General features: G+C 71.1%; 58 protein-coding genes and 1 tRNA gene (2 of these 59 running past the window's edge). 40 read left to right on the forward strand and 19 right to left on the reverse strand.

What is annotated here, in order from left to right:
- Both AB0M93_RS22200 and AB0M93_RS22205 read right to left on the reverse strand, forming a co-directional pair.
- Positions 1-233, reverse strand: partial view of a YcnI family protein gene (locus tag AB0M93_RS22200; protein ID WP_364276058.1) — the 5' end (the start) only. It extends 535 nt beyond the left edge of the window; 233 of the gene's 768 nt are visible here — the first part of the coding sequence; its start codon is at positions 231-233; the stop codon falls past the left edge of the window.
- A 71-nt stretch (positions 234-304) separates the two neighbouring features.
- The gene (locus AB0M93_RS22205; protein ID WP_364276155.1) at positions 305-796 is read right to left on the reverse strand and encodes a hypothetical protein; all 492 of its coding nucleotides are present in this window, start codon (positions 794-796) and stop codon (positions 305-307) included.
- Positions 797-1,088: 292 nt separating this feature from the next.
- Here AB0M93_RS22205 and AB0M93_RS22210 point away from each other — a divergent pair, with 292 nt between their 5' ends.
- The 4 genes from AB0M93_RS22210 to AB0M93_RS22225 are packed head-to-tail and all read left to right on the forward strand — an operon-like array spanning position 1,089 to position 4,630.
- A complete protein-coding gene (locus AB0M93_RS22210) occupies positions 1,089-1,736 on the forward strand; it encodes an ABC transporter permease (RefSeq protein WP_364276059.1) in 648 nt (215 codons plus the stop codon).
- Positions 1,729-2,895: an ATP-binding cassette domain-containing protein gene (locus AB0M93_RS22215; protein ID WP_364276060.1), complete on the forward strand. Its 1,167-nt coding sequence runs from the start codon at positions 1,729-1,731 to the stop codon at positions 2,893-2,895. The genes AB0M93_RS22210 and AB0M93_RS22215 overlap by 8 nt, the downstream gene beginning before the upstream one ends.
- On the forward strand, positions 2,892-3,674 hold the full coding sequence (locus tag AB0M93_RS22220) for an ABC transporter permease (RefSeq protein ID WP_364276061.1): 783 nt from the start codon (positions 2,892-2,894) through the stop codon (positions 3,672-3,674). The genes AB0M93_RS22215 and AB0M93_RS22220 overlap by 4 nt, the downstream gene beginning before the upstream one ends.
- Positions 3,671-4,630: a glycine betaine ABC transporter substrate-binding protein gene (locus AB0M93_RS22225; protein WP_364276062.1), complete on the forward strand. Its 960-nt coding sequence runs from the start codon at positions 3,671-3,673 to the stop codon at positions 4,628-4,630. The genes AB0M93_RS22220 and AB0M93_RS22225 overlap by 4 nt, the downstream gene beginning before the upstream one ends.
- A 161-nt stretch (positions 4,631-4,791) precedes the next feature.
- Here the strand turns inward: AB0M93_RS22225 and AB0M93_RS22230 are convergent, their stop codons facing one another.
- Positions 4,792-5,253, reverse strand: a complete 462-nt coding sequence (locus tag AB0M93_RS22230; RefSeq protein WP_364276063.1) for a DUF6474 family protein — start codon at positions 5,251-5,253, stop codon at positions 4,792-4,794.
- Positions 5,254-5,343: 90 nt separating this feature from the next.
- Here AB0M93_RS22230 and AB0M93_RS22235 point away from each other — a divergent pair, with 90 nt between their 5' ends.
- The 3 genes from AB0M93_RS22235 (at position 5,344) to AB0M93_RS22245 (ending at position 8,482) form a co-directional block, all read left to right on the forward strand.
- Positions 5,344-6,984, forward strand: a complete 1,641-nt coding sequence (locus tag AB0M93_RS22235; protein ID WP_364276064.1) for a TM0106 family RecB-like putative nuclease — start codon at positions 5,344-5,346, stop codon at positions 6,982-6,984.
- An 81-nt stretch (positions 6,985-7,065) separates the two neighbouring features.
- Positions 7,066-7,695 carry a PadR family transcriptional regulator gene (locus tag AB0M93_RS22240; protein ID WP_364276065.1) on the forward strand — a complete coding sequence of 210 codons (630 nt, stop codon included), beginning with the start codon at positions 7,066-7,068 and terminating at the stop codon, positions 7,693-7,695.
- A 133-nt stretch (positions 7,696-7,828) separates the two neighbouring features.
- A complete protein-coding gene (locus AB0M93_RS22245) occupies positions 7,829-8,482 on the forward strand; it encodes a class I SAM-dependent methyltransferase (protein WP_364276066.1) in 654 nt (217 codons plus the stop codon).
- Between the two features lie 44 nt (positions 8,483-8,526).
- On the opposite strand, the gene AB0M93_RS22250 is transcribed toward AB0M93_RS22245, so the two are convergent.
- Positions 8,527-9,285: an SDR family NAD(P)-dependent oxidoreductase gene (locus AB0M93_RS22250; protein WP_364276067.1), complete on the reverse strand. Its 759-nt coding sequence runs from the start codon at positions 9,283-9,285 to the stop codon at positions 8,527-8,529.
- Positions 9,286-9,432: 147 nt separating this feature from the next.
- On the opposite strand from AB0M93_RS22250, the gene AB0M93_RS22255 reads away from it, so the two are divergent.
- The 3 genes from AB0M93_RS22255 to AB0M93_RS22265 all read left to right on the forward strand — a co-directional run bounded on the left by AB0M93_RS22255 (position 9,433) and on the right by AB0M93_RS22265 (position 13,048).
- Complete coding sequence (locus AB0M93_RS22255) at positions 9,433-10,737, forward strand: UDP-glucose/GDP-mannose dehydrogenase family protein (RefSeq protein WP_364276068.1); 1,305 nt, start codon at positions 9,433-9,435, stop codon at positions 10,735-10,737.
- Between the two features lie 133 nt (positions 10,738-10,870).
- Complete coding sequence (locus tag AB0M93_RS22260) at positions 10,871-11,254, forward strand: VOC family protein (protein WP_364276069.1); 384 nt, start codon at positions 10,871-10,873, stop codon at positions 11,252-11,254.
- A gap of 27 nt (positions 11,255-11,281) precedes the next feature.
- Positions 11,282-13,048: a gamma-glutamyltransferase gene (locus tag AB0M93_RS22265; RefSeq protein WP_364276070.1), complete on the forward strand. Its 1,767-nt coding sequence runs from the start codon at positions 11,282-11,284 to the stop codon at positions 13,046-13,048.
- A gap of 77 nt (positions 13,049-13,125) precedes the next feature.
- Here the strand turns inward: AB0M93_RS22265 and AB0M93_RS22270 are convergent, their stop codons facing one another.
- From AB0M93_RS22270 to AB0M93_RS22280, 3 genes are read right to left on the reverse strand one after another with little or no spacing between them, the layout of a single operon-like run.
- Positions 13,126-14,010: a VOC family protein gene (locus AB0M93_RS22270; protein ID WP_364276071.1), complete on the reverse strand. Its 885-nt coding sequence runs from the start codon at positions 14,008-14,010 to the stop codon at positions 13,126-13,128.
- Positions 14,003-14,527 (reverse strand): sigma-70 family RNA polymerase sigma factor, encoded by a 525-nt coding sequence (locus AB0M93_RS22275; protein ID WP_364276072.1) that lies wholly within the window; start codon positions 14,525-14,527, stop codon positions 14,003-14,005. Before AB0M93_RS22275 ends, AB0M93_RS22270 begins: the two co-directional genes overlap by 8 nt.
- Entirely contained in the window at positions 14,524-14,862 is a 339-nt protein-coding gene (locus AB0M93_RS22280; protein ID WP_364276073.1) for a hypothetical protein, read from the reverse strand. The genes AB0M93_RS22275 and AB0M93_RS22280 overlap by 4 nt, the downstream gene beginning before the upstream one ends.
- A gap of 85 nt (positions 14,863-14,947) precedes the next feature.
- Here AB0M93_RS22280 and AB0M93_RS22285 point away from each other — a divergent pair, with 85 nt between their 5' ends.
- Both AB0M93_RS22285 and AB0M93_RS22290 read left to right on the forward strand, forming a co-directional pair.
- Positions 14,948-15,412, forward strand: coding sequence for a Scr1 family TA system antitoxin-like transcriptional regulator (locus AB0M93_RS22285; RefSeq protein ID WP_364276074.1), 465 nt, complete (start codon positions 14,948-14,950; stop codon positions 15,410-15,412).
- Complete coding sequence (locus AB0M93_RS22290) at positions 15,399-15,593, forward strand: DUF397 domain-containing protein (RefSeq protein WP_364276075.1); 195 nt, start codon at positions 15,399-15,401, stop codon at positions 15,591-15,593. Before AB0M93_RS22285 ends, AB0M93_RS22290 begins: the two co-directional genes overlap by 14 nt.
- Here AB0M93_RS22290 and AB0M93_RS22295 read toward each other — a convergent pair.
- Positions 15,559-16,983 carry an MFS transporter gene (locus tag AB0M93_RS22295; protein WP_364276076.1) on the reverse strand — a complete coding sequence of 475 codons (1,425 nt, stop codon included), beginning with the start codon at positions 16,981-16,983 and terminating at the stop codon, positions 15,559-15,561. The genes AB0M93_RS22290 and AB0M93_RS22295 overlap by 35 nt on opposite strands.
- Positions 16,984-17,085: 102 nt before the next feature.
- Here AB0M93_RS22295 and AB0M93_RS22300 point away from each other — a divergent pair, with 102 nt between their 5' ends.
- The 3 genes from AB0M93_RS22300 (at position 17,086) to AB0M93_RS22310 (ending at position 19,761) form a co-directional block, all read left to right on the forward strand.
- Positions 17,086-17,922 (forward strand): helix-turn-helix transcriptional regulator, encoded by an 837-nt coding sequence (locus tag AB0M93_RS22300; RefSeq protein WP_364276077.1) that lies wholly within the window; start codon positions 17,086-17,088, stop codon positions 17,920-17,922.
- 67 nt (positions 17,923-17,989) lie between these two features.
- Positions 17,990-19,096 carry a sensor histidine kinase gene (locus AB0M93_RS22305; RefSeq protein ID WP_364276078.1) on the forward strand — a complete coding sequence of 369 codons (1,107 nt, stop codon included), beginning with the start codon at positions 17,990-17,992 and terminating at the stop codon, positions 19,094-19,096.
- Positions 19,093-19,761: a response regulator transcription factor gene (locus AB0M93_RS22310; protein WP_364276079.1), complete on the forward strand. Its 669-nt coding sequence runs from the start codon at positions 19,093-19,095 to the stop codon at positions 19,759-19,761. Before AB0M93_RS22305 ends, AB0M93_RS22310 begins: the two co-directional genes overlap by 4 nt.
- A gap of 163 nt (positions 19,762-19,924) precedes the next feature.
- On the opposite strand, the gene AB0M93_RS22315 is transcribed toward AB0M93_RS22310, so the two are convergent.
- Together AB0M93_RS22315 and AB0M93_RS22320 are read right to left on the reverse strand one after the other, a co-directional pair.
- Positions 19,925-21,166: a DUF1707 domain-containing protein gene (locus tag AB0M93_RS22315; RefSeq protein WP_364276080.1), complete on the reverse strand. Its 1,242-nt coding sequence runs from the start codon at positions 21,164-21,166 to the stop codon at positions 19,925-19,927.
- 143 nt (positions 21,167-21,309) lie between these two features.
- Positions 21,310-22,626 carry a hypothetical protein gene (locus tag AB0M93_RS22320; RefSeq protein WP_364276081.1) on the reverse strand — a complete coding sequence of 439 codons (1,317 nt, stop codon included), beginning with the start codon at positions 22,624-22,626 and terminating at the stop codon, positions 21,310-21,312.
- Between the two features lie 64 nt (positions 22,627-22,690).
- On the opposite strand from AB0M93_RS22320, the gene AB0M93_RS22325 reads away from it, so the two are divergent.
- Both AB0M93_RS22325 and AB0M93_RS22330 read left to right on the forward strand, forming a co-directional pair.
- Positions 22,691-24,088: a class I SAM-dependent methyltransferase gene (locus tag AB0M93_RS22325; RefSeq protein WP_364276082.1), complete on the forward strand. Its 1,398-nt coding sequence runs from the start codon at positions 22,691-22,693 to the stop codon at positions 24,086-24,088.
- Positions 24,089-24,116: 28 nt separating this feature from the next.
- A complete protein-coding gene (locus AB0M93_RS22330) occupies positions 24,117-27,296 on the forward strand; it encodes a glycosyltransferase (protein ID WP_364276083.1) in 3,180 nt (1,059 codons plus the stop codon).
- Here the strand turns inward: AB0M93_RS22330 and AB0M93_RS22335 are convergent, their stop codons facing one another.
- Positions 27,297-28,457, reverse strand: coding sequence for a hypothetical protein (locus AB0M93_RS22335; RefSeq protein ID WP_364276084.1), 1,161 nt, complete (start codon positions 28,455-28,457; stop codon positions 27,297-27,299).
- A gap of 242 nt (positions 28,458-28,699) precedes the next feature.
- Here AB0M93_RS22335 and AB0M93_RS22340 point away from each other — a divergent pair, with 242 nt between their 5' ends.
- Positions 28,700-29,305, forward strand: coding sequence for a hypothetical protein (locus AB0M93_RS22340; RefSeq protein ID WP_364276156.1), 606 nt, complete (start codon positions 28,700-28,702; stop codon positions 29,303-29,305).
- Here AB0M93_RS22340 and AB0M93_RS22345 read toward each other — a convergent pair.
- The gene (locus AB0M93_RS22345) at positions 29,283-29,966 is read right to left on the reverse strand and encodes an alpha/beta hydrolase (RefSeq protein ID WP_364276085.1); all 684 of its coding nucleotides are present in this window, start codon (positions 29,964-29,966) and stop codon (positions 29,283-29,285) included. The genes AB0M93_RS22340 and AB0M93_RS22345 overlap by 23 nt on opposite strands.
- A gap of 136 nt (positions 29,967-30,102) precedes the next feature.
- Between AB0M93_RS22345 and AB0M93_RS22350 the strand changes: the two genes are divergently transcribed.
- Both AB0M93_RS22350 and AB0M93_RS22355 read left to right on the forward strand, forming a co-directional pair.
- Positions 30,103-30,642: a DUF2716 domain-containing protein gene (locus tag AB0M93_RS22350; protein ID WP_364276086.1), complete on the forward strand. Its 540-nt coding sequence runs from the start codon at positions 30,103-30,105 to the stop codon at positions 30,640-30,642.
- Positions 30,643-30,675: 33 nt separating this feature from the next.
- Positions 30,676-31,077 carry an immunity 7 family protein gene (locus AB0M93_RS22355; protein ID WP_364276087.1) on the forward strand — a complete coding sequence of 134 codons (402 nt, stop codon included), beginning with the start codon at positions 30,676-30,678 and terminating at the stop codon, positions 31,075-31,077.
- Between the two features lie 176 nt (positions 31,078-31,253).
- Here the strand turns inward: AB0M93_RS22355 and AB0M93_RS22360 are convergent.
- Positions 31,254-31,326: transfer RNA gene (locus tag AB0M93_RS22360), tRNA-Gly, on the reverse strand.
- A gap of 188 nt (positions 31,327-31,514) precedes the next feature.
- On the opposite strand from AB0M93_RS22360, the gene AB0M93_RS22365 reads away from it, so the two are divergent.
- The 13 genes from AB0M93_RS22365 (at position 31,515) to AB0M93_RS22425 (ending at position 43,906) form a co-directional block, all read left to right on the forward strand.
- Positions 31,515-33,065: a sigma-70 family RNA polymerase sigma factor gene (locus AB0M93_RS22365; protein ID WP_364276088.1), complete on the forward strand. Its 1,551-nt coding sequence runs from the start codon at positions 31,515-31,517 to the stop codon at positions 33,063-33,065.
- Positions 33,066-33,168: 103 nt separating this feature from the next.
- Positions 33,169-33,609 carry a hypothetical protein gene (locus AB0M93_RS22370; protein WP_003076880.1) on the forward strand — a complete coding sequence of 147 codons (441 nt, stop codon included), beginning with the start codon at positions 33,169-33,171 and terminating at the stop codon, positions 33,607-33,609.
- Between the two features lie 12 nt (positions 33,610-33,621).
- Positions 33,622-34,482 (forward strand): DNA-formamidopyrimidine glycosylase family protein, encoded by an 861-nt coding sequence (locus tag AB0M93_RS22375; RefSeq protein WP_364276089.1) that lies wholly within the window; start codon positions 33,622-33,624, stop codon positions 34,480-34,482.
- A gap of 100 nt (positions 34,483-34,582) precedes the next feature.
- Complete coding sequence (locus tag AB0M93_RS22380) at positions 34,583-35,899, forward strand: histidine kinase (protein ID WP_364276090.1); 1,317 nt, start codon at positions 34,583-34,585, stop codon at positions 35,897-35,899.
- A gap of 19 nt (positions 35,900-35,918) precedes the next feature.
- The gene (locus tag AB0M93_RS22385; RefSeq protein ID WP_364276091.1) at positions 35,919-36,764 is read left to right on the forward strand and encodes a S49 family peptidase; all 846 of its coding nucleotides are present in this window, start codon (positions 35,919-35,921) and stop codon (positions 36,762-36,764) included.
- Between the two features lie 45 nt (positions 36,765-36,809).
- Positions 36,810-37,271 (forward strand): hypothetical protein, encoded by a 462-nt coding sequence (locus AB0M93_RS22390; RefSeq protein WP_364276092.1) that lies wholly within the window; start codon positions 36,810-36,812, stop codon positions 37,269-37,271.
- A 3-nt stretch (positions 37,272-37,274) separates the two neighbouring features.
- Positions 37,275-37,628, forward strand: coding sequence for a hypothetical protein (locus AB0M93_RS22395; RefSeq protein ID WP_364276093.1), 354 nt, complete (start codon positions 37,275-37,277; stop codon positions 37,626-37,628).
- 155 nt (positions 37,629-37,783) lie between these two features.
- Positions 37,784-39,172, forward strand: coding sequence for a glycoside hydrolase family 16 protein (locus tag AB0M93_RS22400; RefSeq protein ID WP_364276094.1), 1,389 nt, complete (start codon positions 37,784-37,786; stop codon positions 39,170-39,172).
- A 90-nt stretch (positions 39,173-39,262) separates the two neighbouring features.
- Positions 39,263-40,099, forward strand: coding sequence for a LytTR family DNA-binding domain-containing protein (locus AB0M93_RS22405; RefSeq protein WP_364276095.1), 837 nt, complete (start codon positions 39,263-39,265; stop codon positions 40,097-40,099).
- Positions 40,100-40,112: 13 nt separating this feature from the next.
- Entirely contained in the window at positions 40,113-40,643 is a 531-nt protein-coding gene (locus AB0M93_RS22410) for a hypothetical protein (RefSeq protein ID WP_364276096.1), read from the forward strand.
- A 30-nt stretch (positions 40,644-40,673) separates the two neighbouring features.
- Positions 40,674-42,464, forward strand: a complete 1,791-nt coding sequence (locus AB0M93_RS22415) for a cation acetate symporter (RefSeq protein WP_364276097.1) — start codon at positions 40,674-40,676, stop codon at positions 42,462-42,464.
- 42 nt (positions 42,465-42,506) lie between these two features.
- Positions 42,507-42,866, forward strand: a complete 360-nt coding sequence (locus AB0M93_RS22420; RefSeq protein ID WP_364276098.1) for a rhodanese-like domain-containing protein — start codon at positions 42,507-42,509, stop codon at positions 42,864-42,866.
- Between the two features lie 2 nt (positions 42,867-42,868).
- Positions 42,869-43,906 (forward strand): DUF4328 domain-containing protein, encoded by a 1,038-nt coding sequence (locus tag AB0M93_RS22425; protein ID WP_364276099.1) that lies wholly within the window; start codon positions 42,869-42,871, stop codon positions 43,904-43,906.
- On the opposite strand, the gene AB0M93_RS22430 is transcribed toward AB0M93_RS22425, so the two are convergent.
- A complete protein-coding gene (locus tag AB0M93_RS22430; RefSeq protein ID WP_364276100.1) occupies positions 43,903-44,493 on the reverse strand; it encodes a TetR/AcrR family transcriptional regulator in 591 nt (196 codons plus the stop codon). The two genes, AB0M93_RS22425 and AB0M93_RS22430, sit on opposite strands and share 4 nt — an antisense overlap.
- 95 nt (positions 44,494-44,588) lie before the next feature.
- Between AB0M93_RS22430 and AB0M93_RS22435 the strand changes: the two genes are divergently transcribed.
- Entirely contained in the window at positions 44,589-45,935 is a 1,347-nt protein-coding gene (locus AB0M93_RS22435) for a DHA2 family efflux MFS transporter permease subunit (RefSeq protein ID WP_364276101.1), read from the forward strand.
- The gene (gene mca, locus AB0M93_RS22440; protein WP_364276102.1) at positions 45,932-46,774 is read left to right on the forward strand and encodes a mycothiol conjugate amidase Mca; all 843 of its coding nucleotides are present in this window, start codon (positions 45,932-45,934) and stop codon (positions 46,772-46,774) included. The genes AB0M93_RS22435 and mca overlap by 4 nt, the downstream gene beginning before the upstream one ends.
- 206 nt (positions 46,775-46,980) lie before the next feature.
- Here mca and AB0M93_RS22445 read toward each other — a convergent pair whose 3' ends face one another.
- Entirely contained in the window at positions 46,981-48,147 is a 1,167-nt protein-coding gene (locus AB0M93_RS22445) for a cytochrome P450 (RefSeq protein WP_364276103.1), read from the reverse strand.
- A 53-nt stretch (positions 48,148-48,200) separates the two neighbouring features.
- Between AB0M93_RS22445 and AB0M93_RS22450 the strand changes: the two genes are divergently transcribed.
- From AB0M93_RS22450 to AB0M93_RS22465, 4 genes are all read left to right on the forward strand, one after another.
- Positions 48,201-49,082, forward strand: coding sequence for a DUF5926 family protein (locus AB0M93_RS22450; protein WP_364276104.1), 882 nt, complete (start codon positions 48,201-48,203; stop codon positions 49,080-49,082).
- A 130-nt stretch (positions 49,083-49,212) separates the two neighbouring features.
- Entirely contained in the window at positions 49,213-49,566 is a 354-nt protein-coding gene (locus AB0M93_RS22455; protein ID WP_364276157.1) for a DUF952 domain-containing protein, read from the forward strand.
- A gap of 210 nt (positions 49,567-49,776) precedes the next feature.
- Positions 49,777-50,289 (forward strand): SigE family RNA polymerase sigma factor, encoded by a 513-nt coding sequence (locus tag AB0M93_RS22460; RefSeq protein ID WP_364276158.1) that lies wholly within the window; start codon positions 49,777-49,779, stop codon positions 50,287-50,289.
- A complete protein-coding gene (locus AB0M93_RS22465) occupies positions 50,286-51,110 on the forward strand; it encodes a hypothetical protein (protein WP_364276105.1) in 825 nt (274 codons plus the stop codon). The genes AB0M93_RS22460 and AB0M93_RS22465 overlap by 4 nt, the downstream gene beginning before the upstream one ends.
- Before the next feature lie 75 nt (positions 51,111-51,185).
- Here the strand turns inward: AB0M93_RS22465 and AB0M93_RS22470 are convergent, their stop codons facing one another.
- From AB0M93_RS22470 to AB0M93_RS22480, 3 genes are all read right to left on the reverse strand, one after another.
- A complete protein-coding gene (locus tag AB0M93_RS22470) occupies positions 51,186-51,740 on the reverse strand; it encodes a ferritin (protein WP_364276106.1) in 555 nt (184 codons plus the stop codon).
- Between the two features lie 149 nt (positions 51,741-51,889).
- Positions 51,890-53,077, reverse strand: coding sequence for an arginine deiminase (locus AB0M93_RS22475; RefSeq protein WP_364276159.1), 1,188 nt, complete (start codon positions 53,075-53,077; stop codon positions 51,890-51,892).
- A gap of 40 nt (positions 53,078-53,117) precedes the next feature.
- Entirely contained in the window at positions 53,118-53,930 is an 813-nt protein-coding gene (locus AB0M93_RS22480) for a CPBP family intramembrane glutamic endopeptidase (protein ID WP_364276107.1), read from the reverse strand.
- A 22-nt stretch (positions 53,931-53,952) separates the two neighbouring features.
- Between AB0M93_RS22480 and AB0M93_RS22485 the strand changes: the two genes are divergently transcribed.
- Entirely contained in the window at positions 53,953-54,414 is a 462-nt protein-coding gene (locus AB0M93_RS22485; protein WP_364276108.1) for a PPOX class F420-dependent oxidoreductase, read from the forward strand.
- Here the strand turns inward: AB0M93_RS22485 and AB0M93_RS22490 are convergent.
- Positions 54,406-54,518 carry the end of a DUF2470 domain-containing protein gene (locus tag AB0M93_RS22490; protein WP_364276109.1) on the reverse strand. Its footprint extends 682 nt past the window's final position, so the window shows 113 of its 795 coding nt (coding positions 683-795); its start codon lies off the right edge, out of view; its stop codon occupies positions 54,406-54,408. The genes AB0M93_RS22485 and AB0M93_RS22490 overlap by 9 nt on opposite strands.

Here is a 54,518-nt window from a genome sequence, read left to right on the forward strand (position 1 = left end):
CGCACGCTGCCGATGCCGTAGTCGGCCTTGAAGTCGACGGTCACCTTGGTCGTCATGGTGTTCGGCTCCTCGCTCGGGACGCGGAACACGACCGCGGCGTAACCGCCCTTCGTCGGCTGCGAGCCGTAGACGTTCGCGGTGACGTGCGCGGACGCGACGCCGGCGCCGAGGAGACCGGCGACACCGACCGTGGCGGCGAGGAAACCGGCGCGCTTGAAGACGTGCTGGGACATGGGTTCACTCCTGATGAACTCAAGAAAGGGGCAGCGGGCTCTGTGTCCGCTGTACGGGGATGAGCTGGGGTTCAGGAGTGCGCGGGCGGGCCGCGCCGCCCGCGGATCCGGCGCAGGTCGACGCCGACGAGGTGGTCCGGGCCGGCCACGCGGGCGGGGACGAGCGCGGGTGCCGCGGACGGCACCGGCAGCGGGGTCAGCAGCCGCGGCAGGAACGCCCGCAGCACGGCCAGCACCGTGAGCAGCATCGTGTCCGCGCGGGCGAGCAGGAGGGCGGTGAGCACGGTCGCGACGGCGTGCGCGCCGATCATGCCGAGCCCGGTGCGGCCGGGCATCGCGTACATGTCGTGACCGGCGAGCGTGGTGAGCAGCAGGTGCATCACCAGCTGGGCGGACCCCAGCAGGGCGAGCGTGGCGACCGGGCCGCGGGCCTTGCGGGTGAGCGCGGCCGCCGTCCAGCCGAACAGGCCGGTGAGCAGCACGGTCATCGCCGGGTCGGGCAGGCCGCCGTCGGCGAGCCGGTGTGCGGTCACGGAAAGTGCGGCGGCACTCACGGCGAGCAACGTTCCGCGGGTAGCACCCAGCACGGCAGGTCGCCGTGCCGGAACGCTCATGCGGAGCAGCCTAAGGGACCTGTTCCGGCGTGAGCGTGTGATCCCGTGAGGTGAGCACACAAGAAGTTCACGGCCCGCACCGCGCCTGTGGTTCAGCCCAGTTGTTGCCGATCCCGGCGACCTGGGCCACGGTGGGCCGAAGCCGGGGTTTCGGCGGGTCGAGTCGTGGGTACTGAGCCGTCGGTCAGGAACTAGCCCATTCGGGTGAAGGCCGGCGCGAAGGGCGGGAGAGCGAACACGGATGAACCTCTTCGACTACATCTCCGACCGGGCGAGCAAGCTGTGGCTGGAGGCCTACCTGCACACCAGCATGGTGGTGCAGTGCACGGTCATCGCCGCGGTCCTCGGCGTGCTGATCGGGGTTGCGGTCTACCGCAGCCCGATCGGCTCGGCGGTGGCCACGGCCCTGGCTAGCACGATCCTGACGGTCCCGTCGTTCGCCCTCCTGGGCCTGCTGATCCCCTTATCAGGGCTCGGACCGGCGACCGCCGTGATCGCGCTGGTGCTCTACGGCCTGCTGCCGATCGTCCGGAACACCATCGTCGGGCTCGACGGCGTCGACCCGGCGATCACCGACGCCGCCCGCGGCATCGGGATGAGCCGCTTCGGCGTGCTCACCCGCGTCGAGCTGCGGCTGGCCTGGCCGGCGATCCTCACCGGCATGCGGGTGGCGACGCAGATGCTGATGGGCATCGCGGTGATCGCCGCCTACGCGAAGGGGCCGGGCTTCGGCGCCGAAGTCTTCTCCGGGCTCACGAACGCGGGGAGCACGAACTCCCTCAACCAAGCCGTCACCGGCACGGTCGGGGTGGTCGTCCTCGCCCTGCTGCTCGACGGCATCTACGTCCTGATCAAGCGCTTCACCGTCTCAAGGGGTGTCCGTGGCTGAGAACGAGGAAGTCTCCGGCGTCGAAATCGAGCTGGAGCACGCGACCAAGCGGTACCCCGGCACCCGGACCCCGGCGGTCGACGACTTCTCGATGGTCGTGCCGGCCGGCAAGATCGTCGTCTTCGTCGGGCCGTCCGGCTGCGGCAAGACGACCACCATGCGGATGATCAACCGGCTGATCGAGCCGACGTCCGGCCGGATCACCATCGGCGGCGAGGACGCGCTGAAGCTCGACGTCGACACGCTGCGCCGCCGGATCGGCTACGCCATCCAGCAGGCCGGGCTGTTCCCGCACTTCACCGTGGCGCAGAACATCGCCGTGGTGCCGGGCCTGCTCGGCTGGGACAAGAAGAAGGTCAACGACCGGGTCGAGGAGATGATGGACCTGGTCGGGCTCGATCCGGCCGACTTCCGCGACCGCTTCCCGCGGCAGCTGTCGGGCGGCCAGCAGCAGCGCGTCGGCGTCGCCCGGGCGCTGGCCGCGGACCCGCCGGTGCTGCTGATGGACGAGCCGTTCGGCGCGGTCGACCCGATCACCCGCGGCAACCTGCAGGACGAGCTGCTGCGGCTGCAAGGCGAGCTGCAGAAGACGATCGTGTTCGTCACGCACGACTTCGACGAAGCCGTGAAGCTGGGCGACAAGATCGCCGTGCTCGGCAACCAGTCGACGATCCTGCAGTACGACACCCCCGAAGCGATCCTGGCGAACCCGGCGGACGACACGGTCGCGGGGTTCGTGGGCGCGGGCGCGTCGCTGAAGCAGCTGACGCTGCTGCGCGTCCGGGACGTCGAACTCCAGCAGGACGCGCTGACCGTGACCGTCGACGAGTCGCCGGCGTCGGTGCGGGAGAAGCTCGACCAGTCGCGCCGGCACTTCGCGCTCGTGCTCGACGCCCGCCGCCGTCCGACGCGGTGGGTCCACGCGCGCGAGCTCACTTCGGCGACGTCGCTGGCCAACCTCGGCAAGCCGCTGCGCGACGTCGTCAGCCTGCAGTCGACGCTCCAGGACGCGCTCGAGGCGATGCTCGCCGAGGGCGGCTCGGTGCCGGTCACCGGCGCGCGCGGCGAGTACGCGGGCACCATCCAGCTGGACACGGTGATCGCGACCATCCAGCAGCTGCGTGACGAGCACACGAACGGCGAAGAGGTGTCCGCATGACGACGGCCGCCGTCGACACCGGCTTCAGCACCGAGTCCGGCTCGAAACGCGCGGAACGCGTCCGGCTGTTCGCCCAGCCCATCGTCGTGCTGGTGATCGTCGCGGTGACGCTGGTCGCGGTGTTCTCCAGCGGCCTGAACGCGACCGAGAAGGAGACGCTCAACGCGTCGACCCTGCTCACGGCGTTGTGGGACCACCTGCTGATGACGCTGGTGGTGACGGCGATCGTGGTGCTGGTCGCGGTACCGCTCGGGGTGATCGTGACACGGCCGTGGGCGCGCTTCCTGGCGCCGGTCTTCCTGGCCGTCGCGAACATCGGCCAGGCGGCGCCCGCGCTGGGCGTGCTGGTGCTGTGGTTCATCGTCACCGGCTCGACCGGCGGGATCTGGGTGGCGGCGCTGCCGCTGGCGTTCTACTCGCTGCTGCCGGTGCTGCGGAACACGATGGTCGGCATCCAGCAGGTCGACCCGGCCCTGATCGACGCGGGCCGCGGCATCGGGATGTCGGCGGCCGCGGTGCTGTGGCGGGTCGAGCTCCCGCTGGCCGTCCCGCTGATCCTGGCCGGCCTGCGCACGTCCCTGGTGCTGGCGGTCGGCACGGCGACGTTCGGCATGTTCGTCAACGCGGGCGGGTTCGGCCTGCTCATCGACACCGGCTACAAGCTGAACCTGACCTCGGTGCTGGTCACCGGCTCGGTGCTGGCCGTCGCGCTGGCGCTGCTGGTGGACTGGCTGGGCGCAGTCGCCGAACAGTACTTCGGACCGAAGGGGCTGCGATGAAACTCCGTCGTATGGCAGTCGTGGCGCTGCTGGGGGTGACGTTGTCGTCCTGCGGGCTGACGGTCAACCAGGCGGTCCCGTACGACATCAAGCCGGGCTCGATCCAGCCGATCCCGGCCCTGCAAGGGCTGAAGGTGACGGTGGGGTCGAAGGACTTCACCGAGAACATCATCCTGGCGTACATGGCCGAGATGGCCCTGACGGCCGCGGGCGCGGACGTCGTCGACCTCTCGGACATCAAGGGGTCGAACTCGTCGCGGCAGGCGCTGCTGTCCGGCCAGACGGACGTGACGTGGGAGTACACGGGCACGGGCTGGATCAACTACCAGGGCAACGAACTCCCGGTCCCGGGCGGCGAAAAGGCCCAGTACGAGGCAACGGCCAAGGCGGACGAAGAGAAGTTCGGCGTCACGTGGCTGAACTACTCGCCGCTGAACGACCAGTACGCGTTCGCGGTGACGGAGGCGTACGGCGCGGCCAACAACCTGAAGACGACGTCCGACTTGGCGGCGTTCATCAAGCAGAAGCCGGACCAGGCGGTGTTCTGCCTCGAGACGGAGTTCACCAGCCGCCAGGACGGCTTCCCGGCCGCGGTCAAGGCGTACGGCTTCCAGAAACCGACGGTGAAGAACTTCGGCATCGGCACGATCTATTCGGCGGTGGCGAGCGGAACCTGCCCGGTGGGCGAGGTCTTCACCACGGACGGCCGCATTTCGGGCCTGAACCTGCGGGTGCTGGAGGACGACAAGAAAGCGTTCCCCCAGTACAACGCGGTGGCCACGCTGCGCACGGAGTGGCTGAAGCAACACCCGGAGGTTCGCGGCCCGCTGGAGAAGGTCAGCGCGGCGATCGACAACGAGCAGATGGTCGAGCTGTGCAAGCGGGTCGACGTCGACGGCCAGGACGCGGGCAAGGTGGCCCACGACTGGATGGTCAAGAAGGGCTTCATCCAGTAGCCGAACCGGCCGGGAAGCGATCACGCTGCCCGGCCGGTTGTCAAATCAGCCATCCACAGGCCCGGAGTTGTCCACAGATTTCCGGCGCCCCGGTTTTTGGCCCCTACCGCCGATAGACTGGACCAGGGGACGCCCCCCGGGACAGGGCGGGGGCTGCCCTGTCAGAGGCCGAGGCGGTGCAACAGCTGCCCTTCGAGCAGTTCCAACTCCCCAGCCACCGCACGATGCACCGACTTCCGCCGCGCCGCCGGCATCCGCTCCGCCGCCCGGACCGAAGCCGACAACTGCTCCAAAGTCCCCAGCGCGCCCTTCGCGAACTCCCGGTCCACCTCGGACGCCTTCTCCGACTTCTGCAGGTCCCGGCAGCCCTCGGCCACCCCCGCGATCCGGGCGTGCAGGGCCGCGCCGCGGCCGGTGTACTCGCCCAGCCGGTCGACCGAAACCCCCAGCTTGCGCGCCTGGTAGCGGTCGTACGCGTCCCGGGCCGCGCCCGCCGCGCGCACCGCCAACGGCGCCACCACCGGAATCACCGCCGGGCCGAGCACCTTGGCCACCGCGACCGCGTTCTTCGCCCTCTTAGGGGTGAACCTGGCTTCACCCTCGACCTTGGCCTTGCGCGCCATGGCACCTCCTGCGACGTGTCGAGGTCGAACTTACTGGTCGCCTGGGTGGCGGGCATGTCGGCTCGGCGGTGGGAATCTAGAGTGATCTCCATGAACACCGAGGTGGTACTCGACGCGGGCGCGGTCAGCCGCTGCCGCCGGCGTGTGCACCTCGAGCACGACCCCGCCATGCGCGAGGTGCCGCTTTCGCCGCCCGACCCCACCGCGCAGCAGCGGATCGCCGACGCCACCGCCCACCGCGAGGACATCGTCGCCCGGCTGATGGCCGCCAACGACGACCACTGGGTGAAGGTCGGGCGGGACCTGCCGGCCGCCGAGCGCGTCGAGCAGACGCTGCAGGCCTTCGCCGACGGGGCGCGCTACATCTGGGGTGCGCTGCTGCCCGTCGACGCGGCCGGGCACCGGCGTGGCGGCATCGACCTGCTCGTCCGCAGCGGCCGCGGGTACGTGCCGGTGCTCGTCGTGCGCCACCGCATCACCGACCGCGGCGCCGGCGCGATCGTCACCGAGCTCACCGATCTCGACCCGGGGAACCGGAAGGCCGACGAAGGCCGCAAGGTCCGCTCACAGCCGCGTGACCAGCTCCGGCTCGTGCACATCCGCCGCATGCTGCAGACGCTCGGGCAGGCCGACGAGAGCCTCGCCCTCGGTGGCGTGATCGGCCTCGACGCCGACGTCGTCGTCTGGCACGACCTCGCCGCGGGCACCTGGCCGGGCGGCCGGACCGCGCTCACCGAGTACCAGGCCCGGTTCGCCGACCGCCTGGCCATCGCCACCGCCGCCGCGAACGGCGAGGAGCCGCTCGCCGAGCCGTCGCGCGTGCTGGAGTGCCGTCGCTGCCCGTGGTGGCCGACGTGCGAGGTCGTGCTCACCGAAACCCGGGACGTCAGCCTCGTCGTCCGCGGTGAGGACGCCGTCGAGCTGCGCCGGGCCGGCGTGTCCACTGTGGACAAGCTGGCCGCGCTCGACCCGGCGGGCGAACCGCCGGCGGTGAACTGGACGGGCGTCACGTTCCCGGACGCCGTCGTGCTCGCCCGCGCCTGGCTGGCCGACCTCACGCTGGTGCGCCGCGTGGAGGCGGTCGAGGTGCCGCGCGCCGACGTCGAGGTCGACGTCGACATGGAGAGCTTCGGCGACGCCGGCGCATACCTCTGGGGCTGCCTGCTGACCGGCGCTGACATCGGTGTCACCCAGGGCTACCGCGCCTTCGCGACGTGGGACCCGCTGCCCACCGACGACGAGGCCCGCTCCTTCGCCGAGTTCTGGGCCTGGCTCACCGACGTCCGCGAACGCACCGAAGCGGCCGGCCTGACCTTCCGCGCCTACTGCTACAACGCGCTGGCCGAGAACCGCTGGCTCTTCGGCTCGGTCGAGCGCTTCGGCGACCACCCGGGCGTGCCGACGAAGAAGGACGTCCAGTCCTTTGTGGATTCCGAGCAGTGGGTGGACCTCTTCCGCAGCGTCACCGACCAGTTCCTGTGCTCCCACGGCAAGGGCCTGAAGGTGATCGCGCCGGTGGCCGGGTTCTCCTGGCGCGACCCCGAGGCGGGCGGCGAGGCGTCGATGCGCTGGTACCGCGACGCCGTGGGCATGGACGGCGAGAAGCCGGACGACGACCAGCGCGAACGGCTCCTGCGCTACAACGAGGACGACGTCCTCGCGACGCGGGCGCTGCGCGAGTGGATCGACGCCCGGGCCCAGGCCGAAGTGCCGTACATGCTCGATCTCTGAGTAGTTCGTCGACTAAGACACTTGCCTGCTGACGCGTCCTGCGCAATACTCGTCTGCGAGTACTCGTAGGCGAGGAGTCCGATGAAGCGGCGCAAGGTCGGCAACATGCTCGGCCTGGCTGTGCTGTCGGCGGTCATGGACCGGCCCCGGCACCCGTACGAGATGGCGGCCGTGCTGAAGGAGCGCGGTAAGGAAGCCGACGTGCCGATCAAATGGGGTTCGCTCTACACCGTGGTCGCGAACCTCGAGAAGCACGGCTTCCTGGAGGCCGTCGAGAGCGTCAAGGACGGCGGGCGGCCCGAGCGGACCGTCTACCGGATCACCCCGGCCGGACGTGCGGAGTACGAGGACTGGGTCCGCGAGCTCGTCGGCACGGTCGAGCCGGAACCCCCGCGGTTCCGGTCCGGGCTGTCGATGATCGGGATCCTGGGGCCGGATCAGGCGATCGGCCGGCTGCGGGAGCGGCTCGAGCAGCTCGGCGAACGGGCCGCGAAGCAGCGGGCCGTGCTCGACCAGTTGCGGCCGCTGATGCCGCGGATGTTCATGATCGAGATCGAGTACGACATCGCGATGACGGAGGCCGAGGCGCGCTGGGTGCGCGGCTTCTTGGACGAACTGACCAGCGGCACCATGCCGGGCCTGGATGCCTGGCGGCGCTGGTACGAGACCGGCGAGCTCCCCGACGACCTCGGGGCGCTCGTGGAGGAATAGCACGGACCCCGGGAGGTGCTGGCACACCGCCCGGGGTCCTCGACCCCGAACCGAGCACGCCCGGCCACGAGGTGGCACCGCAAGGATAACCGGGTGCGCTCTTCGGTTCGGCTCAACCGAAGAGGAGAGATCCATGGAGACGACCCGCAAGCACAAAGTGCCCGAGATGGAGGGCTTCCAGGCCCGCTTGTACGCCAAGAACCGCGGCACCGAAGCACAGCTCGCGCAGTACCGGCGGCAGGCGGCCGAAGTGACCGCCGGGCTGGCCGACGGCGCCGAGATCCTGGAGGTGGCGCCCGGTCCCGGCTTCTTCGCCGTGGAGCTGGCCAAGCGCGGCTACCGCGTCACCGGGCTCGACATCAGCCACACCATGGTCGAGATCGCGCGGGAAAACCGGGCGGGGCTCGACATCGACTTCCGGCAGGGTGACGTGACGCAAGCGCCCTTCGCGGACGAATCGTTCGACTTCGTGGTCTGCCAGGCCGCGTTCAAGAACTTCCGCAAGCCGGTGACGGCGCTGAACGAAATGCACCGGGTGCTGCGCCCGGGCGGCTTCGCGGTGATCCACGACCTCAACCACGAGGCCACCCCCGCGGACATCGACCGCGAGGTCGCCGGCATGCACGTCGGCGTGGCCGCCGGGTTCACCGTGCGGCAGACGCTCAAGTGGCTGCGGCGGCGGGCGTTCACCCGCGAGCAGTTCGAGACGCTGGCCGCGGAAAGCGCGTTCGGCGGCTGCTCGGTCACCAGCGACGGCATCGGCCTCGAAGTCCGCCTCCCCCGCTGAGCGGCCAAGGCGGCACTTTCACGTGAAAGTGCCGCCTTCCGGGGTCAGCGCGGAGCCATCCGCAGCGAGCCGTCCATCCGGACGACCTCGCCGTTCAGGTAGTCGTGGTCGATGAGCGACAGCGCGAGCTGCGCGTACTCGTCCGGCCGCGCGAGGCGCTTCGGGAACGGGACGCCGGCCGCGAGCGACGCGCGGAAGTCGTCGCTGACCGTGGCCAGCATCGGGGTGTCGACGATGCCCGGCGCGATGGTCAGCACGCGGATGCCGTGCGAAGCCAGGTCGCGGGCCGCGGGGAGCGTCATGCCGACGACGCCGCCCTTCGACGACGAGTAGGCGACCTGCCCGATCTGGCCGTCGAACGCGGCGATGGACGCGGTGTTGATGATGACGCCGCGGGCGTCGTCCTCGAGGGGCTCGGTCTTGGCGATCGCCTCGGACGCGATGGTCAGCACGGTGAACGTGCCGACCAGGTTGATCTGGATGACCTTCGCGTACAGCGCGAGGTCGTGGCGGCCCTTCTTGGACAGGATCCGCGCGGACGGCCCGATGCCGGCGCAGTTCACCACGGTCCGCAGCGGCACCCCGGAGCCGGCCGCGGTCGCCACGGCGGCTTCGACCTGCTCGACGTCGGTGACGTCGGCCTCGACGTAGGTGATGCCGTCGACCTGCTCGGCCTTCTCGATCGAAGCCGCCAGGTCGAGCGCGAACACCCGCGCGCCCTTGGCCGCGAGGGCCTTCGCCGTCGCCCCGCCGAGGCCGGACGCGCCCCCCGTGACGAGCGCCGCGGTGCCGTTGATCTGCATGTGCCGTTCCCTTCGGACTACTGCGCTGGATCCGGGGACAGGTTAACGCTCGTTCGCATCGGTGCGGTTCGTGTCTTCGCTCACCGCTTCCGGGCCCGACTGTTTCCGTTAGCGCGGTGGTCACGTCCGGCTGTCACCTTCAGCAGCATGACGCCAGCTCGGATCGTGGTGGTAGGAACCGGATACGTCGGCTTGACCACGGGGGCCTGCCTGGCCAGTCTCGGGCATTTCGTCACCTGCGTGGACGTCGACCGCGCGAAGGTCTCGCGGCTGGCCGCGGGCCGCGTCGACATCCTCGAACCCGGGCTCGACGACCTGGTCAACCGCGGGCTCGCGGCCGGGCGCCTCCGGTTCGTCGTCGGTGCGCGGGACGCCGTCCGCGACGCGCAGGCGGTGTTCCTCTGCGTGCCGACGCCGATGGGCGCCGGCGGCTCCGCCGACCTGCGTGCGGTCGAGGCGGTGACGGCCGAGATCGGCGACGTCCTGCCCGCCGGCTGCGCCCTGGTCACCAAGTCCACCGTGCCGGTCGGCACGTCGAAGCGGATCCGGGAGATGGTCGGCCGGACCGACGTCCCGGTCGTGTCGAACCCCGAATTCCTGCGCGAAGGCACCGCGGTCGCGGACTTCCTCGGGCCGGACCGGATCGTCGTCGGCTCGGACGACCTCGCCGCCGCACGCTGGGTCGGCGAGCTGTACGCCGAACTCGACGCGCCGGTCGTCGTCGCCGACGCGGCGAGCGCCGAGCTGGTCAAGTACGCCGCGAACTGCTACCTCGCGCTGAAGCTCTCCTACGTCAACTCGATCGCCGAACTCTGCGAACGGCTCGGCGCGGACATCGACCTCGTCACCGAAGGCATGGGGTACGACCGGCGCATCGGGCGGACGTTCCTCAAGCCCGGCCCCGGCTGGGGCGGCTCGTGCCTGCCGAAGGACACCAGCGCGCTGGTCAAGGTGGCCGAGTCGGTGAACTACGACTTCACCATGCTGACCTCGGCCATCGACGAGAACATCGCCCAGCGCGACCGGATCGTCGCGAAGATCGCCGGCGCGGTCGGCGGGACGCTGGCCGGCGCCCGGATCGGCGTGCTGGGGCTGGCGTTCAAGGCCGGCACCAACGACCTGCGCGACTCGCCCGCGCTCGCCGTCTCGTCGGTGCTGGGCGCGTTGGGCGCGGAGCTGACCGCCTACGACCCGGCCGTCGACGGCGAAATCGCCGGGATGACCGTCGTCGACGACGCCTACCAGGTCGCCAAGGACGCGGACGTCGTCGTCGTGCTGACCGAGTGGGCCGAGTTCAAGCACCTCGACTGGGCGGCGATGGCCGAGCTGATGGACGGCATCGACGTCGTCGACACGCGCAACCTGCTCGACCCGCGGGTGATCGTGGATGCCGGGCTGTCCTGGCAGGGCGTCGGACGGCCGCGGGCGGCGGCGCGGATCAAGGTTTCCTGATCGTGCGTGGCCCGCTAGGGTGATCGGCACGGCATCGCGTGTCGGTCACCGGCTGGGTGAGGCATGGAGGTGGCGGGAGTGCCCCGGAGGCATTTCGACCGTGTCAGTATCCGTTTCCGTTGAATTGAACCACTTGATCGTCCCGTCCCGGAACAACCGGGAATCCGCCGAATTCCTGGCGAACCTGCTCAACCTCGAAGTCGGGGAAGAATGGGGTCCGTTCATCCCCGTCGAGACGCGCAACGGCGTCCGGCTGGACTTCGCGAGCGTCTCCGAAGAGGACCTTCGCCTGCAGCACTACTGCTTCCTGATCCCGGAGGACGACTTCGACGCCGTGTTCGCGCGGCTCGTCGAAACGGGCGTGACCTACCACGCCGACCCGATGGGAAAGCAGGTCGGCGAAATCAACCACAACCACGGCGGCCGTGGTGTCTATTTCCTCGATCCCGGCGGCAACGGGATGGAAATCATCACGCAGCCGTACGAGCCGGAACGGCGTCGTCCGGCGGCTTGGTAATTCGTTAGCGTTGCGTACCATCGGGGTATGTTCACGACGAGGCCGGAGCTGACCGGCACCTTCGGGATGGTGGCATCGACGCACTGGCTGGCTTCGGCCACCGGGATGGCGGTGCTGGAGGACGGCGGCAACGCGTTCGACGCGGCGGTCGCCGCCGGCTTCGTCCTGCAGGTCGCCGAGCCGCACCTGTGCGGCCCGGCGGGCCAGGTGCCCGGCCTCTTCGTGACGGCGGACGACCCGACCCCGCGGGCGCTGGCCGGCCAAGGCCCGTCGCCCGCGGGGGCCACCGCTGCGCACTTCGCGTCGCTCGGCCTGGACCTGATCCCGGGCAGCGGCCTGCTCCCGGCGACCGTCCCCGGCGCCTGGGACGCCTGGCTCCTGCTGCTTCGCGACTACGGCACAAAGACGCTTCGCGAGGTGCTGTCGTACGCGATCGGCTACGCGCGCAACGGCGTGCCGCTGGTGTCGCGGGTCGGCGACACGATCAGCGCCGTCGCCGGCTTGTTCATCGAGCACTGGCCGACGTCGGCGGCGCTCTGGATGCCGGACGGCAAGCCCGCGTCCGGCCTGCACCGCAACCCGGCGCTGGCCGACACGTGGGAGCGTCTCCTGCGCGAAGCGGAGTCCGTGCCGGGGCGGGAAGCGCAGCTCGACGCGGGACGTCGTGCCTGGTCACAGGGCTTCATCGCGGAAGAGATCGAGAAGTTCAGCCGCCAGGCGTTCCGCGACGACTCCGGCCGTGACCACGCGGGCCTGCTGACGGGCGACGACCTGGCGTCGTGGTCGGCGTCGTACGAGGACCCGGCGTTCGTCGACGCCGGCGACTGGCGCCTGGTGAAGCTGGGCGGCTGGACGCAGGGCCCGGCGCTGCTGCAGCAGGCGCTCCTGCTGCACGGCTTCCGCGACGAGCTGTCCTATGTGGACGGCGTGCCATCGGAGCGCACGGTGCACCTGGCCACCGAAGCGGCGAAGCTGGCCTTCGCGGACCGCGAGGCTTGGTACGGCGACACCGACGTGCCCCTGGACGTGCTGCTTTCGGCGTCCTACACCGACGCCCGGCGCGCACTGATCACCGACACGGCGTCCGAACTGCTCCGCCCCGGCGACGCCCGCGGCCCGGCACGTCTCCCGGCGATCCTGGATTCGCTGCAGGGCATCGAGGCGGCCGGCGGCGCAACGGGCGAGCCGACGGTCGGCCCCCAGGGCCAGACCCGCGGCGACACGGTCCACCTGGACGTCGTCGACGCGGCGGGCAACCTGGTGTCCCTGACGCCGTCGGGCGGCTGGCTGCAGTCGAGCCCGACGATCCCCTCGCTCGGCTTCTGCCTGGATTCGCGCGGCCAGATGTTCTGGCTGGAGCAGGGCCTGCCGAACTCCCTGGCCCCGCGCAAGCGTCCCCGGATCACGCTGTCGCCGTCACTGGCCCTGCGCGACGGCGTCCCGACGCTGGCCTTCGGCACCCCGGGCGGCGACCAGCAGGACCAGTGGCAGCTGTGCTTCTGGCTGGCCCACGTGTACGGCGGCCTGAACCTCCAGGAGTCGATCGACGCCCCGGCCTGGCACACGACGGCGTTCCCGAGCTCCTTCTACCCGCGCTCGTGGACCCCGCGCGAGCTGGTGGTGGAGTCGCGCCTGGGAGAGTCCACATTGGACGCACTACGGGCGCGCGGCCACTCCCTGATCGACGCCGGCGACTGGGCCCTGGGCCGCCTATCAGCGGTCTCCCGCACGGACGGCCTGCTGCGCGCGGCGGCGAACGCACGCGGAATGCAGGGGTACGCGGCAGGCCGTTAGAGCGGCAGCGAGGCCCAGCCCCCGCCCTCGGCGAGCAAGGTGCGACCCAGACAGGCCGCTCAGGGCTCAGTGATGACTCACGACCCGGGCTTCTCCCACAGCCAGAACTCGATGCCCTGGTTGTCGGTGCAGTCGGCGGTGTTCCCGTACGGGTGGTTCTCGACCTCGCCCGCCCGACCCCCCTGCTCCCGCACCCGCGCCAACGCCGCGTCGAGGTTGTCGACCGCGTACATCAGCTTCCAACCCACCTGCCGGTCCCCGGCCCACAACCCGCCCTCGAGACCCGGGCCCGAGAACCCCCACGCGTCCGCCGTCGACCCCGGTGTGAACTGCCAGCCCAGCACCGCCCCGTAAAACTGCTTCGCCGGCTCGGCCTCCGGGACCTGGAACGTGAAGTACATCGCCTCGCCGTGACGGGCCGGGCGGGGGCCCGCCGCCGGGGATGCCGCCTGGGAAACCAGCCAGCGCTGGCCGAACGGGTCGCGGAACGCTCCGCCCCGCCCGTACGGCGAGTCGCTCACCGCGCGGATCAGCGTGGCGCCCAGCTCCAGTGCGCGGGCCACCGAAGCGTCCACGTCCGGCACCTCCACCCGCACCGACGCGCCCCCTTCGCGCGGGGCCACGTGGCCGATCTCCGGGTGCTCCTCGGCCAGCATCAGCACCGCGTCGCCGATGGCCAGCTCCGCGTGGCCGACGCGGCCGTCGTCCATCAGGATCGGGTCGCCCCGGCGGGTCGCGCCGAACACCTCGATGTAGAAGTCGAGGGCCGCGCGGGCGTCGGACACCGCCAGGTAGGGCGTCAGTGAACTCAACGAGGCAGCAACCGGTGCCTCGGAAGTGGTTGTCATATCGGCTCCGTTCAAGATCAAGCGACGCAGGTCGTCGCGCAGTTCGGCGGCGAAGTCCGGGTCGGGGGCGACCCGTTCGGAGGGGCGGCGAAGCGCGTCGAAAGGCTCAGGCATCGCGACCCTCCTTTTCCTCGTAGGCGCGCCGGAACGCGGCGCGGGCCCGGACGAGCAACGCCTCGGTGGCGTGCACGCTGCGGCCCAGGTGGCCGGCGACCTCGGGAACCCCGAGGCCGTCGACGTACCGCAGGGTCAGCGCGGCCCGGTGGTGCGGCCCGAGTGAGCCGAGCACCTGTCTCGCCCGCAGGGCGTCGAGCTGCTCGTCCCACGGGTCGTCGACAGCCGGTTCGCTGTCGTGGACGAGCCGCAGGCCGCGTTCCTCACGCTCTTTGCGCCGCCAGTGGTCGGCGAGCTTGTGCCGGGCGACGCCGATCAGCCACCCGGTGCTCACTGGAGGTGCGTACTCCTTGCGACAGGCGGCAACCGCCCCGAGGAAGGTCTCGGACGTGAGCTCCTCGGCGAGCGTGCGGTCACCACACCGGGACAGCAGGTACCCGTAGACCTCCGGCAGCGCGGTTTCGTACAGCCCGAGCAGCGCGAAGGCCGGGTCCGGTCGCACCCGAGGTTCCGTCACACCTTCATCGTCGCTTGGCACCCCGGTTCTCCGACGGGTGAACTTCCGGTTTTTTCCGGCGGCCAGTCCACCCGGACGGTGACCACGTGCTCGCAGCGCCCGGGAAACAGCCGGTAGATGTCGACCACGAACGTCCCCGGCCGTGCTCGCCGCCGGAACAGGAAGTCGCACGCGCACTCGGTGCCGTACCGGACGGTCCAGTCCCGGTACCGATCACGGCGGTGCTCCATGACGAACCCCATGTCGTCGACGAGCTCGGTGTACTCGTGCACCCACGCGCCCGGCGCGACCTCGCGCCGGTACTCCAGCCGGTGGGGATAGCCCTCGCTGCCCATGACCAGCAGGTTCGCGCCGCGAATCAGCGCGACGGAGCCCGAAAGCGGGAATCCCAGATCGGGGCGCCCGCTTTACGATTCGTGGTTGACCGACAACGAGGGGTACACCATGGAGCGGCCGACCAAGCCGAACTACCGGCGACGGCAGCTCGGCCGCACCCTGCGCAAGTTACGCGAAGCAGCCGGGCTCAGCCAAGAGGACGCCGGCCGCCCGCTGCGGTTCTCGACGTCGAAGATGAGCCGGATCGAGCAGGGGTACATCCCCGGCTACAACGACTTCCTCGCGCTGCTCGACCGCTACGGGGCGGTGAGGTCGCATGATGGCCTGCACGGCAATTTCCTCATCGCGAGTTTCCCCGACCCCTCGGAACCGGACCTGGCCTACGTCTCCTACGGCTTCGGGGCGCTGCAGGTGGAGAAGGACGCGGAGGTGCGCGCCGCCAGACTGATGTTCGACAACCTGGCCCGTCTGCCGCTGGACCAAAAGGAGTCGCACACGTTCATCGCCGAGATTCAAGACGGACCGAGAGGCGACCGTGGACTGGCGTAAGAGCAGCTACAGCGGGGGGACCAGCAACTCGGACTGCGTCGAGGTCGCCTTCACCGGATCCACCATCGCCACCCGCGACTCGAAAGCCCCCACGGCCGGGGCACTCGAGGTGCCGCCGGCCGCGTGGTCCGCCTTCCTCTCCGCCGTCACACCCGCGGGTCCGGCAGCCGCCGCCCGGTGATCGCGACGATCGCCGCCAGGACCGCCACCAAGCCGATCACCAGCGCAAACGCCTCCCGGCTTCCCATCGAGCCCGACAACGCCGCGTAGAGGCTCCCCAGCGTCGCCACCCCCAGCGCCAGCGACGTCTGCTGGGTCGTCGTCATCACGCCCGACCCCACCCCGGCCAAGTCCGTCGGCACGTGGGACAGCACGATCCGGAACAACGTCGTCATCGCGAGCGCGTTCCCCACGCCGATCGCGACCATCGACGGCGCCAGGTCGAGGATCGTCACGTGCGGCCACGTCGACAGCGTCGTGCACAGCAGCGCCACCATGCCCACCGCCGTGATCGCGCCGCCCACCGGGACCACCTTCTGGCCGTACCGCGTCACCAGCCGGCTGCTCAGCATCGACACCGTGAAGTACGCGACCGCCAGCGGCGTCAGCGCGCCACCCGCGCCCAGCGGGCCGAAGTGCAGGCCTTCCTGCAGCGTCATCGCGAACACGAACATGAACGAGCCGAACGCCGCGAAGAACGGGACACCGACCATCAGCCCGCGGCGCACGCTCGGCAGGCGCATCACCGACGGCGGAAGCAACGGCGTTCCGCCGAGGCGCTCCAGGCGCCGTTCGACGTGGACGAACGCGGCCGCGGAAAACGGCGACACGACCAGCAACGCGATCGTCCACACCGGCCAGCCCAGCGCGCGGCCCTCCATCAGGGGGACCAGCAACGACAGCAGCGTCAACGCCAGCAGCGCTGTGCCCAGCCGGTCGACGCCCAGCGGGTTGTGCGCGCGGCTCTCCGGCAGGCGGCGGGCCAGCACCAGCACGACCAGGCCGATCGGGACGTTCACCAGGAAGATCGGCCGCCAGCCCGTGCCCCACAGGTCCGCCGCCACCAGGCCGCCGCCGAGGAGCTGGCCGACCACCGTCGAGATGCCGCCGGTCGCTCCGAACAGGCCGAGCGCGCGGGAGCGCTGCTCGCCCGACGTCGTCGCCTGGATGATCGACAGCACCTGCGGCAGCAGCAGGGCCGACGCCGCCCCCTGCGCGGCGCGGGCCACCACCAGCGTGCCCGCCGTCGGGGCGATCCCGCAGGCCAGGGACGTCAGCGTGAACAGCCAGAGGCCTGCGAAGAACAGCCGCCGCCTGCCGAACGAGTCGCCGAGGCGGCCACCGACCACCAGCAGGACCGCGTACGCGATGCCGTACGCCGCCACCACCAGTTCCAGGGTGGCGGTGGACGCGTGGAGGTCGGCGTCGATCGTCGGGAGAGCGACGTTGACGATGAAGAAGTCGATGATCGGCAGTGCTGCCCCCAGCAGCACCGTGACCAGGCCGGCGGGGGTCAGTCCCGGCCGGGCGGGGGCGCCGGTGGTACTCGGCGCAAGGGAGGTCGTGGTCATGAGTACTACGATCAACCCACTTCGAAACTGGTACCAGTTGTTGTTTATCCAGGTATCGGTCACTACCTGGTACCAGTTTCGAAGGCGTGCCATCCTGGCACCATGACCACCGCCGTCGAATCCGACCTGCGCCGCCAGGAGCTGGCGAGGTTCCTGCGCAGCCGTCGTGAGCGGATCACGCCCGAGCAGGTCGGCCTCCCGATCGCCGGCCGCCGCCGGACGCCGGGGCTGCGCCGCGAAGAGGTCGCGCAGCTCGCCGGGGTCGGGGTCACCTGGTACACCTGGCTCGAGCAGGGCCGCGACATCAACGCGTCCGAACAGGTGCTGCAGGCGATCGCCCGCACCCTGCGGCTCGACCCGCACGAGCACGGCCACCTCTTCCGCCTGGCCGGCGCGCCCGAGCCGGAAGGCGAGAAGGACTGCCGCCAGGTCATCACGCCGGCGATGGAGCTCATGCTGAAGAAGCTGGAGCCGTACCCGGTCGCGATCCGCAACGCCCGCTGCGACCTGCTCGGCTACAACCGGGGCTACACCTGGCTGATGGGTGACGTCGGCGCGCTCCCGTTCGAGGACCGGAACACCCTGGTCCAGTGCCTGCTCAACCCCGAGTGGCGCAGGCGGATGCTCGACTGGGAGCAGAACATCCCGCGGGTCATCGCGTCGTTCCGCGCGGCGATGGCCGATCACGTCGCCGAGCCCGCGTGGAAGCAGCTGGTGAAGCGGCTGAAGGCCGAGTCGCCGCTGTTCGCCGAACTGTGGCCGCACCACGACGTCAACTCGGAGCCGATCCGCACCAAGCGGTACCTGCACCCGGACGTCGGGCTGCTGCAGTTCAACTTCACCTACCTCTACTACGGCCGCCGGTCGGAGATCACCATGTCGACCTACACCCCGGCCGACGAGGAAACGGCGGCGAAGCTGCCGCTCATGTTCGACTGACGACGTACGCCGGCAGGCCGCTCCGGTACGGACGCGCCGCGGCCCGGCGACCGGTAGTTTTCGCGGTATGAGAAGGCCGCCGTGGGCAGGACGCTTGGCGCGCACCATCGCCGTTCTGGTCTTCGTGCTCGGGGCGACCAGTGCGTCGTCGCGGTGGCAGCCCGGCGCGTCGCCGCTGCCGCCGATCGGTTTCGCGTGGCTCGCCGCCACCGTCCTCACGCTGCTGTTCGTCCACCGCTTCCCGCTGACGCTCTTCCTGCTCGCGGCCGCCTCCGCGTTCGGCTACTACGTCTCCGGCCTGCCCGGTGGGCCGGTCATCCTGGTACCGACCATCGCGTTGTTCGTGCTGACCCGGCAGCGCGGGCCGCTCACCGCGGGCATCACCGGTGCCTCGGCGCTCGCCGCCGCCTACGTCGTGCACGTCGTCACGACCAGGTCTTTCGCGGTGGAAACCGGAGTCGCGTTCATCGTCGTCTGGCTGGTCGCGGTGATCGGGGTCGGCACCGCCGTCCGGTACCAGCTGGACGCGCTCGCGGCGCGCCGTGCCCAAGCCGACGAGCACCGGCACCGGCTGGCCGAGCAGGAACGCCTGCGCATCGCCCGCGAGGTCCACGACGTCGTCGCGCACAGCCTCGCGATGATCAACGTGCAGGCCGGGGTCGCCGCGCACGTCGCCGACCGGCGGCCCGAACAGGCGAAGGAAGCGCTGCTCAACATCAAGGCGGCCAGCGCGTCCGCGCTCAACGACCTGCGCGCGACCCTGGCCGTCCTGCGTTCCGGGGAGGACAAGGCGCCCGCGCCGAGCCTCGCCCAGGCCGGCGAGCTGCTGGACCACGCCCGCGACGCCGGGCTGGCGGTCGACGTCCACGGCGACCCCGGCGACCTCCCGGCCCCGGTCGACGCCGCCGCCTACCGGATCCTGCAGGAGTCGCTGACCAACGTCGTCCGGCACGCCGACCAGCCGAAACACGTCGACGTCCGGTTCGAACGCCGGGCCGGCGCCCTCGCGATGAAGGTGCGCGACGACGGCCGCGGCACCGCACAGCCGACGCCGGGCCACGGCCTGCGGGGCATGTCCGAACGCGCCGCGGCGCTCGGCGGCCGGTGCACCGCCGGGCCGGTCGACGGCGGTTTCGAAGTCCGCGTCGAGCTACCGATCGAGGGAGAAGCATGATCCGCGTCCTGCTGGCCGACGACCAGGTCCTGGTCCGCGCCGGGTTCCGCGTGCTGCTGGAAACCGAAGACGGCTTCGAGGTCGTCGGCGAGGCGGGGGACGGCGAGCAGGCGGTCGCCGGGGCGATCGAGCACCGGCCCGACATCGTCGTGATGGACGTCCGGATGCCCGGCGTCGACGGCCTCGAAGCGACCCGCCGGATCACCGCCCACCCCGACCTGGCCGGGACAAGGGTGCTGGTCCTGACCACGTTCGACGTCGACGAGTACGTCTACGAAGCCCTGCGCGCGGGTGCCAGCGGGTTCCTGCTGAAGGACACCGAGCCGGTCGAGCTGCTGCGCGCGCTGCGGGTCGTCGCGAACGGGGAGGCACTGCTCGCGCCGACGGTCACCCGACGGCTGATCCAGGAGTTCGTCGGGCGCCCGGAGCACCGGCGCATCGACACCAGCGCCGTCCGCGAGATCACCGACCGCGAGCGCGAGGTGCTCGGACTGGTCGCGGGCGGGCTGTCGAACGACGAAATCGCCGCCCACCTGGTGATCTCGACGGCGACGGCACGCACCCACGTCAGCCGCATCATGACGAAGATCGGCGCCCGCGACCGCGCCCAGCTGGTGGTGCTGGCTTACGAGTCCGGGCTCGTCACACCGCGTCGCCCCGCCTGACCCGGCGCACCACGCGGACCGCGCGCACCAGGAACACCACGGCGAGGACACCGACCAGGCAGATCCAGATCACGGCGCCTCCTCTCCCGGCCGATGCTCTGCTCATAGGGCGTCCGGGAGAGGGACGACGTTCAGTGACACGCGTCAACGTCACCCGTACGGGTCAGTTGTTCGTGCGCTCCGTCGGCGGCGCCTTCTGGACCTGGGCGGTCAGCAGCGTCTTGAACGAGCTGAGCGTCGCGTCCTTCGACGGGCCGAACGAGTCGATGATGATGACCCGGCTGTACAGCACGTAGACCGCGCGGTACACCTGCTGGTTGCTGTCCGCCGCCGAGAACACCTGGACCCCGTGGAGAGACAGGTTGCGGTTGACGGTCAGGCCGCCCTCCTGCTCGGCGTTGCCGTACTCGGCGGCCACCGCGGCGGCGGCCTGCGTGTTCGGCAGCTCCAGCGCGAACAGGCCCAGCGTGACGTCGCCGTCCTTGGTCGTCTTGAGCAGGCCCTCGGTCATGCCGCTCTGCTTGAGCTTCTCGATGACCGTGGTCGGCAGGTACTTGGCCGACTGCAGCTTGTCCATGTCGAACTCGCCGCCGCCGGCGCGGGTGGTGCCGGCCGGGGTGACCAGCGCCGCCGAGTTGTCGCCCGGCTCCGGCTTGGCCGCGGGCGGCTCCGGGAGCGGCTTGACGGTCGGCGCGGGCGGCGGCTGCGGGCTCGAGCTCTGGGCCACCGGCGGCGTCGACCCGCCGCCGTCCTTGATGAACAGCGCCCAGACGCCGAAGCCGAGGCCGGCCACCACGAGCACCGCGACCACGGCGAAGGCGATCTTCTTGCCCTTGCCCGACGACGGCTGCGTCTGGAAGCTCTCCGGGCCCTGGCTGATCCAGTCCGCGTTGTTCGACGGCGGCGCCAGCGGCGGGAACTCCGAACCACCCCACGGCGGGCTGACGTCCTGCTGCGGCGCGCCCCACGGGGTCTGCTGCATCGGCTGGGCGAACCCGCCGGCCGGGGAGTGCTGGGCGTACGGGGGCGGCGGCTGCTGCATCATCGGCTGCGGGAACCCGCCCGACGGCGAGTTCGGGTGCTGCTGTTGCTGCCACTGCGGGACGACCTGGGTCCGCTCGCCGCCACCGGCGTCGGCCGCCGACACGACCTGCGTCGCCTCGGCCGCGTTGGCCTGCTGGTCCGGCTGCCCCGGCGGGGACACCGGCGCGATGATCTGCGTGTCGGCGGCGGTGCTCGGCACCTGCGGCTGCGCGGGCTGGGCCGGGGCCTGGGCCTGGTTCGGGTCGCCGGTCGAGACGGCCATGGAAAGCACCCGGTCACGTCGCGCCCGGTATTCGTCGGCTGTCAGGTTTCCCGCCGCGAGTTCCTCGTCAAGCCTGCGCAGCTCTTCCTGCCAGGTCACCCCGGTACCCCCTTGGGTATATCGCCTTATGGGTGCTGCTCACGCGGAGCGTGGCCGCACGGAGTCATTGTGCACGGGTGTGCTGACCTGTTCGTCGCCCACCACCCCGTCGTTACCTCCGCGTGGCGGACACTCGCCGCGGGTCAGCGGGGGTGCGCGGCCAGCACCCGGCCCAGCTGGTCGATGGTCTGGTCGCGCAGCAGCGCCGACGATCCGCCGATCACGCTGCGCTCCACCAGCTCGAAGGTGACGATGTCGCGGTCGGCGAACAGGCTCGTCATGTCCTGCGCGGTGCTCTGCGCGACCGTCTCGGCGTGCACGATCGTGACGTCCTGGCAGGTCGCGGCCAGGAACGGGCTGGCGAACTGGGTGAACGAGTCGGCCACGACCGCCATGTTCCGGGCGATCGAGCCGGTGGGCGTGGCGCCGTCCGGCTGGGTCAGGTGCAGCGGGCTCTTGAAGTCGCTGGCGATGTACCGCGTGCGGTCGGCGCTGCCGTCGGTGGACAGGCTGTACGTCGTCAGCTGCCGCTGTTCGTTGCGGCCCAGCACCCGGGCCAGGTCCGCCGGCCACGGCCGGACGCCGTTCGGCGCGGCCTGCCAGCCGGCGGTGCTGCCGGGCGCGATCGCCGCGCCCAGCGCGTAGGTCATGACCAGACCGCCGTCGAACGACCAGTGCGTGTCGTTGCGGTCGTACAGCGGGTGGCCGACGCGCTTTTCGGCGTCGGCGAGCGCGGGTCGCAGGTCGATCGCGCCGGTCTCGCGCGGCACGCGGTTCCAGAACTCGGCGGTCCGCGCCTGCGCGCACGGCTTGCCGACGTAGGTGTCGGGCAGGTGGGTGGGCTCTTCGCTGTACTTGTCCGGCGCGATGACCAGCTCGAACTTCCGCCCGGACTTCTCGACGGCGGCGCGCAGCTTCCGGAGCGCGCCGACGACGTGGTCGGTGTCCATCACCGGACGGCACCGCGCGTTGACGTCCTCGCCGAGGTACAGCCAGTTGTCCTTGCCCGGCAGCACGGTGGGGTAGACGTACCCGGGGACGTCGCCGTTGTCGGGTTTTCCCTGGTCGACGCCCACCGTGCCGCCGTTGTGGTTCGTGCCCTGGCCGGAGCCGGGCGGGTCGCCGAACACGCCGGTGCTGACGGCGTCGGCGGCCTGGACCCCGGCCTGCCGCAGCGGCAGGTGGTCGGTCGCCCAGCCGGACAGGCCGGTGAAGAAGCCCCAGCCGTCGGACAGGCTCGGGAACTCCCGCAGCGGCCGGTTTTCGAAGGCGGCGGGGTGCACGCCGACCGCCGAAAGGAACAGCGGCGTCACGAAGAAGAAGGCCGCGCAGGCTAGCGCGGTCCGCTGGCGCTTGCTGTGCCGCGGCCGGTAGAGGTTGTGCTCTTTGGGGAGGAACGACTCCGGCGTCCTCGGCAGGCCCGCATCGGCAGGCAACTGCGGCGGAGGACGGAACGACACAGCCGTATCCTAGCGCCGGGCCGGTGCCGAGCGGCTCGAACGGGTGAACGCGAGGGGACGGGCGATGCGAGGGCCGGGTTACGACCAGCGGCTGGCCAGGGAGCGCGAGACCTTCGCCGGCCAGGAGGAGATCCACGGCAACCTGCCGCCGTCGGCGCACCGGTGGTCGAACCGGCACGTGCTCCCGAAGCTCGAGGGGCTCGGCGTCCCGGGCTTCGACGAGCTGATCGTCGGGCAGATCGCCGAACGCGCGCGGCGGCTTTCCCGCGACGCCGTGGTGCTGTCGCTGGGCAGCGGCAACGGCGACCAGGAGCTGGGCTGGCTGCGCGGCCTGGCCGCCGAAGGTCTGGACAACGTCCGGCTGCGGCTGCTCGAGCTGAACCCCGAGATGCAGGCCCGCGCCGAGGCGTCGGCCCGCGAGCAGGGCGTGGCCGGCCGCGTCGAGCTGATCACCGCCGACTTCAACACCTGGCGCGCCGACGCCGGGCACGACGTCGTCGTCGGGTTCCAGGCGCTGCACCACGTCCTTGATCTGGAACACCTCTACGGCCAGATCAAGGAGAGCCTCGCTGCCGACGGCGTCCTGGTGGTCCACGACATGATCGGCCGCAACGGGCACCGCCGCTGGCCCGAGGCGCACGAGGTCGTCGACCGGATCTGGGCGACGCTGCCGCCGGAACTGCGCCGCAACGCGCTGACCGGGCAGATCGACGAGCAGTTCGTCGACGTCGACTGCGCCGCGGACGGCTTCGAGGGCATCCGGGCGCAGGACGTCCTGCCGGTGCTCCTCGACTTCCTGCACCCGAGCCTGTTCCTGCCCTACGGCAACGTGATCGACCCGTTCGTCGACCGCATCTACGGCCACAACTTCGACATGGCCGACCCCGCGCACGTCGCCCTGATCGACGAAATCGGCGTGCTCGACGACAGCCTGCTCGACCTCGGGCTCGTCACCGGGACGCACCTGACCGCGCTCTTCCACCCCACGCCGCAGCCGCTGCGCGTGTACGGCAACCGGACGCCGGAGCGGTCGGTGCGCGACACCCGGGTCGTCGACCCCGCGGGCCGCGTCTCGTTCCGGCCCGGCGGGAACACCGGCGAACGGCTGGTGCGTGGCGCCGGGATCGTGACCGGCCGGATGAACGGCGTCGCCCACGACGACTGGGCCGCGCCCTCGGTCGAATTCCCGGTGCTCACGACCGCGCCCGTCGAGGCGTTCGAGCTGAAGACGTACCTGCCGGACGACGCCACCGAGCACGGCAGCGTCACCGTGTCCGTCGACGGCGTCCCGGTCGCGAAGGCCGACGTCGGGCCGGGGCTGACCGAGCAGGTGCTGCCGGTCCGGCTCGACGCGCACCGGCAGGTGCGGCTGTCGTTCGACGCGGACTGGTCGGTGACGGCCGGTGGCGACCGGCGCACGCTGGCGTACGTCCTGGTCGGGCTGGGGCTGCTGGAAAGGTGAGATCGGCCGGACGGCTAATCTGCCCCGCATGGGCAAGGGGACGAGCGGTGAGCGCCTGATCGAATGGACCGGCGAGCGGTGCGTGCCGTGGACCGAAGACCTCCAGGTGATCTACGAGCACTACCACCGCTACGCGTTCGCGGCCCGCTTCGCCGAAGGCAAGCGCGTCCTGGATCTGGCCGCCGGTGAGGGCTACGGCTCCGCCCTGCTCGCGCGGTCGGCCGCCGCCGTCGTGGGGCTGGAGATCGACCCGACGACGGTCGAGCACGCCCGCAACCGCTACCCGGACGTGCGGTTCGAGGCCGGCTCGATCACCGACCCGCAGGCCCTCGACGGCGAGGTCTTCGACGTCATCACCTGCTTCGAAGCCATCGAGCACGTCGACGAGCAGGACCGGCTGATGGAGCTGGTCCGCAACCGGCTCGCGCCGGGCGGGGTCTTCCTCTGCAGCACCCCGGACATCGAGGTCTACACGCACGACCACGGCAACGAGAACCCGTACCACGTGCACGAGCTGACCGAGTCCGCGTTCCGGTCGCTGCTGTCCGCGAGCTTCGCGCACGTCGTCGTGCTGCGGCAGAACGTCGCCGTCGGCTCGCTGATCCACGACAACGGCGCCGGCTCGGGCGCCGAGGTCCTCACCGTGCAGGCCGACGACGCCGACGGCTGGGTCGTCGAAGCCGGGGCGCCGCACACGTACTTCGTCTCCGTCGCGTCGGCCGAGCCGGTCGACGTGCCCTCGACGTCGGCCATGGTCGACCCGAAGCTGACGCTCGTCGCGCGCGCCGCCGCCGAAACGGCACGGCTGCGCGACGAACTCGGCCGCACCGAGGCGGAGCGGGCGCAGGCGGCCGCGTCCGTCACCCGGCTCACCACCGAACTCGCCCAGGTCACCGCGGCCGAGCAGCGCGCGTCGACCGAGCGCGACGAGGCGCTCCGGCAGGCCGAGCGCGCCCGCGAAGACCGCCAGCGCGCGGCCGACGAGCTGAGCAAGCTCCAGCGCAAGGCGGGCTACGACCGCGAACGGCTGGACTGGCTGGCGGGCAACAACACCAGCCTCAGCGAGACCATCGGCCGGCTCGCCGCCGAGAACGAGAAGCTGCGGGCCGAGACGTCCGCGCTCGTGCAGCGGGCGATCGGGAAGTACCGCGGCGCGATCGAGCGGTACGCCCCGCGCGGTACCCGCCGCCGCGACTTCTACGAGACGGCGCTGGGCCGGCCCGCCGGCGTGCTGCCCGGCGCGCCCGACCCGGCGCCCGGCCCGGTCGCGGTGACCACCAGCGACCAGCCGATCGTCAGCGTCGTCATCCCGGTCTACGGCAACTGGCGCTTCACCCGCGGTTGCCTCGACTCGATCCAGCGGTATCTGCCCTCGACGCCGTTCGAGGTGATCGTCGTCGACGACGCCTCGCCGGACGACTCCGCCGGCCGCGTCGCCGGCTGCGCCGGGGTCCGGCTGGTCCGCGCGCCGGAGAACCTCGGTTTCGTGGGCGCCTGCAACCTCGGCGCCGAGCACGCGCGCGGCGACTTCGTCATGTTCCTCAACAACGACACCGAAGTCCGGCCCGGCTGGCTGGACGAGCTCGTCGCCGTCGTCGAGACGCGGCCCGAGGTCGGGCTGGTCGGCTCGAAGCTGGTCTACCCGGACGGCCGGCTGCAGGAGTGCGGCGGGATCATCTGGGCCGACGGCACCGGCTGGAACTACGGCAGGCTGCAGAACCCGGACGCCCCCTGGTACCAGGCGCTGCGGGACGTCGACTACTGCTCGGGCGCGGCCCTGCTCGTCCGGCGGGAGCTGTTCGAGCGCATCGGCGGCTTCGACAAGCGCTTCGCACCCGCGTACTACGAGGACACCGACCTCGCGTTCGCCGTGCGCGCGGCCGGGTACCGGACGATGGTCCAGCCCGCGTCGGTCGTCGTGCACCACGAAGGCATCACCAACGGCACCGACGTCTCCTCCGGCGTGAAGCGCCACCAGGAGCTCAACCGCGGCATCTTCGTCGACAAGTGGAGCGTCCAGCTGCGCGACCACTTCCCCGAGGCGAGCCCGCGCGCGGTGTGGGCCGGGCGGCAGCGCACGAAGGACGGCCACCGCGGCGGCACCGTGCTCGTCGCCGACCACCAGGTGCCGATGCCGGACAAGGATTCCGGCTCGGTGCGGATGTTCCGCATCCTCGAACTGCTCGTCGGCCTCGGGCAGCGCGTCGTCTTCATGCCGCTCAACAACGCGCTCCCGGAGCCGTACGCCGACGCGCTCTACCGCGCGGGCGTCACAGTGGTGACCGGGCTCGGCGAGCAGCTGGAGTTCCTGCGGGACGCCGGCGCCGACCTGAGCCTGGCCGTGCTGTCGCGGCCGCACGTCGCCTGGCAGCTGCTGGAGCAGGTCCGCGAGCACGCGCCCGACTGCGTCATCGCCTACGACACGGTCGACCTGCACTTCGTCCGGCTCAACCGCCAGGCCGACCTGGCCGCGCAGCTCGGCAACACGCGCGAGGAACTGACCCTGCGACGCCGCGCCGAAGTGCTGCGGGAGTCGGAACTGGGCCTGACCCGCGCCACCGACGTCACCTTCGTCGTGTCCGATGTGGAGCGTGCGCTGCTGCGCGAGCTCGTGCCGTCGGCGCGCGTCGAGGTGCTGTCCAACGTGCACTACGCCGACGGTTCGGTGGCGGTTCCCGAAGGCCGGTCCGGCGTGCTGTTCGTCGGCAGCTTCGACCACCTGCCCAACCGGGACGCGGCGCGCTGGCTGGCGGAGGAGATCATGCCGCTGGTGCGCCGTCGCCGTCCGGACGCGGTCGCGCAGATCGTCGGCAGCAACCCGCCGCAGGAGATGTTCGACCTCGAGCGCGACGGCGTCGTCGTCCGCGGCTGGGTGCCGAACCTCGACAGCGCTTACCGCGAAGCCCGGGTCGTCGTCGCACCGCTGCGCTTCGGGGCCGGGGTGAAGGGAAAGCTGGGCGAGAGCCTCGGTTACGGCGTCCCGGTCGTGGCCACGCCGCTGGCCGCCGAAGGCATGCACCTGACCCACGGGCGGGACGTGCTCGTCGGCGGCTCGGCACAGGAACTCGCCGACGAGATCGTCACCGTGCTCGAGGACGACAAGCTGTGGCAGCGGCTGTCCGAAGAGGGCAAGACCGTGGTGGACCGCCTCTTCGGCGCCGACGTCGCCCGGGCCACCCTGGCCGGGGTGCTCGACCGGCGCGGGTGATCAGCTTGGCGGCAGCGCTTTCTTGAACACCGCGACGGCGTTGTCGAGACTGGTCTTCAGCTCGTTCTTGTCCTTGGCGAACGGCTGCGACGCCCACAGCACGATGGCGACCTTGCCCGAGGTGTACCAGGTGCCGTCCAGCCGCTGGTCGCCGTTGCGGCCGGTGACCGTGGCCGGGTCGGCCGGGAGCGGCGCGAACCCGCCGGCCGAGGCGGCGTTGCGCAGGTAGTCGATGATCGCCTTCGCGCCTTCCTCGTTCTCGGCGGGGATGGCGTAGCCGAGGAACCCGGTGTCCCCGGCCGAGGAGGCGCGGTAGACGAACTGCGTGACGCCGTGCTGCGAGAAGACCTGGGCGGCTTCTCGCGGGTACAGCTTCAGGTCGAGCCCACGGGCCAGCGACATCGCGGCGCTCTCCGGGTGCTGCAGCCCGGGCAGCGGCGGCACCTGGTCCTCCAGCTGCGGCTGGGCCGCGGCCGCCGGCGGCTGCGTCACGACGGGCGTGAAGGTGGCCAGCGCGTTGGGCTTTTCGCCGTCGTCCCCGAGCCAGAGCGTCGCGCCGATGATCATGCCCAGCACCACTAGGACGCCGAGTGCGATGAACGGCCAGGGCCGCCCGGAGCGTCCGGACGGGTCGCCGTCGGAGGCTCCCCACCGGTGCTTGCCGGACGGCTCGTCGGGTTCGGGCAGCTGCTGCGGGGGGCGCGATTCGCCGCCCGGCGGCGTGATCGGCGGGAACCGGCTGCCCGGGCCGTGCTCGGCCGGGCCGTCGACGCGCAGGTAGCGGGTCGGCGTGATGTCGGCCGGGCTCGGCGCGGTCGTCATGTGGTCGGGGATGGCGGGCACGTGGCTGGTGGCCAGCGTCTGCGGCAGCCCGGTCCGCTGCCACGGCGGGGGCGGGACCGACGGCCGCGGCGATTCGATGCGCTGCGGCGGAAGCATGGGCTGCATCGGCGGGACGTGCTGGGCGGCGGGATGGTTCGCCGGGTTCGCGCTCCGCCAGGCTTCACCCGGACGGCGCAACGGCGAAGGCACCGGTGACGGCACCGTCGAACCGGAGGCCTGCGCGAGCAGCTCATCCCGCTGTTTGCGGTGGTCAGCGGGCTCGATCCGACCTTCGGCAAGCTCCGCGTCGAGACGGCGAAGCTCTTCCTGCCAGCTCATCCTTGGACCCCCATCCACCGTTCGGGGCATCAGTCTGGCACGCGCGGCCGACCTGCGAGGTTGCGGTTTGAGGTTGATCGGCAACGTAGCGCAAGTCCGGCGTTTGCGGGAGTCCCGTCTTCTTCCGCGCCCGCGTCACCCTTCAGGCCCCCGAAACTGTCGTACATATGTTCTAAAATTGGCGTTGTCCAGGGGAGATGCCGCCCGCGAGCGCGGGTGGCGTGATGGAGGAAGGCAGGGCCATGGCCTACATCACCCTGTCCACGTTCGTGGGCTACAGCGCGAGTTCCGGGCCGTCGCGGTCGTCGTTCGTCCGGCGGCAGCGCCGTCAGTACGAAGATCCGGCGCGGGCGGCGTTCAACTACTACCGGCGGGCGGCCAACGCGGTGCGGTCCGGGCGGGCGGCGAACCAGGACGAGGTGGCGCTGCGCGCGCTCGTCAACGCCGCCGACGAACGGACGAAACCGCACTACGCGGCGATCGCCGAGGGCTGGCTGCGGTACCTCGGCCGGAAGTCGCCGGGGCTGGTCGAAGTCGGGCGCGGCCGGTGCCGGATCGGCGAACTGGAGGTCGGCGTCAGCCCGCAGATCGGGCTGCGCAAGAGCGACGGCCGCCGGTACGCCACCTGGCTCTACTTCAAGGAGGAGCCGCTGGCGAAGGCGTCGGCGCAGCTCGCGCTGTGGGTGCTGGAGCAGGCGATGCCCGACATCCTGCCGGGCGGCGAGGCACTGGTGATCGACGTCCGCCGCGGGAAGGAGTACCAGCTGTCCACACGCGACCGCGAACGGCTGCGGCCCTGGGCCCGCAGCGAGGCGTCGGCGTTCCTCACCCTGTGGGACGCGGCTTGAGCAGCACGCCGGCCAGCAGGTCCGGCTGAGTGACGAAGGGGTGGTGCGCCACCGGCAGTTCGACGACGTCGGTGGCGCGCGCCGCCTGAGTCCGCTGGGTGCCGGGCAGCGTCGCGCGGTCTTCGCCGCAGACGACGTAGGTCGACGGGATTTCCCGCCACGCCGCCCGGGTCGCCGGCTGGCCGAACACCGCTTCGTTCTGGGCGGTGAGGCGGGCGGCGGCCGCGGCGTAGGTCGGGTCGTCGAAGTCCTGGGCGAAGAGGGGCCGCACGAACTCCTCGCGGACGCCGGCGGTGCCGTCGCCGTGGCTGAGGTGCCACGGCGGCGGCTCGCCCGTGCCGAAGTCCGCGAGCGCCTCGCCGACGTCCGGCAGGAACGACGTCACGTAGACCAGACGGTGGATCGCGGGGTGTTCACCGAGTGTGGTGATCACCATGCCGCCGTACGAGTGACCGACGAGCAGCGCTGGTTCGGCGGAGGCGTCGAGCAGGGCGCGGACGGCCTCGGCGTCGGCGTGCAGATCGCCCCGCGGCTCGCTCTCGCAGCTCGGCAGCACCGCCGCTGAACTGCGCAGACCGTGCCGGGCGAGCACCTCGGCCGTCGGCCGCCACCACCAGTCGCCGTCGCGGACGAACGCGCCGTGGACGAACAGAACCCGCATGGTGACAACTTGGCAGAACCCACCCGGAGGAGTGACACAGTTCGCGGCGGGCGGACGGGGACTGGACAAACCGGAGGCCGAACACGAAGCTTTCGCGTGTTCTTCCGTGCCTGGCCAACTTCTTGAGGTCGTAACCGTGAACGCTGCCTGGGAAGCCGTCTCCCGTGTCGTCGACGAGCCCGCCTGGTACTGGGTGTACGACAAGCTGGCGTTCTGGCCGAGCACCTACGCCCACGCGTGGCCCGGTTTCCGCGAGCCGGCGCCGTCGCGGACCTGGGACCTTTCGCCCGGGAACCTGGACCGCGCGTCCGCCGAGTTCCGCCTCGGCCCGTACGCGGTCGAGGAGCACCAGGTCGGGACGATCGCGCTGGCCGCGTTCCGCGAGGTGTGCGGCCCGGACGAGTGGATGTGGGCGCTGCACTGGCAGCACCAGTCCTACCGCGTCCGCCCGCACCTGATGTCCGGGAGCGCCCGCTGGCCGGTGCCGGTGTTCCCGCGCGCGGACTACCACCTGTTCCTGGCGGCGGATTTCTCCTACGGCACGCTGGGGCATCCGTGGGAGCGGACGCTGTGCGTGTTCGGCGAGAAGCTGGTGCCGGCGTTCGAGCGGCTGGGCGAAGGGGTGCTGGCGAACGTGCTGCGCCGGGACGGCAAGCCATCGGAGCTGGCCCGCTGAGCGGCTGGTTGATCTCTTGCTACCGTTCTGCGGGTGTTCGAATATCACGGCTGGGTGACCATCCAGGCGACCGCGAGCGGCGACGACGACGCGGCGCTCCTGGAGCGCCTGGTCGACCGCGTGCACCGCGCGATCCGCGACGCGGGCGACTTCGACCTGCTGGACCTCCGCTGGAGCGCGGGAATGCCCATGCTCCACTTCGCCGGCTTCGACAAACACGGCGCCCACATGGCCCCGGATCTCCTGACCCTATTCACCCGAGCAGGTGAACTGGCCCCAGGCTCCTACGGCCTGCTGTACACGTGGGACGACCAGGACACGGAGAACGACAACAACTTCCGCGTCTACCGAATGGCCCGAGGCCAGGTAACAGAGCGCGAAGACCCCCACCTGACCCCAGTAGCCCCAACAATCCTCGACACCTACGAGCTCTAAGAGCCCGAGGCAAGGCCGGGGCACCCCCACCCAACGCGACCGCCGTGACCGAAGCCGGGGCACCCTCCCAAAGTCTGGAGAAGGCACCGTGGGGGGTCCGGGGGGCTCGGCCCCCCGGGTGAAATGGCGAGAGGGCTGTATCGGCGCTTTTTGCCGATACAGCCCTCTTACCCGCGAGCGGATGACGGGATTCGAACCCGCGACCCTCACCTTGGCAAGGTGATGCGCTACCAGCTGCGCTACATCCGCGTTGTCTTGCTGATGGGGAGAACTCTATACCCTCGCTTCAGGGCCCCGGTGACCGGGGTCCCCCGTGCCCTGACCGGTGCTTCGGTGTCACAGCTGGCGTACAAGGGGTGACGACGGCTGTTTCCCTCCGTATGGTGTCTCCATTCGACCGAATGGGGAGACCTTCGGGGAGGAGGTGCCGGGCCGGGATGACCGAGCTGGGCACGGTGCCGCCACAAGCGGCCTCGGAATCCGACGAACAGGCACTGCTGCAACGGCTTCGCGACGGTGAGGACGCCGCGTTCGGGGAGCTGTTCGAGCTGCACGCCGCCGCGGTCCGCCGGCTCGCGCAGAGCCTGGCCGCCGACCGCTCCGAGGCCGAGGACATCACCGCGGAGACGTTCTTCCGGGTGTTGCAGGCGCTCCGGCGTGGTGCCGGTCCCCGGGACTACGTCCGCGCCTATCTGCTGACCGTGGCCCGCCGGGTGTCGTGGGAGTGGCACGGGGCCCGCCGGGACGTCCCGGTGTCGGACGACGAGCTGACCTTCCGGGCGGGGGCGGGTGCCGACACGCACGCCCGGACCGCCGAGCACACGTTGATCACGACCGCGTTCACCAGCCTGCCCGAGCGGTGGCGGACGGTGTTGTGGCAGACCGAGGTCGAGGGTGAGCAGCCCGCCATGGTCGCGCCGCACTTCGGGTTGAGCGCGAACGCGACCGCGGCGTTGGCGCGCCGGGCGCGTCAGGGGCTGCGTGCGGCGTACCTGCAGGCACACCTTTCGGTGAACCGCGGCCCGGATTCGTGCCGGGCGGTCGTGGAAAAGCTCGGCGGGTTCACCGCGGGCAGCGTCACCGGCGCCGAGGCCGAGCGGATCAAGGCGCACCTGCACGGCTGCCCGTCGTGCCGCGCCACCCAGGACGAGCTGCGTGACGTCTGCTCGTCGCTGCGCGCGCACGCCGGCGTGCTGGTGCTGCTGGTGCCGGCCGCCGCGTCGGCGGGCGGCGGCGGGGTGCTGGCCGGGCTCGGCGCGACCGTCAAGGGCGTGCTGGTCGGGTCGAAGGTCAAGATCGGGCTCGCGCTGGCGTCGACCGCCGCCGTCGGCGCTGTGGGCGTCGCGGCCGGGCCGGTGCTGTTCGGGTCCGCGGCGGTGCAGGACGTCGGGCTGACCGGCGGTGCGCCCGAGCTCGTGGTGGTGCCGCCGTCGGAGACGCACCAGGAGCCGCCGCCGCAGGGGCAGCCGGCGCCGCGGATCGGCATCGGCGTGCTCAACGGCCGCGGTACCGGGGTCGCCGTCCCGGCCCGGGCGCGGACCGGTGAGCGGCACGTGGCCGCGAACGAGGTGCCGGACCTGCCGGTCGCCGGGGACGTCCCGGTCGGGAACGTGGGCGGCCCCGTCGGGCAGCCGATCCCGCGCGAAGACCTGACGTCGTCGACCTTCGCCGCGTCCGACCACCCGGCGACGTCGCCGCGGCTGGACACGTCGAAGCCCGACCTGACGATGACGACCGAGTCCACCGACGCGACGAAGCCGAAGGACGCCGAAGCGCCGGAGCTGTCGCCGACCAGCCGTCCCGGCGATCCGACCGTCGCCGAGAAGCCGGCGCCCAAGGACGACGAAACCACGGCCACGGACCCGTCGACGACGGTGACGCCGACCTCGGGGAAGCCGTGCCCGAGCAGCGCCGCCTCCGATGTCACCACGTCGGGTGAACCGGCGGATCCGGCGCCGTCCGCTTCGCCGGGTCCCGATCAGCAGTGACCACTTCCGGCGGGCGGGATGTCCGGTTCCGCCCTCGCGCGGGTGCGGCCGGGCACGGTACCGTTGAGGCGCTCACCCTGCGGGCGCCCCGGGAGGCAACTGAATGAACCGGCTGGTACGCGGCGAAGACGGCCGCGACTGGGTGGTCCGTGCCCAGATGGAATGGCGCGCACCGGCGACGGCCGACGACTTCGAGCACGACGTCGCGGGCAGCTACGGGCCCGGGATCGCGATGATCGTGGTGACCGCGCTGCTGGCCGTGATCCTCGTCGTGTGGACGCCCGACCAGGTGAACGTCCCGGCGTGGGTGCTGCTCGCGCTGCTGCTCGTGGTGCTGTTCTTCCCGCTGCGGTGGATCCTGCGCCGTCCGTGGACGGTGGTCGCGGAGACCGAGGGCGACGTGACCGGCGACCGGCCGTCCGAGCGCTGGGTCGGCACCATCCGCGGCATGTTCACCGTGCAGGGCGAGGTCAAGAAGATCTCCAAGACCATCCAGCGGCACTCGCTGCCGGATTTCGACGGGCCGCTTCACCCGGTCGAGTAGGACACTGAGGCCATGCCCGAGCTACCCGAAGTCGAAGCACTGGCCGACTACCTGCGCGAAAACGCCGTGGGTCAGACGATCTTCCGCATCGATGTCGCATCGCTGAGCGTGCTGAAGACGGCGACCCCGCCGTGGACCGAGCTGCACGGCCGCGAGATCACCGGCGCGACCCGGTACGGCAAGCACCTCGACGTCGTGGCCGGCGACCTGCACCTGGTCGTCCACCTGGCCCGCGCGGGCTGGCTGCGCTGGTCCGACGGCCTGGCCGCGGCGCCGCTGAAGCCGGGGAAGGGCCCGATCTCGCTGCGCGTGCACCTCGAGTCGGCCACCGGGCCCGGCTTCGACCTCACCGAAGCGGGCACGAAGAAGGGCCTGGCGGTGTGGATCGTCCGGGACCCGCAGGAGATCGCGAGCGTCGCGCGGCTGGGGCCGGACGCGCTGGCGGTCGACGCCGCCCGGCTGCGGGAGCTGTTCGCCGGCAAGAACACCCGGCTGAAGTGGGCGCTCACCGACCAGTCGCTCATCGCCGGGATCGGCAACGCCTACTCCGACGAGATCATGCACCGCGCGAAGCTCTCGCCGTACGCCACGGTCGGCAAGCTCGACGACGGCGCGCTGGAGACCCTCGCCGAGGCGATCCACGAGATCGAGAGCGACGCCGTCGAGCGCTCGGTGGGGCAGAAGGCGGCTCGGCTGAAAGGGGAGAAGCGGTCGGGCCTGCGGGTCCACGCGCGGACGGGCCTGCCGTGCCCGGTCTGCGGCGACACGATCCGCGAAATTTCTTTCGCCGACAAATCGTTCCAGTACTGCCCGACCTGCCAGACCGGCGGCAAGCCGCTGGCCGACCGGCGGATGTCGCGCCTGCTGAAATAGGGCCTGACCGACGCTCGGTAGGGTCGTGCCCACCCTCAGTCGTCACAGTTGGACAGAAAGTGGGATTCAGGCCTTGCACCCGGTTGGTCGAGCGCAGAGCATGGACGCCGTGTCCGGGTTTCCGCTTGCGCAGATCATTCCGTGGACCCTCGTGGTGCTCCTCGTCGTCGCGGTGGTCGTGCTGGTCGTGAAGCTGCGCAAACCGGCCAGCGTGGTCGAGGACGCCATGCTGCAGGCGGTGCACCGGATGTCGAAGGCGGCGCCGAACCTGCGGTCCGGCCTGGACGAGGACGCCGCCGACAAGATCACCACGCAGCTGCTGCAGATGCTGGACTGCGTCGCCGTCGGCATCACCGACAGCGAGGGCACGCTGCTGTCCTGGGACGGCGAGGCGAACGAGCACTACGTCGACCTCGTCGAGGCGATCGGGGCGGCGATCCGCAAGCACCGCCGCGAGGTCGTGGCGCACGACCGGATGCCGTGCAACCACCGCGGCACCTGCCGGATGAAGACCGCGGTCATCGTGCCGCTGCTGGTGGAGGGCGAGACGGAGGCGGCGCTGATCGTCGTCGGCCGCACCCGCGGCCGGCTGGTGCAGATGGCCGACGCCGTCGCCCAGTTCGTCTGCACCCAGTTCGAGCTGGCCCGGCTCGACGAGTCGAAGCACCAGCTCCAGCAGGCCGAGATCAAGGCGCTGCGCGCGCAGATCTCGCCGCACTTCGTCTACAACGCGCTCAACACGATCTCCGCGCTGATCCGCACGGACCCCGAAGAGGCCCGAGAGCTGCTTCAGGACTTCGCCGACTTCACACGCTACTCGTTCCGGACGTCGGGCATGTTCACCTCGCTCGCCGAGGAGCTGCGCAACATCGACCGCTACCTGACGATCGAGAACGCCCGCTTCGGCGGCCGGCTCGAGGTGCGGATGAAGATCGCGCCCGAGGTGCTCAGCGTCGTCGTGCCGTTCCTGATCATCCAGCCGCTGGTGGAGAACGCGGTCAAGCACGGGCTGGCCAGCAAGCCCAGCGGTGGCTGCGTCACGGTGATCGCGCAGGACTACGGCACGGAAGCGCTGATCAGCGTCGAGGACGACGGCATCGGCATGGACCCGCGGCGGCTCAACGAGCTCAAGAGCGCCCACCGCACCGGCGCCCACGTCGGGCTGGGCAACATCAACCAGCGCATGCAGCAGGTGTTCGGCAGTGACTACGCGGTGATGGTGGAGACCGCGCCCGGCGCCGGCATGAAGGTGACGCTGCGGGTGCCGAAGTTCGTCCCGGGCGTCCGGCCGAACATGCCGGACTACAGCTCCGACGCCGAGGCCGACGTGCCGGCCCAGGGCGGCCCCGCCCAGCTGAACGGCGCCGAGGTCAACGGCGTCAACGGCACGCGCTCCGGCATCCTCCCGATGGGCTGACTCCGGCTAGCCTGGCCATATGAGCGTTACGGACAAACTGGCTTCGCGGATCCCGGTCCTCGCCGACCGCGTCGAGCGCAAGGACGTCGTGGCCGTGGTGAAGCTGCACGGCGTGATCACGCCGTCGCCGTCCCCGCTGGCCAGGGGCGCGATCAACCTGGCCGCCGTGGAGACGGCGCTGACCAGGGCGTTCGGCCACGACCGGCTGAAGGCGGTCGCGCTGCTGATCAACTCGCCGGGCGGCGCGCCGACGCAGTCGGGCCTGGTCGCCGAGCGCATCCGGCAGCTGGCCGACGAGAAGGGCGTCCCGGTGCTGGCGTTCTGCGAGGACGTCGCCGCCTCGGGCGGCTACTGGCTGGCGTGCGCGGCCGACGAGATCTACGCCCACCGGACATCGATGGTCGGCTCGATCGGCGTGATCAGCGGCGGCTTCGGCTTCACGGGCCTGCTGGAGCGGTTCGGCATCGAGCGCCGCCTGCACACGGCGGGCGCGAACAAGGCGCGCCTGGACCCGTTCTCCCCGGAGAAGCCCGAAGACGTCGAGTGGCTGAAGAAGATGCACGCCCAGCTCCACGACCTGTTCGTGAACTGGGTCAAGGACCGCCGCGGCGACCGGCTGACCTCCTCGGAGGACCTCTTCACGGGCGACGTCTGGCTCGGCGCGAAGGCGGCGGAGCTGGGCCTGATCGACGGCCTGGGCAGCCTCCGCCAGATCATCACCGAGCGCTACCCGGACGCGGAGATTTCGGTGGCCGAGCCGAAGAAGCCGCTGCTCGCCCGCCTCGGCCTCGGCGCACCGGCGGCCGCTGCGGCAGTGCTGGACGCGGTGACGCAGAAGGCCGCGTGGTCCCGCTTCGGTCTCTGAGAAGGGCAACTTGCGCAGACTTCTGAAAAAGTTCAGAATAGTTGCATGGCCACCACCGAGGTGCAGTGGAGCGAGCTGCAGCGCGACCCGAAGAGCGTCGCTGCCCTCGCCGACGAAGGCGACGTCCGGGTCCGTCGTCGTGATGGGGCTGCCCTCCTGCTGACCAGGGAAGACCGGGCTCATTCGGCTTCGGAAGGCTCGGTGGCCGCCGCGCGTGCGCTGCGCAACGTGCTGGCCCACCTGCCGCCGGACGTAGCGGCGACAGCGCTCGTCGACGAATTTCCCTGGGTGGATGTCCTGCCGGAGGGTGAGCGGGCGCAGTTCGTCCATGACTTCGCGCGTGCTTTCCAGGCTTCGGCGGAGCTGGGGCAGTGGTCGGTTCTTGCCCGGACGATCACGGAATGGCGCAGTACTGCCGCCATTCATGCCGATCCGACGCTCGCCGCCAAGCTCACCGGTCCGATCGAGGACGACTTCGGTCCTGTGCCGGGCCCTGCGGACGTCTGAACGATGCCGGCCAAACGAGGCGACCGCGTCGCGCCGCCCGCACGGCCCGGTGGCTGGGAAGCGCGTTTCGCGACCTCCGAAGCGGCGAAGGGGTGGGAAGCTCTCTGTCAGGCGGCAAGGTCGAACACCTGGGAAGCGTGGATCGTCCTCACCGAGCGGCCCACGGCTCCGGAGAATCCTGCGCGGCAGCACAAGCTGAAGGGCGCCTTTGCGGCACGCGAAATCGGCGGCCGGGTGCTGGAGCAGTGGCAGTACGAGGTCACTGCGGGCGGTCGGGTCTGGTACTGCCCGGATCCGGCCAGGCGAGTCGTTTGGGTGGTCTTGGCAGGCACGGGACATCCGAAGGGTACCGAGTAGCCGATGTCCGATTAGAGTACTTCCAGGCAGATTTTGTGACCGGGATCACTCTTCTCGTGTAACGCCTCTGGAATCGCGCTGTGACGTCAGGTCTCCTTGTCGACGGGCTTTGTTGTGAACGGCAACAAATCCGGTCGACAAGGAGGTCGTCCCCGATGCCCCACTCCCGCAGACTCGCCCTCGGTGCCGTGCTCGGCGCCGCGCTCATCGCCGTCCCCCTGACCATGCCCGCCGCGGCGTCCATCCCGCCGCCCGAGTCGGGGTGGACCACCGTGTTCGCCGACGACTTCACCGGCGGCTCCGGTTCGCTCCCCTCGAGCGCGAACTGGATCGTCGACACCGGCCACAGCTACCCCGGCGGCCCGGCCAACTGGGGGACCGGCGAGATCCAGAACTACACGGCGAGCACCGGCAACCTTTCGCAGGACGGCAGCGGCAACCTCCGCATCACGCCGTTGCGGGACAGTGCCGGCAACTGGACGTCGGCGCGGATCGAAACCCAGCGCGCCGACTTCAAGCCGCCGGCGGGCGGGGTCATGCGGATCGAAAGCCGGATCCAGATGCCGGACGTCACCGGCGCCGCCGCGCTCGGCTACTGGCCCGCGTTCTGGGCGCTCGGCGGCCCGTACCGCGGCAACTTCTGGAACTGGCCCGCCATCGGCGAGTTCGACATCATGGAGAACGTCAACGGGATCAACTCGGTCTGGGGCGTCCTGCACTGCGGCGTCAACCCGGGCGGCCCGTGCAACGAGACCACCGGGCTGCCGAACAACCGCGCGTGCCCCGGCAGCAGCTGCCAGTCGGCCTTCCACACCTACCGCTTCGAATGGGACACGAGCACCAGCCCGCAGGTCTTCCGCTGGTTCGTCGACGGCCAGCAGTTCCACTCGGTGAGCCAGAACCAGGTCGACGCGACGACCTGGGCCAACATGACCACTCACCAGGGCTACTTCGTGCTGCTGAACGTCGCCATCGGCGGCGCGTTCCCCAACAACAACTCCGGCACCACCACGCCGGGCCCGGGAATCGTCCCCGGCCACCCGATGGTCGTCGACTACGTCACGGTGTCCACCCGCGGCGGTGGTGGCGGCACGACGACCCCGCCGACCACGACCACGCCGCCGTCCGGTGGCGGCAGCGCCTACAGCACCATCCAGGCCGAGTCGTTCGGCCAGCAGTCCGGCGTGATCACCGAGGCCACCACGGACACCGGCGGCGGGCAGGACATCGGCGCGGTGGCCAACGGCGACTGGGCGCTCTACCCGAACGTCGACTTCGGCAGCTCCGCGGCCACGAACTTCCAGGCCCGCGTCGCGTCCGGGGCGGCGGCCGGCGTCAGCGGGCTCGTCGAGGTGCGGCTCGACAGCCGGTCCAACGCGCCCATCGGCAGCTTCGCCGTCGGCAACACCGGTGGCTGGCAGAGTTGGCGGACCGTCCCGGCGAACATCGGCGCGGTGACCGGCGTGCACAACGTCTACCTGACGTTCACCAGCGGCCAGCCCGCCGACTTCGTGAACCTCAACTGGTTCACGTTCGTGCACTGATTGCGGGGGGGCCCGCGGACGGCGGCCGTCCGCGGGGTCTCCGCACTTAAGGCGGACGGGGGCTGGACATTGCACTCGGCAATGGGCAGGATGCGTTTCACTGTGAGTGCTCACGATGACACCCGGAAGCTCGTGGTCCTGGCCGTGGACGACGAGCCGAACGGTCTTGACGAACTCGTCCACTGCCTGCGCAACAGCCCGCACGTGGCGAAGGTGTTCCCGGCGATCGACGCCTCCGAGGCGCTGCGGTTGCTGTCCACCGACGACCCGCGGCTGCGCGAGCGCAAGGACCGCGGCCTGCCGATCGTCGACGCCGTCTTCGCCGACATCGACATGCCGGGCCTGTCCGGGATGGAGATGTCCCGGGTCTTCGCCGCGCTGCGGCCCTCGCCCGCGCTGGTGTTCGTCACCGGCCACGCCGAAGAGGCGGTCAACGCCTTCGACCTCGGCGCGCTCGACTACGTCCTCAAGCCGTACCAGCAGGACCGGCTCGACCGCGCGATCTCGCGCGTGATCGACAAGCTGGCCGCGGCGGCCGCGCCCCCGCCGGGCGCCATGGGCGGCGAGCCGGGCGTGAAGAACGACGACGAGGTCATCCCCGTCGAGCTGGCCGGCACCACCAAGCTCATCCCGCGCTCCTCGGTCCGCTGGGTCGAGGCGCAGGGCGACTACGCGCGGCTGTTCACCACCGAAGGCAGCCACCTGGTCCGGATCCCGCTGGCCCAGCTCGAGGAACGCTGGGAGAAGGCCGGGTTCGTCCGGATCCACCGGTCGTTCCTGGTCGCGTTGCCGCTGATCACCGAGCTGCGGATGGGCCAGGGCGGCTACCAGGTCGTGATCGGCAACGAGGAGAAGGTGCTGCCGGTGAGCCGGCGGCACACCCGGGCGCTGAAGGACCGGCTGGTCGGTTCGGGCCGGAACGGCTGAGCCGGGCGCGGCCATGAGCGAAGACTTCTACGAGCGCCGCGCGAACGGCGTCCGCGAACCGGACCCGACGCTCGGCAGGCGCGCCCGGCAGCGGCCGCTGCCGCAGCCGACCGACCGCGCCGTCGTGGAGTCACTGCCGCCGGCGCCGGAGAACGAGCCGCCGCCGAAGCCGGAGCACCACGCGAAACCCAAGCGGGAACGGGTGATCCTCGCCGACCCGCGACGCGGCGCCGGCACCCTGCGCGCCCGCGTCGAGCTGGAGGAACAGACCAGCTGGGGGAAGCTGCTCGTCCGCGACCACCTGGTGAAGGTGCAGCTGCGGACGGCGCTGCTGCTCGCGCTGCTCGTCGTCGTCGTGTTCGGGTCGCTGCCGGTGTTGTTCTACGCGGTGCCCGGGTTCTCGCGCGCGAGCCTGCTGGGCATCCCGGTGGCCTGGCTGATCCTGGGCGTGCTGCCGTTCCCGTTCCTGTTCGGCATCGGGATCTGGTACAACCGGCTGGCCGAACGCAACGAACGCGCGTTCGTGGACATGATCGAGAACTAGTTTCGCACTGACCCGTGCGAGGATTCCTCCGTGCAGCTGAACCCGTGGGCCTTGACCGGCATCGTGCTGGTGGCCGTGGTGACGCCCTACCTCGGTCACCGCTCCTCGCGGTCGGCCACGAGCACGCACGACTTCCTCGTCGCGCGGCGCACCGTGCGGTCGCGCCGCAACGCCGCCGCGATTTCCGGTGAGTACCTGTCCGCGGCATCGTTCCTCGGCATCGCCGGCATCGTGCTCAAGAACGGCGCCGACGCGTTGTGGTTCCCGATCGGCTTCACCGCGGGCTACCTGGCCCTGATGCTGTTCGTGGCGGCGCCGCTGCGCCGGTCCGGCGCGTACACGCTGCCCGACTTCGTCGAGATGCGGCTGGGCTCGAAGGGCCTGCGCCGGTTCTCCACGGCGTTCGTCGTGTTCATCGGGATCCTGTACATGGCCCCGCAGCTGCAGGGCGCCGGGCTGACCCTGGCGACGGTCCTGCCCGTGCCGGCCTGGGCGGGCGCGATCGCGGTGATGATCGTGGTCGCGTTCAACGTGATCTCCGGCGGGATGCGCGCGATCACCGTCATCCAGGCGTTCCAGTACTGGGTCAAGCTGTTCGCGATCTCGGTGCCCGCGTTCGTGCTGTGCATGGTCTTCTTCGCCGGCGGCGGCCCGGACGGCTTCCGCCCGCTCGGGGCCGCCGCACCACCGGTGTTCACCAGCGACACCACGGTCGACGTGCAGACCGACGTCACCCTGCACGTCACCACCGACACGTTCCTCTACGCCTACGGCCGCACCGACAACGGCCCGGCCGCCGGCCCGACGCACTGGACGCCGCTCGCCCCGCACACGGTGTCCGAAGGCACCAAGCTGAAGTTCCTGGCCGGCACGCCGGTCCCGGTGGTCAGCGACTCGGTCGCGGACAACTCGAGCTGGCTGCACCCGGGCTCGGGCAGCCTCACCGACCTGCTCCAGACGTACTCGCTGATGTTCGCGACGTTCCTCGGCACGATGGGCCTGCCGCACGTGCTGGTCCGCTTCTACACCAACCCCGACGGCAAGGCCGCGCGCCGCACGACCGTGCACGTCCTGCTGCTGCTGGGCCTGTTCTACCTGTTCCCGACGCTGCTGGGTGCGCTGTCCCGGATGTACGTCCCGGAGCTGCTGGTCACCGGCAAGACCGACGCGGCGATCCTGCAACTGCCCTCGGCGATGCTGCCGGGCGTCGGCGGCCAGCTCCTCGGCGCGGTCACGGCCGCCGGCGCGTTCGCCGCGTTCCTATCCAGCACGTCCGGGCTGCTGGTGAGCGTGGCCGGGGTGGTCTCGACCGACCTGCTGCCCGGCCGGGTGCGCGACTTCCGGGTGGCGACCGCGCTGGTCGCCCTGCTGCCGATCGCGCTGGCGGTGGCGCTGCGGCCGGACGACATCTCGCTCTCGATCGGGCTGACGTTCGCGCTCGCCGCGTCGACGTTCAGCCCCCTGCTGCTGCTGGGCATCTGGTGGCGCAAGCTGTCCTGGCCGGGCGCGCTGGCCGGGATGTTCGTCGGCGGCGGCCTGGTGCTGGGCGCGCTGGTGGTCAACGTCGTGAGCGGCTACACCGGCGGCTGGGCGCCCTGGTTCGTCAACCAGCCCGCGCTGATCACCGTCCCGGCGGCCTTCATCACGACGTACCTGGTCAGCCGCGTGACCGGCTACGGCCGCCCGGAGCACGTCCACGACATCATGCTGCGGCTGCACGCACCCGATCCGCTCGGCTTCATGCGGGACAGGGCCGTCGCGCGCTTCGGCCAGGCCGAAGAGAAAACCCGGCTGCCCGGGCGGGGCCGGCACCGGAAGTAAGTGCGCCGACCTCACGCGCGGGCAACGCGTCCGCATGGCAGCATGGAGATCGTGGTGAGCCCTGCTGAACTGCCGACCGCCGAGGTCCGCGACCTGCCCAAGGACGGCCTCGTGCTGCTCGACGTCCGCGAAGACGACGAGTGGGCGGCCGGGCACGCGCCCGGCGCCGTGCACATCCCGATGGGCGAGCTGCCCGCGCGCGTCGGCGAACTGGGCGATCTGCCCGAGGACCAGCCGATCCACGTGATCTGCCGCAGCGGCGGCCGGTCCGCCCGGGCGGCTGCGTGGCTCAACCAGAGCGGCTGGGACGCGGTGAACGTCGCCGGCGGGATGGGCGCGTGGCAGCGCGAAGGCCGGCCGATGGTCGGCGAACACCCCGGCATCGAACCCGAAGTGATCTAGCGTTGCACCCGGGGCAGCCTCCGCAGGGCCGGCCGTACCCGCCCGGGTACTGGCCGCGCCAGGTGCCGCCGCCGTCCGCCCAGCAGCTGCAGGGCCGGACGCTGGCCGCCCAGCCGGAGCCGTACCCCTACCACCGCCGTCCGGTGCACCGGCCGAAGCTGCGCTGGGTGGCGACCCCGCCGCCCGGTGCGTGGCCGCGGCGCCGCGTCGTGCCGCCCGAGCCGTACCTCGGCCCGCCGTCGTACCCGGTCCCGCCGCGCTGGGGGTTCCCGAACCTGGTCTGGCGGCGCCCGACCTCGGTGCCCGGCACGGCGTCCGACGAGATCCGCCCGATCGACCGCGTACCGGCGCTCAGCCGCAGCCTGGTCGTCGTCCTGTTCGCCTTCGCCGTGCTCGCCGCGGTCGCGGCCGGCGCGGAGGTCTGGCGGTACGTGCTGCTCGCCGAGGGCCGCGACACCGCGCTGTCCCGTTCGGTGGTGGCCTTCTCCGACGGGTTCGTGCTCACCGCGGGGCTGCTGGCCTCGATCCTCGCGCTGCTGCCCGCCGGGCTTTCCATCTGGTGGCTGCTGGTCGCCCGCCAGGCGGCGGCGGACGTGTCGGGCGACGACCCGCCGCGCCCGGTGTGGCAGGTGCTGGTCGGCGTCCTGGTGCCGGTGGCGAACCTGCCGATGGCGCTTTCGATCGTCGCCGAGCTCGAGCACGCGGTGCTGGGCCGCCCGCGTGACGCCCGGCCGAAGCCGTCGCGCCAGGTGCTCTGGTGGTGGGGCGCCTGGCTGCTGAATTGGTTCCTGCTCGGCGCGTCGATCGTCTGGCGCTTCCGCGACGACGTGCAGTCGATGGCCGACAGCGTCATCCTGGTCGCGCTGACCGACCTTTCCGCCGCCGCGCTCGCGGTGCTGACGGCCCTGGTGGTCCGGCGGTTCACGGCGCTGCTGGCGCCTTCGGACGCCCGGGACGTGCGCGAGATGCGCGTGCTGAAGGTCCAGGGCGCGCCCGAACCGGAGCTGCGGACTTCGCGGCCCGCCGGCGCCGCGCGCTAGTAGCCGCCGAAGGCCGGTTCCAGCTGGTCGAAGGCCCGTTCCGCGATCGGCCAGAGCTGGTCGACCACGCCCTTCTCGGTCTCCAGCGTCCGGTCGAAGACCTCCTCGAACAGCACCCGCAGGACCGTGGCGATGTGGGCGGCGGCGAGCACCGGCGCGACGTCCTCCTGAGGGTGGCGGCGGACCAGCAGGTCAGTCAACGACGCCTCGCGCTCGCGGTGCATTTCGTGCAGCGCGTTCGTCAGGACCGGGCTTTCCTTGATCATCCGCACGAAGCCGGGGCCGGAGAAGCCGACCAGCGCGTGTTCGGCGCCCAGCGCTTCGAAGTAGAGCTCGCGCGTGTCGTGGAAGACGCTGTCGCGGATCAGGGCGGCGGGCCAGGCCGCGAAGTCGGCGCGGATGTCGAAGACCAGGTCCTCCTTGCGGGGGAAGTGGTTCGTGACCGTCATCTTGGCGACCCGCGCCTCGGCGGCGATGTCCGCGATCGTCACGTCCTCGAAGCCGTTCCGGATGAACAGCCGGGTGGCCACGTCCGAGATGGTCTTCCTGGTCTCGTGCTTCTTCCGGTCGCGGAGGCCCTCGCTCATGGCGTCACTCTACTGGGTCGAACCCAAGATTGTGCTTGACCCAGTCACTGGGTCAGACCTAATCTGAGGTTCGACCTAATCAACTGGGGGTGGGCATGACGACGGCAGTCCGGCCGGATGCGGCGCTGTGGCGGCTCGGCGGTGTCTTGATCATGGGGGCGGTGCTGTCGATCCTCGACGCGACGATCGTGACCGTCGGGATCGACTCGATCGCCCGTGACCTGGACAGCCCGCTGACCACGGTGCAGTGGGTGGCGAGCGCGTACCTGCTCGCGGCTTCGGCGGCCATTCCGCTGTCGGGCTGGCTGACCGACCGGTTCGGCGGCCGCGCGGTGTGGCTGACGGCGGTGGCGATCTTCACCGCGGGCACGCTGCTGTGCGGCTTCGCGTGGTCGGCGTCGGCGTTGATCGCTTTCCGGGTGCTGCACGGGCTGGGCGGCGGGCTGATGCAGCCGGTCGGGCAGGCGGTGTTCGCCCAGGCGGCGGGGCCGGCACTGGGCCGGATGATCGGGGTGATCACCCTGCCGGCGACGGTGGCGCCGGTGCTGGGCCCGATGCTCGGCGGCGCGCTGGTCGCGGACCTCGGGTGGCGCTGGATGTTTTTCGGGATCGTCCCGCTGGGCGTGGCGACGTACCTGTTAGCGCGCCGGCTACTCCCGGCGCCGGAACCGGCCGGGGTGCGCGCCGCTTTGGACGTCCGGGGTATCGCGTTGCTTTCGCCGGGGCTGGGCGCGTTCGTCTACGGCCTGGCCGAGGGCGTGGCGGTCGCCTGGATCGCCGGAGCTGCGCTGCTGCTGGCGTACGGCGTCCACGCTTCCCGGACCGCGTCGCCGGTGCTGGACCTCCAGCTGTTCCGGCACAAGGGATTCGCGGTCGCGAGCGTGAGCACGTTCCTGCTCGGAGCGTCGCTGTACAGCTCGATGCTGCTGCTTCCGCTGTACTACCAGCAGGTCGAGCACGCGAGCGCGTTGCGGGCCGGGCTGCTGCTGGCGCCCCAGGCGCTGGGCTCGGCGGCGGTCCTGTTGGCGAGCGGCCCGCTGCTGGCCCGGTTCGGCCCGCGCCGGACGATGCTGGCCGGGATCGGGCTGTCCCTGCTGGGCACGATCGCCTTCACCCAGCTCGGTTCGGCGCCCAGCGGGGTCCTGCTGACCCTGTCCCTCCTGATCCGCGGCGCGGGCCTGGGCGCGGCGACGGCTCCCGGCATGACAACGCTGTACGGCTCGCTGGAGCGGTCCCGCATTCCCCGGGCGGCGAGCGCGTACAACGTCGTCAACCGCATCGGCGGCTCGCTGGGCACCGCCTTGTTGGCCGCGATCCTCCACGACCGGCTCACGGCCGCGTCCCCGCCCGCGGCGTTCGGTGCCGCGTTCACGTGGGCGCTGGCCCTGTCGGCGCTGACGTTGGTTCCCGCTCTCTTCTTCCCTGCGAAAGGCACCCGATGACCCTCCGCCTCCTGAGCGTCCACGCCCACCCGGACGACGAGTCCAGCAAGGGCGCGGCCACCTTGGCGCGCTACGCCGCCGAAGGTGTCGATGTCCTGGTCGCCACCTGCACCGGCGGCGAACGCGGTGACGTCCTGAACCCGGCCCTCGACACGGCCGAGACGTGGGCGGACCTGCCGGCGATCCGCCGTCGCGAGATGGCCGAGGCCGCCGCGATCCTGGGCGTCCGGCAGTGTTTCCTCGGCCTGGTCGACTCCGGCCTGCCCGCCGAGGGCGAGCCGGTGCCCGATGGCAGCTTCGCGGCCCTCCCGCTGGCGGAGGCGTCGGCCCCGCTGGTGGCGTTGATCCGCGGGTTCCGCCCGCACGTGGTGATCACGTACGACGAAACGGGCGGCTACCCCCACCCGGACCACATCCGCACCCACGAGGTGACGGTCGAAGCCTTCTCCGCGGCCGCCGACCCGGCCCGCTACCCCGGCACGGGCGAGCCGTGGCAGCCACAGAAGCTGTACTACCAGGCGGTCTTGAGCCGTGCCTGGTTCGAGGCCCTGCACGAAGCCACCCTCGCCGCCGGCCTGGAGTCGGCCATGGCCGAGGTCCTGAACGAACTCCCACCCGACAAGCTTCCGGTCACCACCAGAATCCGCTGCGAAGCGTTCTTCACCACCCGCGACCGCGCCCTCCTGGCCCACGCGACCCAGGTCGACCCGTCCCACCCGTTTTTCGCCCACTCACGCGAAATCGAGCGCCAGGTCTGGCCCTACGAGGACTACCACCTGGCCCACCCCACCCCCGGCCCCAACCTCGAAGACGACCTCTTCACCGGAGTAACCCCATGACCCGAGATGCCCCGCCAATCACGCGTGATGGCTCCCCAATCACGCGAGATGACCTTCCAATCACGCGAGATGCCTCCCCAATCACGCGAGATGCCCTTCCAGTCACGCGAGATGCCCTTCCAGTCACGCGAGATCCGCCCCGGCTCACGCAAGATCCGGCCCTAATCACGTGAGATCCGGGTCCGGACCCCGCCGGCCGGTGACCCTCAGGCGGTGACCCGCAGCTCCCGCAGCCCGCGGATCACGAACTCCGGCCGTCGCCGCGGGGTCTCCGCCAACCGCAGTCCCGGCAGCTTCTCCGCCAACGCACTCAGCGCGGCGGCGATCTCCACCCGAGCGAGAGGAGCACCCACGCAGTAGTGGATCCCGAGGCCGAAGCCCAGGTGGGCGTTGGGCGTCCGGCCGATGTCCAGGCGGTCCGGCTCGTCGAACACCTTCGGGTCGCGGGCCGCGGCACCCAGCAGTGCGCCGATCTTCTGGCCGCGCGAGACGACATATCCGCCTATCGACACGTCCTCGGTCGCCGTCCGCTCGAACAGCTGCAGCGGCGCGTCGTACCGGATCAGCTCCTCCACACACGAATCCAGAAGGGCAGGTGAGGCCAGCAGGCGCTCCCACTGGTCCCGATGCGTGAGCAGGGCCGTGATGCCGTTGCCGAGCACGTTGACCGTTGCCTCGTGGCCGGCCATCAGCAGCAGCACCGCGGTGGCCACCAGCTCGTCCGGGGTCAGCTCGCTGCGCAGCAGGTCGCTGATGATGTCGTCGCCCGGGGCGTCGGCGCGGGCCGAAGCCACCGAGCGGACGTACTCGACGAACTCGGCGGCCGCGCGCTCGGCGGCGTCGCGTCCGTCCTCGGGGAGGCCGTACTCGTACATCTTCACGATGGCGTTGGACAGCTCGACCATGCGCGGACCATCGGTGCCCGGGACGCCCAGCAACTCCGCGATCACCGCGACCGGCAGCGGCTGGGCGAGGTGCTCGAGGAGGTCGGCGCTGCCGTCGGCGGCGATCGCGGCCGCCAGGTCGTCGACCATCCGGGTGGCGAGCGTCGCGACCATCGGGCGCAGCCGCTGGACGTGGCCGCGGCCGAACGCGCCCGCGATCAGGCGCCGGAGGCGCGTGTGGGCCGGTGGTTCGTTCTCCAGGAGCGAGTTGCGGTGCAGCAGGTTGAACGCGGCGAACCGATCGAGCGGCTGGGCGTCCTGCCAGATCCGGCCCAGGCCGCGGTGACGCAGCACCGCCGACGACGCGGCGTGCGACACCGCCACGGCCAAGCCGAGCCCGTCGTGGAAATGGACGTCGCCCTGCTCGCGGAGGGCGGCGAACGCCGGGTACGGGTCTTCCAGGAACGCGGGATCGCGGGGGTCGAACACGTCGCGAGAGTAGCCCTTCGATAGCGTCACAAGCCGAGCCAGAGGAGGCAGCAGTGGGCAAGGGCGCGCGCAAGAAGGGTCCCAAGCAGGCGTCGGACCGCAAGCCGAAGGTGCGCGACGTCTTCGTCGGCCAGCCGTTCGAAGGGCTGGCGGCGGAGCCCGAGCTCATCGCGCTGCGCGAGTTCGTGCCGTCCGCGACGGCCGAGCTCACCCTCGCCGACGGCGGCGAGGTCACCCTCGGGACCGTGCTGCCGATGGCGGCGGCCGCGTTCGTCCGCTCGGACGGGCGGCGCTACCTCGGCCTGCAGGTGCAGACGCGCTCCTCCGACATCAGCCGTGACCTCGGCCGGTCGCTGAAGTGGCTGCTGGACGCCAAGGAGGGCGACGTCCTCGGCGTGCCGGACACGACCACGCCGCCGTCCGCCGACGAGCACGCGCGGCTGCAGGATCTGCTGACCCCGGGCGCCGAACTCGACGTCACGCTGCACCAGGACTTCGCCTGGTGGCTGCCCGAGGACGCGGACGCCACCGGTGACGTCGCGGTCTCCCTCGAGCGCGCGAACGCCGCGATCATGCCCACCGAACGGCTCGGCTCGGGCGCCTACTGGGTCCTCGCCGGCGAGAAGGCGCACCTGCGCTGGGTCCGTCCGGAACCGGAGAACCTGCTGCTCCAGGCCCTGGCCCGGCTGTCCGCGGCCGGCGAACTCGGCCTTGGCGAGGGCACGCGCTACGCGGGTTCGTTCCGGGCGCACGGCCTGCTCGTCCCGGTCTGGGACCTCGACCCCGAAGCTCACGCCCGCGAGTGGGCGGAGGCGAAGGACGCCCTCGGCGCCCGCCTCGAGACGGCCCTGAAGTCGCTCGACGACGAGCCGCTGAACGCGGCCGAGCGGCGGGCTCGGGACGGCCTCATCGGCCGTCAGCTGACCCTGCGCTGAGCGACGTTGACGAGCGCCGGACCACCGGTACGAACCGGTGGTCCTCCACTCGCTCGATGAGCGTTCAACCAGGCATTATGTGGCGCACGAGACACCGCCGCCGGATCGCGCCGGTGGGACCATTCTCGGCGTGATACTTCACATCTGCGGGGCGGCCGACTGGGCCGAAGTGGGGGAGGACGGCGACTACCGGCCGCCGTCCCTGGGGGAAGTCGGGTTCATCCACTGTTCCGACTTCGGCACGGCGACCTTGCCGGCCAACATTCGCTACCGGGGTCGCACCGACCTGGTTCTGCTGGAAATCGACCCGGCCAAGGTCGGGTCCCCGGTGCGCTGGGAAGACGGCGTGCCGCCGCACCCGGAAGGGATCTGGTTCCCGCACGTCTACGGACCGATCCCGCACGCGGCGGTCGTCGGCGTGCACGAATTCCGCGAATCCGAAGGCGGCGGTTTTCGCCTGCCCAGCTCGCTCGTCCAGCGCTGACGTGGGCATTTCATCACCCGGCCGAACGAATCAGGATCCGGCCGGGAACGCGGGCAACCTGAGGGGGCTGTGATGCGTGTTGGGGAGGAAGGCGGTTCGGCCGCCGGCTACCCGACCCCGATGGGAGGCGATACGGTGACCGCTGCGGCACCCGTCTTCACCGGGGGAGATACCTGGGTGACCAGCGCAGGCCGAGGGAGGGCCGCGACGTTGCCGGGCGAGCTCACCGACTTCGGCGACTTCGTGCAGGCCACCCTGCCCGGACTGCTTCGGTACGGGCACGCGCTCACCGGCAACCCGCACGACGCGGCCGACCTGGTGCAGACCGTGCTGGAAAAGATCGGCTCGCGCTGGGCTTACGTCCACGAGAAGACCGGCGACCCGCTGGCCTACGTCCGCCGGTCGATGGCGAACGCGCACGTGAGCCGCTGGCGGCGGACGCGTCGCGAGAACCTCGTCGCGGACCTGCCGGACACCAGTCCGCACGTGCCGGACGACCCGTTCGAACACGAGCCGCTGTGGCGTGCGTTACGAACGCTGCCGCCGCGACAACGTGCCGTAATGGTGCTGCGTTACTACGAAGGTCTCTCGGAAGCGGAGATCGCCGGTGCTCTCGGCGTCACCCAGGGCACCGTGAAGAGCCAGGCCAGCAAGGCGATCGCGTCGCTGCGGATGAAGCTGAGGGCGGCCGACGGCGAAGGCGAAGGGAGTGGTGCGGGTTGAACATCTCCGAGGACGAACTGGAGCAGCGCCTGCGCGCGCTGTTCGCCGACGAGCGGCTGGACCTGCCGCCGCCGCCGGACGCCGGCACGGTCATCGTCGCCGGTGCGCGACGGCGTCGCCGCCGTCGCCACACCGTGCAGGCGGTGGTCGGTGTCGCGGCGGCCGTGGTCGCCGTCTCGGGTGGGCTGACCATGGTCCGGCTCCACGCCGAGGACGGCACCGCGGTGATGACCGCCGACGGGACTCAAAGCACCGTTAAGCCGCCTGAAAACCTCACGCAGGGCCGGTCGCCCGAGCCGTCTACGCCGGGGACGACCAGCACCCAGAGCATCCAGGTCTCCGTGCCGCCGGGCGCCTCGACGTCGCCCCTGCCGCAGCCGTCGACCTCTTCGTCGCCGTCCGCCCTCGCCGCCGTGACGAGCGGGCCGCTCCTCGCGGCCGACGGTTTCGGCCGGCTCAAGCTCGGCATGTCCGAGGCCGACGTGATCGCGCAGACCGTGACGCTCAGCGACGCGCAGACCGGCGCGAGCTGCACCGTCTACAAAGCACAGGGCAGCGGGATACCCGCGGCCGCGAGCGTCGTCATTTCGAAGGCGGCCGGGCTCGTCGTCGTGACGCCGGACGCGGCGGCGCACACCGCCGAAGGCGTCGGCGCCGGGTCCACCCAGAGCCAGATCTTCGCCGTCTACCCCGCCGCCAAGGCGGAGCCCGGCGGCGTTGCCGCCCCCGCCAGTGCCACCGCCGACTACCACTTCCGGCTCGGCGACACCGGGGTCGTGCAGACGAGCCTGATGAGCGTCACCCAGGACTGCGCCGGCTGAGCGCCCGCGCATGCGAAAACCCGGGCTGTCCACAGGGGGAGAGCCCGGGTTTTCCTTATTCGGCTGACGAAAATCTCAGAGCTTGCCGCCGGCCACCGGCGGCATCTGCGAGTCGGTGCCGGCGTCGCCGACGGACTCGCGGTACAAGTGGTTCTCGACCTCGAACAGGTTGCCGTTCGCGCGCTTGACGACGTTCAGCAGCGTGCTCATCTGCGAGATCTCTTCGACCTGCTCCTTGAGGAACCACTGCGTGAACTGCTCGCCGATGTAGTCCTCTTCGGCGCGCGCGGCCTTGGCCAGCGCGGAGATGTCGGCGGCGACCTCCTTCTCCTGCTCGAGCGCGAGCTCGATGAGCTCGGTGACGCCGGAGAAGTCGTTGCGCACCTCCCCGGTGCCGGGGATTTCGACGTGGTGGTCGCGGTCGAGCATGTACTGCACGAGCGCCATCGCGTGGTTGCGCTCTTCGACCGACTGCTTGTAGAAGTGCTTCGCCAGCTGCGGCAGGTCCTCGGCGTCGAACCACACCGCAAGCGCGATGTACTGCTGGGACGCGTTGAACTCGTTGTGGATCTGCGCCTGCAGCAGTTCGTAGAACTTCGAGCGCGGTTCTTTCTTCTTGGTGAGGGCCATGCAGACCAGAATAGATCAAGATTGGCGCAAATGCCACTCGGGGCTGGTGATCCGGACCCTATTAGGGTTACCATTCCTAAAGAAGACTCACATTATTTAAGTAAGCCTTCCCTAAATGCGTGCGACATTTTAGGGAAGGCTTACTTCGTTTACTTCAACGGTTCGCGGCGGATGGGGCACGACATGCACCGCGGCCCGCCGCGGCCGGAACCCAGCTCCGAGCCCGCGATCGGCAGCACCTCGATGCCGGCCGCCTCCAGGCGCTCGTTCGTCTCGACGTTCCGCTCGTAGCCGACGACCACGCCGGGCGCCAGGGCGAGCGTGTTGTTGCCGTCGTCCCACTGCTCGCGTTCGGCCGTCACCGGGTCGAGGCCGGTGTCGATGACGCGCAGCCGGTCGATCTCCATCGCCTCGGCCGCGGCCACCAGGAACGGCGCCGGGCCGGCGACCTTGACCCCGCCGTCGCCGGTCGGGCGCAGCGTGAACGCCGTCAGCGAGTCGCGCGCCAGCGGGTACATCACCACCGCGTCGGCGTCGACCATCGTGCACACCGTGTCCAGGTGCATGGTCGCGCGGGACTGCTCGATCGGCACCGCCAGCACGGTGTGCGCGATGCCGTCGGCGAACACCGACCGCGCCAGCGACTCGGCGCCGGCCGCCGTCGTCCGCTCGCCGACGCCGATGGCGAGCACGCCCGGCGCCAGCAGCATCACGTCGCCGCCTTCGATCGGCGCGGAATGGGCGCCGTACGCGCGGGCCGCGTGCCGGAAGTACGGGTGGTAGGCGTAGATGAGGTCCAGCACCGCGGTTTCGCGGCGGCGCGCCGGCATGGTCAGCGACGAAATCGCGACCCGGTCGGCGATCCACGCCGAGGAATCGCGGGTGAACAGCAGGTTCGGCAGCGGATCGACGGCGAAGTCGTGCGGGTGGTTCATCATCCGCACCAGCGACGCGCCCTCCGCCGACGGCAGCTCCTCGAACGTCATCCCGGCCATCAGCACCTCGGCCAGCCCGGCCGAGGAAACGCCGGACAGGTGCGACCGCAGCGAGTCGGCCAGGTCGCCACCGAGCCGCCGGTCGTCGACCGCCGCGTGCACGCCGGCCGCGTGGGCCCGGTCGTCCTCCAGGGCCGTGCGGAGCGCGTCGGCCAGCAGGAGGACGTCGACGCCGCGGTTGCGCAGCACCTCGGCGAACGCGTCGTGCTCGGCCTGGGCCCGGTCGACCCACGGGATCGAGTCGAACAGGAGCTGGTCGTTGTTGCGGGGCGTCAGCCTTTTGAGCTCGTTGCCGGGCCGGTGCAGCAGCACCGCGCGCAGGGGTCCGACTTCGCTGTCCACCCGGGGAGGTGCCGTTTCGTCGATCACCCCCCGATCCTAGTCAAGGCAACCACGAAACGTGCCCCTTCAGCAGGGCATATCCGACGAACGACACGAAGTCGAACAGCGTGTGCGCGGCGACCAGCGGCCACAGCCGGTTCGTCTTCTGCCACAGCCGCCCGAAGACCAGCCCCATGATGAAGTTGCCGACGAACCCGCCGAACCCCTGGTAGAGGTGGTACGACCCGCGCAGCACCGCGGCGCCGAACACGGCGTTGTTCTCGCGGACGCCGAGCTGGCGCAGCCGGGTCAGCAGGTAGCCGATGACCAGGACTTCCTCGGCGAAGGCGTTGCCGAACGCCGAGAACGTCAGCGAGATCGGCCGCCACCACGTGTCGCCCAAAGTGGACGGTTGCACCGCCAGGCTGAACCCCAGGTGGTACGAAATGAAGTAGAGCGCCAGGCCGGGGACGCCGATCAGCGCGGCGAGCGCGACGGTCAGCAGCGCGTCACGGCCCGGCGACCGGCGGTCCAGCCCCAGCTGCGCGACCTTGATCCCCGCGCGCCACAGCAGGTACAGCCCGAGCGCGCCCCAGCCGACCAGCTGCGCCGCCGACAGCAGCTGCTTGAGCAGGTCGATCAGGCTCGCCGCGGCCTGCGGCACGTTCAGCTGGGTCTGCTGCTGCGCCAGCGGCACCGGCTGCAGCAGCGAGTCCACAAGGGACAGCAGGCTGCGCACGCCGGACATGCCCAGCGTGATCCCGAAGACGAGCAGCAGCTCGAGCTTGACCGCGCGGCGCTCGGCCGGGTCCTCGATCGTCCCGGGGAACTCGGGGCGGGCCGGGGCCAGCCACGATCGCGCGGTGAACGTCATGTCCGCACGCTACCGTCGGGGTATGCCCAGGAGCATCGCCACCAACGAAACCGTCGACCGCGCCGCGCTGGTCGAGTTCCTGTCCACCCGCCACCGCGCGATCCTGCTGACCACGAAGGCCGACGGCGGCCCGCAGCTCTCGCCGGTCACCTGCGGCGTCGACGCCGAGGGCCGGCTGGTCATCTCGACCTACCCGAAGCGCGCGAAGGTCGTGAACGTCAAGCGCAACCCGAACGTCTCGGCCTGCATCCTGTCCGACGAGTGGAACGACCAGTGGGTGCAGCTCAACGGCACCGCCGAGGTGCTCGACATCCCGGACTCGGTCGAGCCGCTCGTCGAGTACTTCCGCGCCATTTCCGGCGAACACCCGGACTGGGCCGAATACCGCGAAGCCATGGTCAAGCAGGGCAAGAGCATCATCCGCGTCACGATCGAAAGCTGGGGGCCGATCGCGAAGGGCGGCTTCCCCGCCGAACTAGCCTGACCGCCCGCGCAGGAACGGGCAGCCGACCAGCCTTCGCAGCTCCGACGCGAGCTGCGAAGGGCTGTCGACCGACCTCGAGAACGCCAGCCGGACGTCGTGGTCGC

This window comes from Amycolatopsis sp. NPDC051102 (genome assembly GCF_040682815.1).
Taxonomy (GTDB): domain Bacteria; phylum Actinomycetota; class Actinomycetes; order Mycobacteriales; family Pseudonocardiaceae; genus Amycolatopsis.

What these genes read in the sequence shown, in the direction of transcription:
- AB0M93_RS22210 (WP_364276059.1), top strand. Translation starts at nt 1,089, where the DNA reads ATGAACCTCTTCGACTACATCTCCGACCGGGCGAGCAAGCTGTGGCTG.
- AB0M93_RS22220 (WP_364276061.1), top strand. Translation starts at nt 2,892, where the DNA reads ATGACGACGGCCGCCGTCGACACCGGCTTCAGCACCGAGTCCGGCTCG.
- AB0M93_RS22225 (WP_364276062.1), top strand. Translation starts at nt 3,671, where the DNA reads ATGAAACTCCGTCGTATGGCAGTCGTGGCGCTGCTGGGGGTGACGTTG.
- AB0M93_RS22230 (WP_364276063.1), bottom strand. Translation starts at nt 5,253, where the DNA reads ATGGCGCGCAAGGCCAAGGTCGAGGGTGAAGCCAGGTTCACCCCTAAG.
- AB0M93_RS22235 (WP_364276064.1), top strand. Translation starts at nt 5,344, where the DNA reads ATGAACACCGAGGTGGTACTCGACGCGGGCGCGGTCAGCCGCTGCCGC.
- AB0M93_RS22240 (WP_364276065.1), top strand. Translation starts at nt 7,066, where the DNA reads ATGAAGCGGCGCAAGGTCGGCAACATGCTCGGCCTGGCTGTGCTGTCG.
- AB0M93_RS22245 (WP_364276066.1), top strand. Translation starts at nt 7,829, where the DNA reads ATGGAGACGACCCGCAAGCACAAAGTGCCCGAGATGGAGGGCTTCCAG.
- AB0M93_RS22250 (WP_364276067.1), bottom strand. Translation starts at nt 9,285, where the DNA reads ATGCAGATCAACGGCACCGCGGCGCTCGTCACGGGGGGCGCGTCCGGC.
- AB0M93_RS22255 (WP_364276068.1), top strand. Translation starts at nt 9,433, where the DNA reads ATGACGCCAGCTCGGATCGTGGTGGTAGGAACCGGATACGTCGGCTTG.
- AB0M93_RS22265 (WP_364276070.1), top strand. Translation starts at nt 11,282, where the DNA reads ATGTTCACGACGAGGCCGGAGCTGACCGGCACCTTCGGGATGGTGGCA.
- AB0M93_RS22270 (WP_364276071.1), bottom strand. Translation starts at nt 14,010, where the DNA reads ATGCCTGAGCCTTTCGACGCGCTTCGCCGCCCCTCCGAACGGGTCGCC.
- AB0M93_RS22280 (WP_364276073.1), bottom strand. Translation starts at nt 14,862, where the DNA reads ATGGGCAGCGAGGGCTATCCCCACCGGCTGGAGTACCGGCGCGAGGTC.
- AB0M93_RS22295 (WP_364276076.1), bottom strand. Translation starts at nt 16,983, where the DNA reads ATGACCACGACCTCCCTTGCGCCGAGTACCACCGGCGCCCCCGCCCGG.
- AB0M93_RS22300 (WP_364276077.1), top strand. Translation starts at nt 17,086, where the DNA reads ATGACCACCGCCGTCGAATCCGACCTGCGCCGCCAGGAGCTGGCGAGG.
- AB0M93_RS22305 (WP_364276078.1), top strand. Translation starts at nt 17,990, where the DNA reads ATGAGAAGGCCGCCGTGGGCAGGACGCTTGGCGCGCACCATCGCCGTT.
- AB0M93_RS22310 (WP_364276079.1), top strand. Translation starts at nt 19,093, where the DNA reads ATGATCCGCGTCCTGCTGGCCGACGACCAGGTCCTGGTCCGCGCCGGG.
- AB0M93_RS22325 (WP_364276082.1), top strand. Translation starts at nt 22,691, where the DNA reads ATGCGAGGGCCGGGTTACGACCAGCGGCTGGCCAGGGAGCGCGAGACC.
- AB0M93_RS22330 (WP_364276083.1), top strand. Translation starts at nt 24,117, where the DNA reads ATGGGCAAGGGGACGAGCGGTGAGCGCCTGATCGAATGGACCGGCGAG.
- AB0M93_RS22335 (WP_364276084.1), bottom strand. Translation starts at nt 28,457, where the DNA reads ATGAGCTGGCAGGAAGAGCTTCGCCGTCTCGACGCGGAGCTTGCCGAA.
- AB0M93_RS22340 (WP_364276156.1), top strand. Translation starts at nt 28,700, where the DNA reads ATGGCCTACATCACCCTGTCCACGTTCGTGGGCTACAGCGCGAGTTCC.
- AB0M93_RS22345 (WP_364276085.1), bottom strand. Translation starts at nt 29,966, where the DNA reads ATGCGGGTTCTGTTCGTCCACGGCGCGTTCGTCCGCGACGGCGACTGG.
- AB0M93_RS22365 (WP_364276088.1), top strand. Translation starts at nt 31,515, where the DNA reads ATGACCGAGCTGGGCACGGTGCCGCCACAAGCGGCCTCGGAATCCGAC.
- AB0M93_RS22370 (WP_003076880.1), top strand. Translation starts at nt 33,169, where the DNA reads ATGAACCGGCTGGTACGCGGCGAAGACGGCCGCGACTGGGTGGTCCGT.
- AB0M93_RS22375 (WP_364276089.1), top strand. Translation starts at nt 33,622, where the DNA reads ATGCCCGAGCTACCCGAAGTCGAAGCACTGGCCGACTACCTGCGCGAA.
- AB0M93_RS22380 (WP_364276090.1), top strand. Translation starts at nt 34,583, where the DNA reads ATGGACGCCGTGTCCGGGTTTCCGCTTGCGCAGATCATTCCGTGGACC.
- AB0M93_RS22385 (WP_364276091.1), top strand. Translation starts at nt 35,919, where the DNA reads ATGAGCGTTACGGACAAACTGGCTTCGCGGATCCCGGTCCTCGCCGAC.
- AB0M93_RS22390 (WP_364276092.1), top strand. Translation starts at nt 36,810, where the DNA reads ATGGCCACCACCGAGGTGCAGTGGAGCGAGCTGCAGCGCGACCCGAAG.
- AB0M93_RS22395 (WP_364276093.1), top strand. Translation starts at nt 37,275, where the DNA reads ATGCCGGCCAAACGAGGCGACCGCGTCGCGCCGCCCGCACGGCCCGGT.
- AB0M93_RS22400 (WP_364276094.1), top strand. Translation starts at nt 37,784, where the DNA reads ATGCCCCACTCCCGCAGACTCGCCCTCGGTGCCGTGCTCGGCGCCGCG.
- AB0M93_RS22405 (WP_364276095.1), top strand. Translation starts at nt 39,263, where the DNA reads ATGCGTTTCACTGTGAGTGCTCACGATGACACCCGGAAGCTCGTGGTC.
- AB0M93_RS22410 (WP_364276096.1), top strand. Translation starts at nt 40,113, where the DNA reads ATGAGCGAAGACTTCTACGAGCGCCGCGCGAACGGCGTCCGCGAACCG.
- AB0M93_RS22420 (WP_364276098.1), top strand. Translation starts at nt 42,507, where the DNA reads ATGGAGATCGTGGTGAGCCCTGCTGAACTGCCGACCGCCGAGGTCCGC.
- AB0M93_RS22430 (WP_364276100.1), bottom strand. Translation starts at nt 44,493, where the DNA reads ATGAGCGAGGGCCTCCGCGACCGGAAGAAGCACGAGACCAGGAAGACC.
- AB0M93_RS22435 (WP_364276101.1), top strand. Translation starts at nt 44,589, where the DNA reads ATGACGACGGCAGTCCGGCCGGATGCGGCGCTGTGGCGGCTCGGCGGT.
- mca (WP_364276102.1), top strand. Translation starts at nt 45,932, where the DNA reads ATGACCCTCCGCCTCCTGAGCGTCCACGCCCACCCGGACGACGAGTCC.
- AB0M93_RS22470 (WP_364276106.1), bottom strand. Translation starts at nt 51,740, where the DNA reads ATGGCCCTCACCAAGAAGAAAGAACCGCGCTCGAAGTTCTACGAACTG.
- AB0M93_RS22480 (WP_364276107.1), bottom strand. Translation starts at nt 53,930, where the DNA reads ATGACGTTCACCGCGCGATCGTGGCTGGCCCCGGCCCGCCCCGAGTTC.
- AB0M93_RS22485 (WP_364276108.1), top strand. Translation starts at nt 53,953, where the DNA reads ATGCCCAGGAGCATCGCCACCAACGAAACCGTCGACCGCGCCGCGCTG.